Origin of the sequence: Vitreimonas sp., assembly GCF_036392335.1 — a bacterium.
Classification (GTDB): Bacteria; Pseudomonadota; Alphaproteobacteria; order Caulobacterales; family Aquidulcibacteraceae; genus Vitreimonas.
Genome location: NZ_DASVYD010000072.1, coordinates 1 through 56,742 on the forward strand (window position 1 = coordinate 1; position 56,742 = coordinate 56,742).

Genomic DNA, 56,742 nt, shown 5'->3' on the forward strand with positions numbered 1-56,742 from the left:
CCGCCGCGATCGCCAACACGCCCAGCCCAAGCGAGATCAGCATCGGGCCCATAGCTTGGCCCATGGCTTCACGCGAACGGGCCAAATGGCCCCCGCTGATATGGCCGGTCTCGTGCGCAAGCACGCCAATCAACTCATTCGGCGTCTCGGCGGCGAGGATGAGGCCCGTATGGACGAAGATATTCTGGCCGCCGGATACGAAGGCGTTAATCGAAGGATCGCTGACGATGTAGAGTTCGACATCATCGGGATTGAGACCGGCCGCCACCAGCAGCGGATTGGTGTAGACGTGAAGCGTGTCCTCGATCTCGGCATCGCGGATGAGACCCTGTGCCGAGGCCGCGTTGGGCCACGCGACGATCGCGAGCGCGGCGAGCGCGACAAAGGCGCCGCTGGCGTGACGGGCGAACGCGGACATCAATTTCGCGAGCATGCTCGCTCCTTCGATCTGATCAGCCTGCCCCCGCCGCATCGTTTGAAAAGCGTTTGCGGCGGGAACAAGGCTGACGCCCTTAGCGGATTTTCATCCGCCTATTTCTTCGCCCAACGCGAGAGGCGCGAGAAGAATTTGTCGCGCCGCTCTTGGTCGGGCTCGTATGCCGGCGCCTCCGCTAACGCCGCAACAGGCTCGGGGGCGGGCTCTGGCTGGGGCGCGGTTGCCGGCTCGTCTGCAGGCACGAGCGCCAGGGGCGGCTCCGCCGCTTCGACCAGGGCTGGATGCGTGATGATCTCGGCCTCGGCGACCTCGGCCTCCGGCGCGTCTTCACCGACAGCCTCCGCAGGGCGTTGACGTTCTGGCCGTTCCGGGCGCGGCGTGAGGTGCTTCAGATCCGCGCTGACGAAATCAAGCCATTCGCCCCCATCCACTTCATACACGCGCCGTCCGCGCCCGCGGCCACGGCGCCGGCGTTTGCCGTTCCGGCCACGTTCGCTGCGCTCGCCGCGATCTTCTCGAGGGGCGGGCGCCCCGGCTTCGGCTTCCACGTTCTCCTCGCGCGCGTCGCCTTCTTCGCCTTCGCGACGACGACGACCGCCACGACGACCTCGCCGCCGACGTCCGCGACGCTCATCACCGGATTCGTCCGTTGTGGCGGCGCGCTCGGCGTCTTCCTCCTCGTCGGCTTCCTCGGCCTCAACGGCAGCATCGGCCTCTTCTTCGGCGACCTCGATCGGGCGGCGGCCTCCGCCGCGGCGCTGCGGCTGCGGCGAGACTTCCGCCTCGGCCTCGTCGTCTTCGTAGGCGCCGACCGCGATGTTGATCTCAAAATCGCCAGCGTGCAGCTCGGAGGCCGCCGTTATGCGCATGCGCACGTGATTGGCGTCCTCAAGCGCCGCCAAAGCCTCGCGCTTTTCGTTCAGCAGATACAGCGCAACGTCGGTCGCGGTGCGCGCCTCGATCTCACGATTCTTCTGCTTTGCGGCAGCCTCATCGAGCGCGCGCAAGAGCGCGAGCGCCGCGGATTCCACCGAGCGCAAACGGCCCGTGCCCTGACAGTGCTCGCACACATGGCTGGTGCCTTCGAGCACGCCGGTGCGCCGGCGCTGACGCGAAAGCTCAAGCAAGCCAAAGCCGCTAATTTTGCCCATCTGTACGCGGGCTCGGTCGAAGCGGAGATTATCCTTCATCCGCTTCTCGACGGCGCGATCGTTCTTCGACTCCTCCATGTCGATGAAGTCGATGACGATCAGGCCCGCGAGGTCGCGCAGACGCATTTGGCGCGCCGCCTCATCGGCGGCTTCAAGATTTGTCTTCAGCGCGGTTTGCTCGATATTGCGCTCGCGCGTGGCGCGGCCGGAGTTCACGTCAATGGCGACGAGCGCTTCGGCCTGATTGATGACGATGTAGCCGCCGCTCTTCAGCGTCACGATTGGCGAATAGATCGATTCAAGCTGCTTCTCGACGCCAAGCTTGGCGAAGATCGGCGTCGAATCCTTCCAGAGCTGCACGCGTTTCGCGTGGCTCGGCATCAGCATGCGGATGAAGTCTTTGGCTTCCTTGTATGCGGCTTCGCCATCGACATGGATGTCCTCGACATCCTTGTCGTAGAGGTCGCGGATCGCGCGCTTCACCAACGAGCTCTCCTCGTAAATGAGCGCCGGCGCGATCGACTTCATCGTCTCGTCGCGAATGGTTTCCCAGGCGCGCGAGAGATATTCGTAGTCCCGCTTGATCTCCGTCTTGGTGCGCTTGGCGCCGGCCGTCCGGATGATCAGACCTTGGCCCTGCGGCACTTCGAGTTCCTGCGCGATCTTCTTAAGGCGCTTGCGATCTGTGGCCTGTGTGATCTTGCGCGAGATGCCGCCCCCGCGGCCGGTGTTCGGCATTAGCACGCAATAGCGGCCGGCGAGCGAGAGATAGGTGGTGAGTGCGGCGCCTTTATTGCCGCGCTCTTCCTTCACCACCTGCACCAGCATGATCTGACGACGGCGGATGACTTCTTGGATCTTGTATCGCCGGGTCAGAATGCGACGGCGGCGTTCGTCAATTGCTTCCTCGTCTTCCTCTTCGCCGGCTTCGGCTTCGGCGGCGGCGAGTTCGGCCTTGATCGATTCCTGGTCGGCGTGCGGGATGGCGTAATAGTCGGGATGGATTTCCGAGAACGCGAGGAAGCCGTGGCGGTTGCCGCCATATTCCACAAAGGCGGCCTGCAGCGACGGCTCAACGCGCGTCACCTTGGCGAGATAGATGTTGCCTCTGAGTTGTTTCCTACTTGCGACCTCGAAATCAAAATCTTCAACGCGGTTTCCGTCGAGCACCGCAACCCGGGTTTCTTCCGGGTGGGCCGCGTCGATCAGCATTTTCTTGGCCATCGAATAGGGCTCCGTGGGCGTCGCGCCTGCAGGCCCGCTGACGGTCGGGGTCGACCGGGCGGGGGGCGGCTAAGCGACGCGAGATGTGTGAGTGAAGGCCCGCGTGCTCGGTCGGGCGGGCGATGGCGCGGACGCCATCGGCTGCCAGATATAGCGCGGTGCGGGTCATATACGGCTCCGAACTGACGCAACCCGAGGGGTTGCGTTTACGCTCCGTGTTGGGACGCACGCCTTGTGAGCCGAGATCGGGCGCTGGTGAAAGCGCGCCGCGGGCCCTGACGCCGATCCGCTTGGCGGGAGCGCGCCGGGCGCTGCATGGGGACGTTCCCCAGCGACGCACGCGGCGATTGCGACACCATGCATGATTTGAAATCGGAAAGGAAGCGTAAGCGGCGGCTGGGTGTGGAACGGTATTATTACGCCTATGGAACGGGCGCTGGCCGGTAAACGCCGGCCGCGTCCGGCCCCGCCAGGTGAAGGTTTGGGGCCAGGGCCAAGGTCCAACCTGGACCGGAGAGGCCGTCCGCGCCAGGGCGGGCCAGGACCACGCGGGTGAAGTCCGGCGAGATGAGAGCGCCGTCCGTGGCGCGGAACTCGCCCCAGGCGTCGCGGAGGGTGATGACGTGGTAAACGCTCCCCAGCCCCTCCACGGGCGTTACTTGGTTGGGGTCGAACTCCAATTGCATTTGCGCCAGAGGTAATTCAACGCGCGGGCCGCTGGTAAACCGCGCCTGCAATTCGTCCACCCTGGCTCGCTGCGCCTGGGCGCGGGCTGCCTCTTCGGCGGCGATCGCGGGCCCGCCATACAACGCGGCAGCCTCGCGAAGGACGCTTGCGCTGGGTATGCCAATCCCGAATGAGGCCATGAGCAATTCCGCCGGCGCCGCGCCGCCCGTCAGTTCGCTTCTCCAGGTACGACGGAATTGATCGAGCAATATGCCGTACGCCGGCCCCGTTGCGTAGGCGTAGGCGCGCGACAAGGACTCGTGGGAATCGTGGCGATCAAGCACCCGGGCCGCGTATCCCGATACATCCTCGGCGCCCAGAACCACGCCAGTGTAGGCGGCGAGCCCTTCGTTGCGGTCTAGCGCGCGTTCCTCAAACACGGCGTTCTCAAACAGCGCCAGTCGTGCGGCGCGGAAACGCAGAGCGTCTTCGGCGGCGCGTTGGCGCGCGCGATTGCGCGAGCGCATCGCCACCGACAGCGCGCGCATTTCGAGGCGCAGCAGATATCGGCCTTGTTCGGACTCAAGGTGGGCGCAGGTCGACGGCGCCTGCGGCAAACCGATCGAGTCTTGCACGCGGTGCCAAGCTTCGTGCGCGAGCAAGACGCGCTGCTCTTCTAGATCCGTTGGCAGAGGCGCAGCCAACATGATCCATCGGCGGCCGGCCCAATCGAGCGAGGTGTTGGCGATCGGCACACCCGGCGGCAGAGCCCCGACCCAGCCCGCGCCCGCGGGACGGAGGGCGCCTTCAGTATCTGATGTGCTGGCCCAGGCAGCTCGACTGATGGGGTCAGCAATGAGTAGGGGGCCGCATAGGCCGGCCCCCCACAGCCGCTGTCGGTCCGCGTCGCAGATGGCGCGAAGTTCCGCACTGGCGGAGGGGCCGCCAAAATCCTCGGCGGCCGCTGAAGCTGCGGCGCAGGCAAACGCCACTATCGACAGGATCAATCTGCGCATGGCGCCGCCAGATTGAGCAGGCCCCGCGCCGCGACTCAAGCCGCGCGCGACAGACGGCTAACCCTCGATTACTTGCGGCTTCTGTGGTTAGCGAGAATTCACCATTCCTTTCAACCGGATAGCAAGTCCACTGCAGTAGCTTCCGCTACTCATGGATGTTACTCGCCGCAACCTCGCCCTCGGTGGCCTGACCCTTTTGGGCGCGACCGCTTTGTCGGGCCGCGCTTGGGCCGACGCTCCGGCGGCCGTGCGTGGCGTCCTGGTTCAGGAGAGCGGCGCAACAAGCCGTGTCACGATTGCGCTGGATCGGCTGGCGGACGCTAGGACATTCTTCCTATCCGCGCCGGATCGTTTTGTGATCGATTTGGCAAATGCACGTTTGGCGCTGGCGGGCAACGGCGAAGGGCCCGGAGCGGGTGTTGTGCGTCGCTACCGTTACGCCCAGCGCCCGGATGGGGTTTCGCGGTTGGTCCTTGATCTTGAAGCGCCCGCTAGTGTGGTGCGCCAGGAACTCGGTAGCCGCCGCGCGCCGGAACTGAGTTTCGACATTGCGGCCAACGCACCTTTCGCTGCGACGATGCCAGCGCGGCGAGAAACCAATGGCCGAAACGTCCGCCGCCGCACCATCGTACTGGACCCTGGCCACGGAGGCCGAGACCCGGGCGCAATCGGGGTCACCGGCGTGCGTGAAAAAGATGTTGTGCTCGATGCGGCGCTGAAGCTGCGCGACGCTTTGGAGAGCCGCGGCAGGTATCAAGTCCTGCTCACGCGCGACGCCGACCGATATGTGGAGCACGCCGATCGTGTGCAGTTTGCACGCGCGCAACATGCAGACTTATTCATCTCGATTCATGCGGATTCCAACGCCAATCGCGAAGCCGCTGGCGCATCGGTTTACACTTTGTCGGAACGCGGCGCCGCGCGGGCGCAGGGGCTGATCGCCTCGCAGAATTGGGATGTGGACCTTGGGGATGCGCCGCGCAGCGGCGTGGTCGGCGACATTCTCGTTGATCTCACCCAGCGTGAAACGACGAACCGATCGGCGCAATTCGCCCAGACCGTGATCCCGCAATTGGGCGAGGTCGCGCCCCTCTTGCGAAACACCCACCGTAATGCTGGGTATTTCGTGCTCCTGGCGCCGGACGTACCGGCCGTCCTGATCGAGACGGGTTTCTTGTCGAACGCGGCTGACGAGCGCCGCCTGTCCCGGCCCCGCGAGCGTGAAGCCATGGCCGAAGCGATGGCGCGTGCGGTGGATACCTATTTCGCCGGCCCACAAATGTACGCGGCGCGCGCCTAAAATCAGCGCGAATCTTAAGCTAGCTGGGCTAGTCTGCGGTCGATCCGCATCGAGCCTTAATCGCGCCGTATTGGCGCGCGAGGCCGGCGCGGATTTCATCGAGCAGCGCGCAGAAGCGGGGCGCCATGTCGCGACGTGAACGGTACAGGGACGAGTGGGACGACGACCGCGATTATCGCGGCCGCGATGATTATCGCGATCCCAGCAGCGGTGGCGGCGGATGGATGCGCCGTGTTCTGGTTGGCCTCGGCATCTTTGCGGGGGTTTCGGCTCTCGCCGTGGTGGGCTTCTTGATCGCGGCGCTACAGGGCCTGCCTTCGCTGGCCGACCTTCAAGATTATCAGCCGCCGGTCACGAGCCGCGTGCACGCCGGCGATGGTGCCCTGGTGGCCGAGTTCGCTGACGAACAGCGTGTCTTCGTGCCGATCGAGCAGATTCCCGATCATGTGAAGAACGCCTTCGTCGCCGTTGAGGACGCGCGCTTCTTTGAACATTCCGGTCTCGACTATCAGGGCCTCGCGCGCGCCGTGCTGCGTATTCCGCTCGACGTGATCCAGGGCCGACGTATCCAGGGCGCCTCGACGATCACGCAACAAGTCGCCGGCAACATGCTGACAGGCCGCGCCGCCGAATGCTCGGGCGGCATCGGCGGCTTGTTCTGCGCCGTGTGGACGAAGCTGCGCGAAGGCTTGGTCGCGCAACGCATTGAGCGCGTGCTGGATAAGGATCGTATTCTCGAGCTGTATCTGAACCAGATTTATCTCGGTAACCGGGCCTACGGCGTGGCGGCAGCCGCGCTGAACTATTTTGATAAGCCGCTCTCCGAACTCACGGTTTCGGAGGCGGCGTATCTCGCCATCCTGCCGAAAGGTCCGGCGAACTATCAGCTGCCGCGCAATCGCGAACGCGCCATCGACCGCCGCAATTACGCGATCTCGCGCATGGTCGAGCGGGGCTACATCACCGAGGAAGTCGCCGCCGAAGCGCGCGCGGCCGACCTGACGACGAGCAATCGCCTGGCGGGGGATCAGTTCATCGCGGCCTCGCACTTCGTCGAGGAGATTCGTCGCCAAGTTCAGGCGCAGTATGGCGCAGATGCACTGCTTCGCGGCGGCCTTTCGATCCGCTCCACCATCGACACGCGGCTGCAACTCGCGGCCGCGCGGGCTCTTCGTGCGGGCCTCGAAGAATATGACCGTCGCCACGCCTGGCGTGGACCTGTCGGTCGGGGGGACGCGAGCGGAGACGTCGCTGCCCAGTTGAGCGAAGCACGGCGTCCGCCATCGCTCTCGAATTGGCGGCGCGCCATGGTCACGCGCGTGGCCTCCGGCGCGATCACGGTGACGGACGAGGCGGGCGAGACCGGTCGTCTGGTCGACAACGATGCACAATGGGCGGCGCAGGGCGCGCGCAACAACGCGGACCGCCGACTGACGGCGGGTGCAATCATTTACGTCACGCGCAACTCAAACGGCCGCTACACGCTGCGCCAAGTGCCCGAGATTCAAGGCGCGCTCGTCGCGATGGATCCGCACACTGGTCGCGTGTTGGCGATGGTGGGCGGTTATTCGCTTGATGACGCAACAGGTCTGAACCGCGCGACGCAGGCGATGCGGCAGCCTGGTTCGTCCTTCAAGCCGATTGTTTACGCGGCAGCGCTCGATCAGGGGCTCACGCCGGCGACGTTGGTGGACGATGGGCCCCTCGCGATCGAAGCCGGCGACGGCACCAATTGGTCGCCGGAAAACTATTCGCGCGAATTCTATGGGCCGACAACGTTGCGCCGCGGCCTGGAATTGTCGCGGAACGCGATGACGGCGCGAGTGGCCTACGAAATGGGCGCTGAGCGTGTGCTGCAATACGGTCAGCGGCTCGGCATCTACGGCGAGCGTACCCAGCCCGTGTTTTCTCTGGCGCTTGGCGCTGGCGAGACGACGGTCATGCGTATGACCACTGCGTACGGGATGTTCGTGAACGGGGGACGCCGCATCCAACCGATCATCATCGACCGGATTCAGGACCGCACCGGCCGTTCGGTATTTCGCCGCGATCAGCGCGAATGTCCGGATTGCAACGCCGAATGGAGACGCCAGCGTGCGCCGACCATCGCCGACAATCGCGAACAAGTGCTCGACCCGGTCACCGCCTATCAGATCGTCTCGATGTCTGAGGGCGTGGTGTTGCGCGGCACGGCCACGACTATCGCCGCATTGGGCTTTCCGCTCGGCGGCAAGACCGGCACGACCAACGACTATAAGGATGCATGGTTTATCGGCTTCTCGCCTGACCTCGTAGTTGGTGTGTGGGCTGGCTTCGATACGCCGCGCGACATGGGCGAGGGCGAGACGGGCGGGCGCATCTCTGCGCCAATTTTCCGTGACTTCATGCGTGAGGCGCTCCGCGACACCCCGCCCACGCCGTTCCGTATTCCCAGCGGTGTGCGATTGGTGCGGATCGACTACATGACCGGCCTTTTGCCCAACGCAGCGACCACCACCACTATTCTTGAGGCCTTCCGGCCGGACACGGAGCCGACGCGCGACGTGGCCGCCTCACCGTTCGTCTTTGGCGGAACCGACCCCATCGATCCACGCGCGCTTTCTAGCCTCACAGGCGAGGCGCCCCGTGTCGATGCGCCCCGGCAGGACGAATCGGAAGACCTGGGCGGGCTCTACTAGCGTTCCGGACGCCGATTGGGACGGCGCGTCGGCAAACGTCGTGCTGCCTCGATTTTGCCCCTCCATTGCCTAAGCGCGCGGCTTTTGGCAGTAAGCGGCCACCTTTGGGGGAAGCGTCGCCGCTGACGGACTGTCGCGGGGCGGCCAACCCATTCCCCAACCGGCGCCATTCGCGCGCCCAGGATAAGGTCCCATGAGCCAAGAATTGATCCTTTGGCTGGTCGTAGCCAGCGGCGTCCTCGCCGCGATCTACGGCTGGCTACAAACGCAAGCCATCACCAAGGCCAGCGCCGGCACTGACCGGATGAAAGAAATCGCCGCCGCCATTCAAGAAGGCGCGCGCGCTTATTTGAACCGCCAATACACGACCATCGGCTGGGTCGGCATCGGTGTTGTGATCGTGTTGGCGATCGCGTTCTGGCCGACCTGGCAGATTCCGGTCGGCTTCCTGATTGGCGCCGTGCTGTCCGGCGCTGCAGGCTTCATCGGTATGAACGTGTCGGTGCAGGCGAACGTGCGCACGGCGGAAGCTTCGCGCAACAGCCTCGCGGGCGGCCTCAAGATGGCGTTCGATGCGGGCGCGGTGACGGGCATGCTCGTCGCCGGCGGCGCGCTGTTTGGCGTCGCGGCCTACTATCTGATCCTCACCGAGTTCATGAACCTTGAGCCGACCAGCCGCACGGTGGTCGACTCGCTGGTTGCGCTGGGCTTTGGCGCCTCGCTGATCTCGATCTTCGCGCGTCTCGGCGGCGGCATCTTCACCAAGGGCGCCGACGTGGGCGGCGACATGGTGGGCAAGGTCGAGGCCGGCATTCCGGAAGATGATCCGCGTAACCCGGCCACGATTGCTGACAATGTCGGCGACAACGTAGGCGATTGCGCCGGCATGGCCGCTGACTTGTTCGAAACCTATGCGGTGACGGCTGTCGCGACGATGGTGCTGGGTTCGATCCTGTTCCGTGAAGCCGCTGAAGTATCTGCGCTCATGCTGCTTCCGCTGGCGATTGGCGGCACGGCGATCATCGCGTCGATCATCGGCACGTATTTCGTGAAACTTGGCCCGTCCAACAACATCATGGGCGCGCTGTATAAGGGTCTGATCGCGGCTGGCGTGCTTGCTATCGGCGGCTTGGCCATCGCGATCCACGTGACGACCGGGTGGGGTTCGGTTGCGCCGAGCCTCGGACCGACGTCGGATCTGGGCGGCATCTCGGGCCAAGACCTGTTCATTTGCGGCCTCATCGGCCTGCTGGTGACGGGTGCGATCGTCTGGATTACGGAATACTACACGGGCACGAATTTCCGCCCGGTGCGTTCGGTGGCGCAGGCTTCGGTCTCGGGCCACGGCACGAACGTGATTCAAGGTCTCGCGGTCTCGATGGAATCGACGGCGCTGCCGGCGCTGACGATCGTCGCAGGCATCATCGCGACCTTCACGCTGGCGGGCCTGTTCGGCATCGCCATCGCGGTGACGACCATGTTGTCGGTCGCTGGCATCATCGTCGCGCTCGACGCGTTCGGCCCAGTTACGGACAATGCCGGCGGCATCGCCGAAATGGCCGAACTGCCGCCGGAAGTGCGTAAGACCACGGACGCGCTCGACGCCGTGGGCAACACGACGAAGGCCGTCACCAAGGGCTACGCGATCGGCTCGGCCGGTCTCGGCGCTCTGGTGCTCTTCGCCGCTTACACGGAAGACTTGAAGTATTACGCGTCGAACGCTGCAGAATATCCGTTCTTCAGCGGCATCGTGCCGGATTTCAGCCTGTCAAATCCCTACGTGATCGTCGGCCTCTTCGTGGGCGGCTTGCTGCCATACCTGTTCGGCGGCTGGTCGATGACGGCGGTGGGCCGTGCGGCTGAATCCGTGGTTGCCGAAGTGCGACGCCAGTTCAAGGAAATTCCCGGCATCATGGAACGCACGGCGAAGCCCGACTACGGCCGCGCCGTCGACATCCTGACGCAAGCGGCGATCAAGGAAATGATCGTGCCGTCGCTGTTGCCTGTGCTCGCGCCGGTCGCGCTGTTCTTTGCGGTGTGGGCGATCGCTGGCGTCTCGATGGCGCTTGCAGCTCTGGGCGCGTTGTTGGTCGGCGTGATCGTGACGGGTCTGTTCGTCGCAATTTCGATGACCTCTGGCGGCGGCGCTTGGGACAACGCCAAGAAGAGCTTTGAAGATGGCTTCAAAGACAAGAATGGCGTCGTCCACAAGAAGGGCTCTGACGCGCATAAGGCGTCGGTTACGGGCGACACCGTCGGCGATCCCTACAAGGATACGTCGGGCCCGGCCGTGAACCCGATGATCAAGATCACCAACATCGTGGCTCTGCTGTTGCTGGCCGTGCTCGCGCACGCCGGCTAAGCGGAAACTGCAACTCCAAAAGCAAACGCCCCGGTTTCTGGCCGGGGCGTTTTTCTTTGTTCTAATTGTCCGCACCCTAGTCGCGGCGGCGCCCGCGAGGATCGGTTTCGTCGTCCGCGCGGATGGGAGGCGTCGAGCCTATGTTGCCGAGCAATTGCTCAAGCACGCCAAGTTCGCGACCGCGCGTGGGCGTCTCGTTGCCGTCGTAAGCGACGATGCGCCCGCGCTCCAAGCCGTACTTCTCAACCGCTGAAACAGTCTCGCCGTCGAAGCGTACGACCATGACGTGGCGTTCGGTGATGCGCGGCGTGTAGAACGCAACGCGCTCTTGTACCGACCCGACATAATACCATGCCGTTTGATCAAACACCGCCGTGGTCGACGGTGAGCCGAAGCGCTGCGTTACGGTCTCGCGCGTGTCCACGCCCACTTGTGGATCTGGAATTTCAGTGTTGTTGCGATCGGGGCGGAAGCCATTGTAGCTCTGCACCGGCGCGCAGGCCGCCGTCGTGGCGGCGAGTGCGATGGCGACCGCCGAGAAGCGCAATAATCCGCGTTTCATCTATCCACCCTTGCGCGGCGTCGCCGCCTTCAAACCGGGGTCAGGGGTAAGGCGGAGCGCGCCGAGGAGCAAGAGGGGACCACATGCCGGTTTGGCCATTCAAGCGGTCGCAGGCCGATCTCGATGCGGAACGTCTGTTGGCGGCGGTGACACAGGCCAGCCGCCAACCTGCTCTGTTCGGCGAAGGCCGCATTCCGGACACACTTGAGGGGCGATTTGAGCTTCTTACCCTCAACGCCAGTCTAGCACTGATCCGACTGCGCGCCGCCACGGGCGCAGAGACGCTCGCGCAGAGTTTCACCGACAAGCTGTTTCGGCACTTCGACGCCGGATTGCGGGAGGATGGAGTGGGCGACCTCATTGTGCCCAAGAAGATGCATAAATTAGCGGGCTCATTCTACGGGCGGCTCGATGCGTACGCCGCCGCGCTTGGCGGTGGCGATCCCGAAGCCCTGGCGGCCGCTGTCGGGCGCAATGTGCTGGGCGAGGCGGCGCATCCGTTCGCCGCCACGCTTGCCGCTTACGTCCGCTCGGTGTCAGGGCGCCAAGGGAAGAGCGAACTTGACGCTCTATTCTCCATGCAGGGCTGGCCTGCGCACCAGGCCTGAAAGCTCAATTTGGCAATCGCCCGCGCCGGGACTATGGTCCGCGCCCTGCGGCCTCGTGGGCGGCCGACTCTAGGAAAATAACGCCGCATGGCCGACGGTCTCGTTCTCTCCATTGACGGGATGGGTGGCGACAGCGCGCCCGACATTGTTGTTGAAGGTGTCGATATCGCCGCGCGGAAGCGCACCGGCGTGCGGTTCCTGATTCATGGCGACGCCGCCCGTCTCGCGACGCTGCTGGATCGGCACCCGGACGCGAGAGCCGTGTCGGAAATCGTGCCAGCCGAAAAATCGATCGGCATGGACGTAAAGGCGAGCCAAGCGCTGCGACAAGGCAAGGGCTCCAGCCTGTGGAACGCGGTGGCCGCCGTTGAGAATGGTCAGGCCCACGCGGTGGTCTCGGCCGGCAATACCGGCGCCTTCATGGCGATCGCAATGTTTCGTTTGCGCACCATGGAAGGCGTGCATCGCCCCGCGCTCGCCGCGCGCTGGCCGGCGGCGAACGGCGGGTATGTCGTAATCCTCGATGTTGGCGCCAACGTCGAGGCCAACGGCGAGCAATTGGTCGAGTTCGCCATCATGGGCGAGGCGTTCCAGCGCGCGGTCTCGGGCAAGGACCGCCCCACCGTGGCGCTGCTCAACGTGGGCGCGGAGGATCAAAAGGGCCACGAGGAAATTCGTGCCGCCGCACGTCTCATCCGCGAAAGCGGCGTCGATATGGACTTCCGCGGCTTCGCTGAGGGCGATGATATATCCAAGGGTACGGTCGATGTGATCGTCACCGACGGATTTACCGGCAACATCGCGCTGAAGACTGGGGAAGGCACCGCCCGCCTTGTGGGGCAATTGCTGCGCGAAGCTCTGACAAGCGGACCTTTGGCGCAACTTGGCGCGTTGATCGCTTATCCTGCACTGAAGAAGCTGCGTGCGCGAATGGATCCCGGGACATTCAATGGCGCGTTGTTCTTAGGGCTTAATGGCCTTGTCGTGAAAAGTCACGGCAGCGCGAATGGGCCGGGATATGCGGCGGCGATCGGCGTGGCCGAGAAGATGGCGCGCAGCCATTATCGCGAAGAAATCGCGCGCAATTTGGAGCGCCTGTCGCAAGCGCCGGTTGCCGCCAAAGTCGAGGACGCTGGCTAATTATGCGATCAGTTTTGCTTGGCGTCGGCGCGCACTTGCCGGCGCGCGTCCTAACCAACGCTGAATTGGCCGAACGGGTCGACACCAGTGATGAATGGATTCGCGAACGCACCGGCATTCGTCAGCGCCACATCGCGGCAGAGGGAGAATTAACCTCCGATCTCGCCATTGCGGCCGCTAAGAAGGCGCTGGAAGCCTCTGGCCGTGAAGCGAAAGACGTGGACCTGATCATTGTCGCCACCACGACGCCCGACCTCACGTTTCCGGCAACGGCTGCCCGTGTGCAGGCCGCGCTCGGCGTGAATCAGGGCGCCGCGTTTGATCTCCAGGCGGTGTGCTCAGGCTTCGTGTTTGCGCTGGCGACCGCGGACAATTTTCTTGTGCGGGAGCAAGCGAAGACTGCATTGGTGATTGGGGCTGAGACATTCTCGCGGCTGCTCGACTGGGAAGATCGCGGCACATGCGTTCTGTTCGGCGACGGCGCCGGGGCTATCGTTCTGGAAGCGCAGGTTGACGCTGGAGACCGAGGCGTCATGTCGACTTTCATCCGCACAGATGGGCGTATGCATGATCTCCTGTATGTGGATGGGGGACCGTCGCAGACACAATCGACCGGCAAAGTGCGTATGATCGGCAACGCTGTTTTTCGTCAGGCCGTGGAGCACATCTCGGGCGCCATGCTGGAGGCGTGTGCGCGAGCCAATGTCTCGATTGACGCGGTGGATTGGTTTGTTCCGCACCAAGCGAACCAGCGCATCCTTGATGGTGTCGCGCGAAAACTGTCGATCGCCCCGGAGAAGGTGGTGTCCACCGTGGCCCTCCATGGCAATACCTCGGCGGCTTCGGTGCCGCTCGCGCTTGACGCAGCGGTGCGTGACGGACGCGTCAAACCGGGGCAATTGGTGCTTATGGAGGCCCTTGGCGGCGGTCTCACGTGGGGCGCAGCGCTGGTTCGCGTATGACATCGCGGCAAGATTTGACCTAACCCTCGGGGGCGACTAGCTTTTCCCAACTCGCGCGGGGACGCGCGCGACGGAGGGGGCTCCGGTGGCCGGCAAGACAATCACACGTGCTGACCTAGTCGAGGCGCTGGCGCGACGCGCCAACATGCAACGCGCAGACGCAAACCGATTGCTGACCCGGATGCTGGAGATCGTGCAGGACTCGCTCGTAGAGGGTGAGACCGTGAAGCTTTCCCGCTTCGGGAATTTCAATGTGCGGGCGAAGCGGCAACGCGTGGGTCGCAATCCAAAGACCGGCGAGGAAGTGCCAATCACGCCGCGGCGTGTCGTGACCTTCCGCCCCTCACAGATGTTGCGAGAGTTCGTGGAAAAAGGCGGCAAGGGACGCGCGAAAAGCTGAACCGGTTGGGAGGGCGCGATGAAGTCGAAGCTGGTCTCCATGGTCGCCTTATTGACGCTTGGCGCGTGCGCGGGAACGCCAGAGGCGCCCGCCGACTTCGATCCAAGCGCCTGTTATGAGCGCTCCTTCGACATCTATTTCGAGCGCTACGAAGACCAATTGAATCCAGCGGCGCGCGAAGCCATCGACACCGTGCAGGGCCAGTTGCGCGGGTGTCGGATCGACAATGTGCGGGTCCTTGGTCTGGCTGGCGCCGCGGGCGGCGCACGCGAGAATTTCGATCTGTCGGCGCGGCGCGCGCTCTATATCGCCGAATACATGGAGCGTGAGCCGGGCTGGTCGCGGCGCAACTTTCAGACTGTCGCGGCTGGTGAAGCGGGCGCTACGACCGAGACTGGCGAGGTTGAGCCGATGCGTCGCGTCGCGCGCATTTCGGTTCACGCTAGCGATCCAAGCACGCCACCGCCGGCGGCGAATTAGTTAATCGTCGATCGCAATGCCTTCGGCCTGTAGCGCGGCTCGGAGCGGTGCGAGCGCTTCGCCATAGAGCCGCCAGCGATCGAGCGAGCTTGTATAAAGCGGGCTGCGGACTTGCACCGAACTCGCCGTAGCGACGGGCGCGGCATTCTCATGGAAATCGAGGCACCGGGCGTCCCACGGCAAACCGACGAACTCAACGAGCCGACGCGCATTGGCCTCAAGATCGCGCACCAGATCCTCGTACCAAATCTCAGTGAACTGCGTGGGGGGCAAGCTGTGTCGCCAATGAGAGGTCAAGCGATCAAAGGCTGCATAATAGCGCGCTGTCGATGCAAGATCGAAAGTGTAATCGTAACTCGATCCGCCAACACCGAGGAGCTGACGATAATTGCTGAGACAGGAATCCATCGGATTGCGCCGCAGGCAGATGATTCGTGCTCGCGGGAGCGCGCGATGGATCAGGCCCGCATAGAAGAAGTTGAGAGGCATCTTGTCGACGAAGCGCGCTGTGTGTCCGGTGCGCGGACGCGTCGCGTCAAGATAAGCCTTGCCGATCTCAGCAGGGTCCAAGGATACGGCTTTGTTGAGCGCCTCGGCGTCCAGGACAAACCGCGACGCAGTTGCAGTCATGCGCTTGATGATGAGGGCGAATGCGCCCAATTCGCCGGCTGAGAATACCTCTGCGTGTGAAGACAGAATGCGATCGGTGAGAGTCGTGCCTGTTCGTGGCAGTCCCACAATGAAGACGGGTTCCTCGGAATCATAGCCCGCTTTGCGCCACGACCCCGTGGTTTGCGCAGCTGCGGCGAATACGGCTCGGTCACGTTGTTCGGCGGGCGCGAGAAATCGCGCGCCGGCGCGCTTGGCGTCGTGGAGTACAAGGAGTGCTTCTTGATACTCGCCTACATCTTCGAGGCTCTTGGCCAGCGCGTGACCAAGATGCAGCCGACGTTCAAGGTGGTCGCCAGCGGCCGAAAACGCAGCACGCAACTCGGAGATGAGATTGTCGTCGCGCGTTTGCTTGCGCAGGTGCGGAATAGCGGACAGAGCCCGATCGAGCTTGGGGTCGAGCATGTAGGCGCGACGGTAGGCGGCTTCGGCTTCTTTAAATTGGCCCGAGAATTGGAGTGACGCCGCATGATTCAACTGGAACGCAGCAACGTCTGGCGCACGGGCGGCGGCGTTAGCGAAGAAGGTCAGAGCCTGCTCATGCATGCCGGCGCGGCTGAGGACGACGCCGATGGTGTCTAGCGTGAGCGCGTCGTCAGGTGCGGCGGCGCTGGCGCGCTCGGCGGCGGCGCGGGCATCCTCTGGGCGCTGCAGGAAGGCGAGCGCGCGCGCGTTCTGGGCATGGAGGCGGGCGTTGTGCGCTTGGCCGACCGACGCTTTTTCGAACAGCTCCGCCGCCTTTGCATAGGCGCCGTTCTCATTGGCGATCACGCCGAGCACGAAGAGCGCTTCGGAATCGTTCGGCTTTTCGCCCAGCGCACGAAGGCAGAGTTCGTGCGCCATTTTATGTTGGCCCTTGGCGATGAGGCGCTCGGCTTCCGCCAGCATAGGATTTGAGCAGGCGCCGTTCATGGGCGCCTCGTCTTTAGGCGTGCTAAATGCAACATCGCAGCAAAATAATACGAAACGCCGCGAATTGTCGTCCATTCTGCTTGAGGGGACGCAGAACGCGCCGTCAAACTCGCCAGGTAGAGCGGCCGTGGAGGGTCAAGAATGTTTTTGAATGCGCGCAAGTTTTCTCGCCACCTTTTGCTTTTGTCAGGCGCCAGCGCGCTGAGCGTTGCGGCGTTCGCCGCGCCCGCCGTCGCCCAGGAAGGCGCTTCGGACGAAACTATCGTAGTGACCGCTACGCGCAGGTCGACCGATATTCAGGACGTGCCGATCAATATTGCGGCGATCGGCGAGCAGCAGATAGAGCAATTGAGTGTCGGCGACATGAGCGAGCTGGCGCAATGGGTGCCAGGCCTCCACGTTGTTAATCAAGGCGGCCGCTCGTCGAACCCGATTATCGTCCGCGGTCTCAACGCCGACCCCGCGAGTTCAAACGACGGGGCCAACGACGGCGGCGGGACGGTCGCCACGTATCTGGGCGACATCCCGTTGTTTGTGGACCTGCGTCTGAATGATGTGGAGCGCGTCGAGGTTCTGCTTGGGCCGCAAGGCACCTTGTACGGGGCTGGCACGTTGGGCGGCGCCATTCGTTATATTCCCAATGCGCCCGATTTCTCGGCCTTCGCGCTTGAGCTTCGCGGCGACGCCTATTCCTACTCGGAGGGCGATGATCTGAGCACGGATTTCGGCGCGACCATCAACGTGCCGATCAGCGATACATTAGCGTTGCGCGGCTCAGTCGATTATCTAAACGACACGGGTTTCATCGACTACGATTACGTCGTTCAGGAAATTGGCGTCTCAAACCCGGACCCTGATTTCTCCGACCCTGCCGATGTCGCGGCAAATCTTGCGCCGGTGCAGGACGCGAACACAGAGGAGGTGCTGTCTGGTCGCCTGGCGTTGCGTTGGGCGCCGACTGCGGCGTTCGACGCGACTCTCTCTTACGCCTTCCAAAATGCGGAATATGGCGGACGCACGATTAGCGGTCGTCGCGGCCTGCTGGCTACCGGCGATTATGTGTCGCCGTTGCGGGTGCGCGAACCGAACCAGCGCGACAACAGCCTGATCGCCTTAGAGGCGCAATATGACGTTGGCTGGGGTACGCTTAGCTCGGCAACGGGCTATTCACGCTACGAGGAGCGGGGCCAACGCGATCAGACCGATTTGCTGATTGGCTTGGAATACAGCTACGAACTCTTCCCGAGTTTCACCGCCTACACGCAAGAAGACGCTGAGACATCAATCCTCACACAAGAGCTGCGCTTCGTGTCGGACTTTGATGGCCCGGTGAATTTCATCGTCGGCGCGTACTACAGCTATAACGATACTGACAGCTCAAGTAAGGAGTTCACGCCGTTTTACGATAATTTCTGGTCGGGATTCGATTCGCGACCAGATAATCTCGAATACTACAACGTCTTCCGCAGTGAACTGACCGAGATGGCCTTGTTTGGCGAGGTTTCGTACGAAGTCACGCCGCGTCTGACCGTAACGGGTGGATTGCGCTATTACGATTATGAGCTTGAGACCGAGCAGGCGACGGACTTCCCGCTCTACAACACAGTGTTCGATGGGGCGGGCCCCAACGACATCACGCTTGATTTCTCGCCGGCGAACCAAGCCGACGACGGCATGCTCTATAAGTTCAATGCCTCGTATGATTGGTCCGACGACATCATGACCTATGTGACGATCAGCCAGGGCTATCGGATCGGCAACTCGAACGGGCTGGAGGCGTGTGAAGTGCCGCCATCCGGTTCGCAGACGGTGTGCGCTGGCGAAGGTGAAATGGAATACACTGCCGACCAGACCACCAATTATGAGATCGGCGCGCGTACGACGTGGCTGGATGGCGCGCTCGTTCTGAACGGCTCGATCTTCTACATTGATTGGACCGATCCGCAGGTGCAATCGGCGACGGCGGTCGGTCTGGCGCCGATCATAATCAACGCCGCCGGCGCCCGCTCGCAGGGCTTCGATGTTTCGCTCGATTGGGATTTGACGGAAGCGTTCAACGTGCGCGCATCGTACGCGTTCTCAGAGGCGGAACTCACCGATCTGGCGCCGCGTCTGATCCGCGAGATCGTGCCGCCAGGCTTCCAGAGCACGCTCACATACATCGATGGCGAAGAGGGCGATCGCCTGCCAGGCTCTCCTGAGCAGCAGGCTTCGGTCTTGTTCAATTACAGCGCGCCGGAATGGTTTGGTTTGGAATGGGACTTCAATTACGGCATTACCTACACCGGCGACGTGCTCACCCGCACCGGCGGCAAAGGCGACAATGTCACGTTGCCGGACTACACCCTGCACAATGCGTCGATCCAAGCCGACGCGGGCGCGTGGACCATCACGCTCTACGCGCGCAATCTGCTTGATGAGTTTGTCGAGACGAATGCGCGCGGCGGGCCGGACTACAACCAATTTGTGCTCGACGATAATGGCGATGCGCACGCGGTTCGCACCTATTACACGGACGTATTGCCGCCGCGCCAAATCGGCGTACGTTTCACGCATCGCTTCGGCGGCTAGCAGCGGCCACGCTTGAGGGAAGGCAGCTCTAAACGAGCTGCCTTCTTTCATTTCGCAGTTGCGGCGAAGCGCGCCAAGGTGTGGCGCGCGCGAGACAACGAGAAGTGTAACGCGGATTGCGTTTCTTCCACTCTACTTGACACCAAAGTCATTCAACGGTTCCATCCTGCTTCCTCCCCAATTCAAGCGCGGCGTCGAAGCCTGCGCTGACGGAAGCCGCGACGCAGCGCGTTAGGGGAGGGAAGCACACATGGCGAATAAGAAGAGCGCTCTAAGAGGGTTGTTAGCGTTCTCCGGGTCGATGGTAGCGCTCGCTACAGCGGCGCCGGCGATGGCGCAGGTCTCAGGGGAAGAGATCATCGTCACCGCAACGAAGCGCGAGCAGGATATTCAGGATGTGCCGATCGCGGTGACCGCCTTGAATGCCGACCAGCTCCAAAATGCGGGCGTGGTTGATATTCGCGCCCTCCAAACCCTGTCGCCAAGCATCAATCTCAACTCGACCCAAACGGAATCGGGCGGCACGACGATGCGCATCCGCGGCGTCGGCACTACGGGCAACAATGCGGGTCTTGAGAGCGCCGTCGGCGTGTTTATCGACGGCGTGTACATTTCGCGTCCGTCCATCGCGTTGGGCGAGTTGCTCGATATTCAGCAGGTGGAAATTCTGCGGGGCCCGCAAGGCACGCTGTTCGGCCGTAATACGTCTGCGGGCGCCCTCACCATCACCACGCGCGCGCCGGACCTGCAGGATTTCGGAGGCTTCGGCAATATGACGGTCGGCGCGATCGCGGATGGCGACGATGTCGGGCTGATGTCCGCGCAATTGGGCGTCAATATCCCCATCGTCGAAGATCAGTTCGCTGTTCGTATTGCGGCAGCTGCGCGCGTCCGGGATGGGCTTTTGACCAGCACGTTCGACGGCGACGACCAGAACACGCGTGATCGCTACATGGTGCGCGGCCAGGCGTTGTGGCAGCCGACCCCGGATTTGAGCTTCCGCTTCATCGCCGATTATCAACAAGGTCGCGACGATTGCTGCGACGCGGCGGTCATCTATGAAAGTCCGTTTGCCGCGGCTTATCCGTTGGTCGGCCTTCCCGCAGGCGGCGGTGTTCTCGCAAGCGGCCCCGACGCCGTTGAGAACAGGCTATCAAACTCGGAAGGCTTCGAAGATCCGGGGGAGCAGACGGGCTACACGCTGCAAGGCGACTGGGACTTGGACTTCGCGACGCTGACCTACATAGGCAGCTATCGAGAGTCGGAATCGGCGCCCAACGTTCAAAACAGCGATTTCACCGGCCTCAACGTGTTTTCCGTCGGTGGTGCAACCGCTTCGGGCGACAACCCCAACAGCGGTCGCACGGAGTACACCTCGCACGAATTGCGTTTGGCCGGCGAAATCGGCCGTTTGAACTGGATGCTCGGATACTATTACGGGAAGGAAGATATTGATGTCGTCGCCGAACTCACGTTGGGCGGGCCGGAGGCAGGCGTTCGTTCTCCCGCCAGCAACAGCGCCGCGAGAATTGCCGGCGTTTCCATCAAGGCCAGCACCGCCGCCATATGTCCGCTGAACTCCACGCCGACGTTGCGCAGGTACTCCGCACCCGCAGCGAAGGTGACGAGGGAGACGCTGCCATAATGTGCGGCGGTGGCGGCTGCCGTGATGCGTTCGAGGCCGCAGAGTCTTCGGAGCACGAAGAACGCGACGAACGGCGTGGCGAAGCTGAACAAGATGCCGAGCGCTCCGCCCGCGACCAATTCCGGGCTCGGCCCCGCCGCGTGAGCTTCTACGCCGCCTTTGAAGCCGATCGAGAGCATGAGGTAGAGCGCCAACGTCTTGGCGGCTTGATCCGGAATGGTGAGGTCCGATCGCAGCGCTCCGGCGACGGCGCCTAACACGAAGAAGAGTATCGCAGGCGAGGCAAGGTTGGCCGCCGCTGCGGCGAGTCCAGCTTCGATCATCGTTAGCGCCCCTGAAGCCGTGGCGCACATGCGTCCCCGGCGCTCGTCACGTGCGAGCGGCGGCGAGGTGCCCGTGATCGCTTTGCCAGGCAAGGCGCCTGGCGATGAGTTTCGCAAATCGCAGCAATCGCGCCGGGTGGGCTAAGCGAAGAGCCGCGGCGTTTGGAAGGGACGCCGCGGCTTTGCAGACGTAAGTGACGGTCGCCAATCAGGAGCCGGGTCGGATCTCCTCGGTCCGTGTTCGATGGAGCGAGTAGATCATGGCGCCGCCGATCAATGCGATCGTCATGAGCAATGCCCAGTGCGGCTCAAGATAAGGCACCCAGCCGAGCTCCTTGGAGAGCCCAAAATTCCAGATGATCTTTGCGCCGATCAATACGAGCACCAAAGAGAGGCCGTACTTGAGATACTTGAAGCGCTCGACCGCCGCCGCCAGCATGAAATACATCGACCGCAGACCAAGGATCGCGAAGATGTTGGAAGTGTAGACGATAAAGGGGTCTCGGGTGACCGCAAAGATCGCAGGCACGGAATCTACCGCGAAGATGATATCTGCGGTTTCCACCATGATGAGGGCGAGGAAGAGCGGCGTCGCGTAGAGGACGGTTTTGCCGGTCAGAGGGTCTGGTTTTCTGACGAAGAAGTTGTGGTTTTCTATGCGATCGGTGACGCGCATGCGTGAGCGAACGAACGCAAGGAGTCTGTTGTCCTCAAGCCGCATCTCCTGACCATGACCGCTCACCATTTTCCAGCCGGTCCAGATCAGGAAGGCGGCGAAGACATAGAGCACCCAAGTCCACGAATTGACGACGGTCGCGCCGAGCGAAATGAAGATGGCGCGGAAGAAGATGGCGCCCAGGATGCCCCAGAACAGCACGCGGTGCTGATACTCACGCGGGACCGCGAAATAGGTGAAAATCAGCGAGATGACGAAGATGTTGTCAAATGCCAGCGCGGTCTCCAGCAGATAGCCGGTGAAGTATTGAACAACTGCTTGCTGGTTCAGATTGTCGGGCGATGTGTAATATTGCGGATCCGGTTCATAGACGAAGCCGACATACAGGCCGAAGGTCACCGCAAGGGCGGCAAAGCTGGCCCACATGAGCGCGCTTTTGGCTGGCGAAATGATGCTGTCTTTGCGGTTGAGAAGACCAAGGTCCACCCACAGCAGAAAGCCGATGAAGGACAGAAAGGCGAGCCAGAGCCATATCGGCTGGCCAGCATAGCTCGCAGTGAGGACATCCATGTGCGCGTCTCAAAAAAATGCGCGCCCGCGATCCGAAGATGCACGGGCGCGCGAGGGTGGGGAAATTACTCTTCGCGCTGCCCGAACAGAGACAGCAGAAGCTGGAAGAGGTTGATGAAATTCAAGTAGAGGCTGAGCGCGCCCCAGACTTGCGCCTTGCTGGCCACGTCGCCAGCCATGCCGTCCAGATATTCCAGTTTGAGGCGTTGCGTGTCGAACGCGGTGAGACCGGCGAAGACGATGACGCCGATCACCGAGGCGACGAACTGCAACATGCTGGACTGAAGGAAGATGTTGACCAGAAAGGCGATGACGACCCCCACCAGGCCGATCATCAAGAACGTGCCCATGCCTGAGAGTGAGCGTTGTGTGGTGTAGCCGAAAAGGCTCAACGCGCCGAACGCGGCGGCAGTCACGAAGAAGACTTGCGCGATGGAGGCGCCGGTATAGGCCTGAAGCAGGATGCTCAAGCCCACGCCCTGCAGCGCCGCCAAGCCCCAATAGAGGCCATGCGTGGCGGCCGTGGAGAGGCGGTTCGCCATGAAGGAGGCGATGAGCAACAGGCCGAGCGGCGCAAGCATGGCCGCCCAGCCGAGCAAAGTGAATTGCCCATCGCTTGAATAGAAGAGCGCGCTCGCGCCCGATTGCATCAGCAGGAAAGCTGTTGCGCCGCTCAGCGCCAAACCAGCAAACATGTAATTGTAGATGCCGAGCATGTGTTGACGCAGCCCGGCGTCATACAGAGCATCTGCTGGGATAGTCTGTACGGTTGCTCTGGGCGATCTTTGAAAGTCGTCGTTAAAGGCCATCTCTTCCGTCCTTGTAGCGTTCAAGGTTGGATCGCGGACGGAGGGCCAATCCCGCTCACGGGCTTGGGGGGCGAGGGAACGCGAGATCGATGCGCTCTCCGCCGCAATCCTCCAGTCCGACATCGCGGCGCTATGCGCCGCCAGAGGGGCCCGGCCTGGCAGGCATGTAGGTAGGGCGCAGCTTCAGAAGGAAAAGGGATCGCGTCATTAAAAAGGGAAATGCCAGAGATGGTATTTCTCAATCATGGCGGCTGCGCCGGCTGTCGAGGGATCCCAGAATGAAATTCGCAAGCCGGTCGGCCGGGACAGGCAAGGATCTGCTTGCCCGAACCAGCGCGATCTCGGCATCGGCCAGCGGGGGAAATCCGTGATCGGCGCCAAAGATGAACAGATCGTCCGGAGCCATCTCGCTGGGGAGCACTGTGACGCCCAACCCTGCGCGAAGGGCGGCGTGCTGACCTGCAAGAGAGGGGCTCGTGTAGGCGACGCGCCAGGGGCGGCCAGCTTGATCGAGCGCGGCCATCGCGCGTTTGCGGTAAACGCAAGGCGCTGGCGCCACAACGAGGGGGACGGCGGCGTCCCGAGGCAGAACGTCATCTCCTGCGCCCACCCACACCAAGTGTTCGCGCCAGACCGGTTGACCCACATTGGCGCCGATCGGCTCACGCTTGATGAGCGCGAGATCAAGTTCGCCTTGCGACATCTTTTCCATCAGATTGAGCGTCAGATCGCAGGTTACCGACAAGCTCACGTGGGGATAAGCGCGCGCGTAGTCGCCCAGAATTCCAGGCAGATGGGTCGTGGCGAAATCTTCGGGGGCCCCAAATCGAACCTCGCCTTCTAGCGAATGTTCGAACATTTCGCCGACGATCTCGTCGTTGAGCCGCAATAGCCGCCGCGCCTGGGCGAGCAACGCCTCGCCTTGTCCGGTCAACACCACTTTGCGCGGGTCGCGGCTGAACAATTCCGCATCGAGCTGTTCTTCAAGGCGCTTAATCTGCAATGATATCGTTGATTGGGTGCGACCCAAACGAACGCCGGCGCGCGTAAAACTGCTGGCTTCGGCTACGGCCACGAAGGCTCGTACGAGATCGAGATCAAGATTGACTAGGCGAGGTTTCTGCTGGGGCATGAATGCTCAAGGGGCACGAAGGCGTACGCCGAACGGTGCCCCAATCGGGCGCGCACGCCAAGCACGATAACGCCAGCCCTGGCGGGAATGGGGGGCGAAACCCACATGGTCTACATCGTAGGGAGGTCGTAGTGATTCAGTTGCGTTCGCGGCGCGACTTGCTCAAGGCGCTGAGCGCAGGTCTCGTCGTGGGGGCCTGCAGCGAGAACCCCGCCACAGGCCGCCGCCAACTTAGTCTGGTGTCGGACGAGGCCTTGGCGGCTCTGGGCCAAGAAGCTTGGGCCGATGCGCTGGCGCGCATGCCCAAGGTAAACGACCGCGCGATGCAAGCTCGTTTGGAGCGCATTGGCGAAGCCGTGGCGGCGCAGTCGCGCGCGCAAACAGCGGCTTGGGAGTTCGCTGTGTTTGACAGCGCCGACATCAACGCGTTTGTCCTGCCCGGCGGCAAAGTCGGCTTCTTTCGGGGGCTGATCGAAAGCGCTCAGTCCGACGATGAGATCGCCGCCGTGATGGGACACGAGATCGGCCATATCGAAGCGCGTCATTCGAACGAGCGCATGAGTCAGCAATTGGCGTTGCAGATCGGAGTCTCGCTCGCGGCCGCCGCGATGTCGGAGGAATATGGTCAGAACGCCGAGGCGATTGCGAGCGCGCTGGGTGCGGGCGTGCTCTATGGCGTCATCTTGCCTTATTCGCGGCTGCAAGAGCTGGAGGCGGACCGACTGGGTCTTGGCCTGATGCGCGCGGCGCGCTTTGATCCCGAAGGCGCGCTCTCATTCTGGCGGCGTATGGCCGGCGATGGAGGCGAAGCGCTGGAATGGATGTCCACACATCCCGCGGACACGCGCAGGCTGGAGGCGCTCGCAGCGCTCGTTGGGCAGTCGCGTTGATGACGGCCGCCGTCGCCGGCAACGGTGATTGGTCGGAGCGGCGGGATTCGAACCCACGACCCCTAGTCCCCCAGACTAGTGCGCTAACCGGACTGCGCCACGCTCCGACCTGCTCGCGGATGGCTGGCCGCCCGCGAGGGACGCCCTCTTAGCCTTCCCCGCCGCCCGCGGCAATGCGGGGACGCGGCCGCGCGGCGCCGGCCTTGTGAGCTTCACGCAGGGCGGCGACGAATTTGTCCCGCCAGGCCACGATGTCGTCCCTTTCCACCCCGTCCATGAGCGCCCGCCAGCGCTTCCGGCGCTCCTCAAGCGGCATGGCCAGCGCCTTCTTGATCGCGTCGGCGACGTCCTCCTGACTGAACGGATTGACGATCAGTGCGTCCTTCATTTGCGCCGCGGCGCCGGCAAAGCGGGAGAGCACGAGGACCCCCGGATCGTCTTCGTCTTGGGCGGCGACATATTCCTTGGCGACCAGATTCATCCCGTCGCGCAGGGGCGTGACCAGGGCCACGTCGGCGGCGCGATAGATACCGGCGAGTTCCTCACGCGAATGCATGCGGTGCACATTGCGGATCGGGATCCAATCCATCTCGGCGTGCGCGCCATTAATGCGGCCCGAGAGCGCATCAAGCTTGGCGAACATATCCTGATAAGCCTCGACTTCGCTGCGCGTTGCAGTCGAAATCTGCAGCAGAAAAATTTTCCGCTTCAGATCGGGGTTATCAGCGAGCAAACGATCATAGGCGAGCAAGCGTTCGTCGATGCCTTTCGAATAGTCGAGCCGGTCGACGCCCAGCAGCATTTTGCGTCCGGCTTTGCTTTCGACCATGCGATCGTAGCTCTCTTGGCCAAGAGCTGAAGTCTTCAAGCTGACAAAGGCGGCAGGATCGATGCCGATCGGGAAAGCCTGTGGGCGCACCATGCGGCCGAAGGCGCGGACGCGCCCATCGCTCAATTGCATGCCGCCGACTTCGTGCAGGACATAGGAGTTGAACGCGTTCTTCCATTCTTCGGTGTGAAAGCCCAGTACGTCATAGTGGAACATGGATTCCACGAGCTGGCGGTGGCGCGGCAAGGTCAGAATGAGTTCGCGTGCGGGCCAGGGGATGTGCAGAAAGAACCCGATTGCGTTCTTCACGCCGCGGGCGCGCAATTCGCGCGCGAGTGGGATCAAATGATAATCTTGGACCCAGACGATGTCGCCGGGTTCGATCAGCGGTACAAGCGTATCCGCGAAACGCGCGTTCACGCGTTCGTAGCCCTCGCCATAGGAGCGCTCGTATTGGGTGAGATCGATGCGATAATGGAAGAGCGGCCAGAGCGTACGGTTGGCGTAGCCATTGTAGTATTCCTCGATGTCCTGCTCCTCGAGGTCCATCGTGGCGACGGTGACGCCGTTCACCCGCTGCATTGAGAGTTGGCCGGTATAGGTGGGTGTGGAATTGCCGCTCCAACCGAACCACACGCCGGAATACTCGCGCAGCGCCGCCGAAATCGCCATGGCGAGGCCGCCCTGGCTCGAGGCGCCTTCGGGCGCGGGCGGATTGACGCGATTGGAAACGACGATTAGCCGGCTCATCGGACGGTGCTCCACGGATTGCTTAGGAGGACGGCGCAATTGATGAGGCCGGCCAGCGAATAGGTTTGCGGGTAATTGCCCCAGGGCGCGCCGGTCGCCAGGTCGCAATCCTCCGAGAGCAAACCGGCGCGGGTGCGGCGCGCCAGCATTTGCTCAAATAGCGCGCGGGCTTCCTCGCGACGACCGACAAGATAGAGCGCTTCAATAAGCCAAAAGGTGCAAAAATTGAACGCAGTCTCGGGGCGGCCGAAATCGTCTTCTTCAGCATAGCGCAGCACGTGGTCGCCGCGACGCAAGTCTCTCTCCAGGGCTTCGAGCGTGGCGAGGAAGCGCGTGTCCGTGGGGTGTAGGAAGCGGGTGTCGAGCATTTGCAAGAGGCTGGCGTCCATGCCTTTGCCGTCGAGTTCGGCGGCGAAGCGACCCAAGCTTTCGTTCCAGGCGCGCGCCTCGATGGCGGTGCGGATTTTGTCAGCGCGCGCGCGCCAGTAGGTGACGCGGTCGTTGAGGCCGAGATGCGACGCGGCGTTGGCAAGGCGATCGCATGCGGCCCAGCACATGAGCGTGGAATAGGTGTGTACGCTCGCGCGGGTGCGGAACTCCCAGAGGCCCGCGTCTGGCTTGTCGTGCACTTCGAACGCACGCTCGCCGACGCTTTCGAGTGCATAAAAATCGTCGATGCTCGCAGGCCGGAACAAGCGCGTGTCGTAGAACGCTTGCACGGTGGAGAGCACGATCTGGCCGTAGACGTCGTGCTGGTGGTGCTCGTGTGCTTGGTTGCCGACGCGCACCGGGCCCATGCCGCGATAGCCGGCGAGTTGCGCGGCTTCGGCCTCCTGCAGGATAGGTTCGAAGCCCACGCCATAGACCGGCTGGATGCGGCCGCTGGGCGTGGCGTCGATAATGTTGCGCAGATAGCCGAGATAGTTCTCAAGGATGTCGGCCGCGCCCAAGCGGTTGAGCGCTTGCACTGTGTAATAGGCGTCGCGCAGCCAGCAGAAGCGATAATCCCAATTGCGACCGCTATCAGGAGCTTCGGGAATCGAGGTGGTGAGCGCGGCCACGATGGCGCCCGTTTCCTCGTGCACGCAGAGCTTAAGCGTTATGGCGGCCCGGATGACGTCGGCCTGCCATTCCAGAGGCGTGGCGAGCATGCGCACCCAGCGGCGCCAATAGAGCGCCGTGTTTTCATGCATCTGGCGCACGCGCGCGCGCAGATCGCCTTCGAAGGGTTCGTCCGGACCGAGGAAGAACACGTGTTCTTCCTCCAAGCGGAAGACGCGTTCGCCATGGATGTGCGAAACCGGGGCGCTGGTTGTGAGGCGCATGAGGCCCGGGACGCGGAAGCGGATGTGATTTGAGCCGGAGACCGCTTCAGCCGCATGCGCTCCCCAATCGACCGCCGGACTAAGCCGCATGCGGATGCGTGGCGCACCCTTGAGCGGACGCACTATGCGGATGAAGGCGTTGGGGCGGTAGGTGCGGTTGTTGTGCCGATAACGAGGGCAGAAATCGATGATCTCGAGTTCGCTGCCGTGCGCATCCCTAAGGCGTGTCGCGAGGATCGGCGTGTTGCGTTGGTAGTGCTGGGAGACCTCGACCTCGTCGACCAAATCAATCGCCCACAGACCGTGCTGCGCCTCGGCAGGATCGCGGCCCGAGAGCAGTGCGCAGAACATGGGATCGCCGTCGACCCGCGGCGCGCAGGCCCATACAAAGCGGGCGCGACTGTCGATAAGCGCGCTCGCGGCGCAATTGCCGATCGGCGCGAGATCGAGATCGCCATATTTCATCGCACGAGTCCCGCCTGGAGCCAGGCTTGCACGGCGTTGTGATCATCAAGTCGATAAGCCGCCTCGGTGGCGCGCTGAGGGCCGACGAGAATGCCAAAGCCGCCGGCGGCGCGCGCGGCGCGAAAACCGTGTTCGTCGGTGACATCGTCGCCAACCATGATCGGCGTGCGCGACGAAAAGGCGGGCGTGCGCATGAAATTCATCAACGCATCCCCCTTGGTGTGTGGTCCACCTAGGAGCTCGATCACCATCTTGCCTTCTAGCACGCGCAAACCGCGCCGGGCGGCGATGTCTTGCGCGACGCGACGAACGTGTTGCTCGGCCTCCGGCGTGTGGCGATAGTGCAGAGCAAGGCTAGCGCCTTTGTCTTCGACGAGCGCCGGCATTTGATTGTTGCGTTGCAGGACACGGATTTCGGCAGCCGCGAACGGAATCGGCGAATGCAGATCTTCGTCGCGACGGATCTCGGCGCCGAACTTCATCTCGTGACCGTGCACCCCAGCGACGTGCGCAAATTGATCGCCGAGGAACGATTCCATGTCGGCGATGGTGCGGCCCGATATGAGCGCGACGGCGTTTGCAGCGGCGCTCTGCACGTCGGCGAGAAGCGTGCGCAAGGTGTCGCTCACGACAATCGCCTGTGGCCGATCGGCGATTTCCACAAGGGTGCCGTCAAAATCTAAAAAGAGCGCGTGCGTATGCACGTCAAATGAGGGCGGCGTTGGCAATGAAACAAGTTGAGAGTCTGGCGTCGATTGAACGCGCATGGCGATCCTTTGTGAGGCAGACGCTATCGCGTCCAAGTTTCGCGCGCGCATGGCCCGCAGCGCTTCGCCAACGCGCGACAGGGCGATTGGTTCCACACTGGGACGCAAAAAACTGTCGTGTCGCGGGGAGCGCCGCCGCTGCTACTAGGTCGCCGTCGGGGTGGTTTGCTATTGGGTTTTGTTCATCCAGCCGAAGAGGGGCTTTAGCGGGAAAATCCATATGATCCCGGCGATGGCGTAATAGATGAGCTGCGCCCAGGCCGGGATGATTGGGAAAAGGGCCACGCCCAGCGACGCCGCGAGCAGGGCGTAGATCGCGAGGTACGCCAAAAAAGCGAGGCATCCGACGGCCTTACGTGTTCGTACGTTCATGGCTTCCCCTGCGCGGCGGCGCGCCGCGTTTCCGTCGCACTCGCCGGGTTCTATGGGGAGCGACGGAGAGGACCGCAAGCATGTCCAACGATGACGTTTGGCCGCCGCGCGAGCCGTGGGTGGGCGCCTGGCTTCTAATTGTGTGCGCGCTGGTGCTGACGATGATCCTCGTCGGCGGGGCAACGCGGCTGACCGATAGCGGCCTCTCGATCACCGAATGGGATTTGTTCAAGGGGTTGACGCCGCCGCTCAGCGACTCGCGCTGGGCGGAGGAATTCGCTCTGTATCAGCGCACGATGGAATACCAAGCGCAGAACAACGGCATGACGCTTGACGAGTTCAAGCACATCTATTGGTGGGAGTGGGGCCACCGGTTCTTAGGCAAGGTAATCGGCGTTGTTTATGCGCTGCCGTTCTTCTTCTTCCTGTTCACCGGCCGCCTGCGTGGCCGCTTTCGCTTGACAATCCTGCTGTTTGCATTGGGCGGACTGCAGGGCGCGATCGGTTGGTGGATGGTGACGAGCGGTTTGTTTGATCGCTTGGACGTGAGCCCGTTCCGCCTCGCCATTCATTTGGCGATGGCCTTTGTGATCTTGGCTTTGGGCTTATGGGTGGCGCTCGGCGCGTTCGCATGGCCGAAGCAATCCTCCAAGCTCGGCATGCCGCGTTGGGCGCCGTTTGTGCTGATGGCGTTTGTGTTTGTGCAACTGATGTTCGGCGCGCTGTTGGCGGGCTCCGATGGCGGGCCGGCTTATGCGGATTGGCCAAAGATTGGCGGCGAGTGGTTTCCCTCGACCGCATTCGGGCTTGAGCCGCTCTGGCATAACTTCACCGAGGACCACGCCACCCAACACCTGCTGCATCGGAGCATGGGCTATGTCGTGGGTGTCTTCGCGCTGCTGCTCGCGCTGATTGGTCTGATCCGCGGGCAGGGGCCGGCGCGCTGGGCCGCTTTGGCCGTGGGCCTTGTGGCGCTGGGGCAGGTGGCGCTTGGGATTCACACGGTCCTGATGGCGTCGCCGTTCTGGCCGAGCCTGTTGCACCAGCTGGGCGCTGCCATTTTGTGGACGGCGGCGTTGGTTTGCGCGCGGGCGGCATGGCGGTAATCGGGCGGCATCCGATAGTACCACACACGTATCTATCTGTTCTATAACAAGAAAACATACCCCCTTGACGTCTATTCGGCGCTCAAATAAACGCGCGCCTTCGTTTCGTCAGGACTTATTCCAATGCGCACTCTTTCGACGCGCTCGGCCAAGGCCTCGGAAATCACCAACGGCTGGATCGTTGTTGATGCCGAAGGCGTGGTGGTCGGCCGCCTCGCTTCGTTCATCGCGCTGCGCCTTCGTGGCAAGCATCGCGCCGATTTCACGCCGCACGTTGATACGGGCGACAACGTGATCGTCATCAATGCCGAGAAGGTCGCCTTCACCGGCAAGAAGTTGACCGACAAGGTTTATTATCGCCACACCGGCCACCCGGGCGGCATCAAGGAGCGCGTCGCGGGCAAGGTGCTCGAAGGCAAGCACCCTGAGCGCGTTCTGGAAAAGGCCGTCGAGCGCATGATGCCGAAGGAAAGCCCGCTGGCGCGCAAGCAGCTCTCGAAGCTGCATGTCTATGCGGGCGCCGAGCATCCGCACGCGGCCCAGAAGCCGGTGACGATCGATTACAAGTCCAAGAACCGCAAGAACTCGAGGATCGGCTAATTATGACCGACACGACCCAAGGCTTCGAGTCTCTCGGCCAAATCGCAGGAATCCCGAAGGGTTCGGGCACTGAACACATCGCCATCGCGCGCGAAAAGAAGGTCGACAAGTTCGGCCGCGCCTACGCCACCGGTAAGCGCAAGAACGCGGTCGCCCGCGTTTGGGTGAAGCCGGGCAAGGGCAACATCACGATCAACGGCAAGACCAGCGACGCGTATTTCGCGCGCCCGGTTCTGCGCATGATGATCAACCAGCCGTTCAAGGTCACCGAGCGCGAAGGCGAGTTTGACGTGATCTGCACGGTCACCGGTTCCGGCCTCTCGGGCCAAGCCGGGGCGGTGCGTCACGGCATTTCGAAGGCGCTTGCCGATTTCGAGCCGGCGCTGCGCCCGGCCTTGAAGCACGCTGGCTTCATGACTCGCGACAGCCGTGTGGTCGAGCGTAAGAAGTACGGCCGCAAGAAGGCCCGTAGAAGCTTCCAATTCTCGAAGCGCTAATCGCTTCAGGATTTTGGTTTCGGGACGGGCGCCTCGGGAACGAAGCGCCCGTTTTGTTTGGGGTCCGCATGGCGAAGTTCACCTATGACGACACGGTGGCCGTGCTAGCCAGCGCGCCGGCCACTCTTCGTGCCGGCGCGCTGGCATCGGTGATTGGGATCGCTGAAGAACCTCGCCAAGGTTCATATTTCGAGCAGTTTCCGCCCGGCAATGTCTACCTGGTCGAGTACGAGGATGGCGTCGCGGTGAGCATTCACGAATCCAATTTGGAGTTGTTTCTTCCATGACGCCCAAAGTCTTCATCGATGGCGAAGCGGGCACGACGGGTCTGCAAATTCGAGAGCGTTTGGAGAAGCGGCGCGACATCGAGCTCGTCTCGATCGCGGCGGACAAGCGCAAGGATGCGGATGAGCGCCAAAAGCTGCTGAACAGCTCCGACGCGGTGATCCTGTGCCTGCCGGATGATGCGGCGAAAGAAGCCGTGGCGCTGATCGAGAACAGCAAGACAAAAGTGATCGACGCGTCGACCGCGCATCGCGTGGCGCCCGACTGGGCGTACGGCTTTGCCGAGATGAGCAAGGATCAACGCGCCAAGATCGCCGCCTCCAAGCGCATCTCTAATCCAGGCTGCTACCCGACGGGTTTCATCGCGCTGGTGCGGCCGCTGGTGGAGGCGGGGATCGTGCCGCGCGACTGGCCGCTGAGCGTCAATGCCGTGTCCGGCTATTCGGGCGGCGGCAAGAGCATGATCGCTGAGTTTGAGAATGCCGGCGCGCCGGAATTCACGAACGTGCCGTTCCGCATTTACGCGATGGCGCAAAAGCACAAGCACGTGCCGGAGATGCGCGAGTATGCGGGTCTCGCGCATGGACCAATCTTTGCGCCGAGCGTCGGGCGGTATCTGAAAGGTATGATCGTCGAGGCGCCCTTGCCGCTCTGGGCTTTGCCGAAGAAAGCGAAATTGGCGGATGTGCACGCCGCGCTGGTGGTGGCGTATGAGGGCGAGCGTTTTGTGAAAGTGGCGTCGCTGGAGGAAGCGAGTGCAACGAAGACGCTCGATCCGGAAGGCCTGAACGGCACGAACGATCTGAAGCTCTACGTCTTCGGCCACGACGACGAAGTGCGCTTGGTCGCGCTGCTGGACAATCTCGGCAAAGGCGCAAGCGGCGCCGCCGTGCAGAATATGAACATTGCACTGGGGCTGGATGAGGGCGCTGGGCTTTAAGACGCCCCCCTTCCGCAAGGGAGAGTGTCTCTGAGTTCTACTCCGACCGCACCTTCACGTACTCGCCCGGCGCGTCGCACAACGGCTGCAGTTCGCCGTCGCCCGGCCTACGCGCGTCAACATCTTCGCCGCTGATGCGCGTGAGCCAGGCGTCCCAGTGTGGCCACCAGGAGCCGGGGTGTTCAGTGGCGAAGGCTTGCCAATCTTCGAGCGCGCCTTTGAGGTTTGGATTGGTCCAATACTGATATTTCTGCGCGCTGGGATGATTGATTACGCCCGCGATATGGCCGGAGCCGGCGATGATGTATTCGACTGGGCCGCCATAGGCGAGCGCGCTGCGATAGACGCTCTTGGCCGGCGCTATGTGATCTTCCTTGGAGCTTTGCAGAAAGATCGGGATGGTCACGTCCTTGAGCGAGAGCTTCTCGCCCATGACCGTCATCTTGCCTTCGGTCAGCGCGTTGTCGCGATAGAACTGGCGCAGATAGAAGAGGTGTAGCGCTTTTGGCATGCGCGTTTGATCGGCGTTCCAATAGAGCAGGTCGAACGGCGGGGGCTGCTTGCCGATGTAATAATTGTCGACCACGTAATTCCAAACGAGGTCGTTCGAGCGCAGCGCATTGAAGGTGTTGGCCATCGTCTGTGCGCTCAGCACGCCGCCATGTTGATCCATTTCGCCTTCGAGAAATTTGATTCCTTCGTCGTCGGAGAAGACGAGCAGGTCGCCGGCGTATTTGAAATCGGCTTGGCTGGCGAAGAACGTCGCGCTCTGGATGCGCTTGTCGCCTTTCTTGGCCATGTGTGCGAGCGTCGCCGCGAGAAGCGTGCCGCCGACGCAATATCCCACAGTGTTCATGCGATCGACGCCGGCCGCCTTCGTCACGGCGTCAACGGCGGCGTAGATGCCTTCGCGCATATAATCTTCGAAGCCGACATCGGCCATGTCCTCGTCCGGATTGACCCAGGACACGAGGAATACGGTGTGACCTTGATCCAAGAGCCAGCGGATCATCGAATTCTTCGGCTGCAGATCGAGGATGTAGAATTTGTTGATCCACGGCGGGAAAATCAGCAGCGGGACTTCATGCACCTTCTCGGTGGTCGGATTGTATTGGATCAATTCGAACACGCGATTGCGGAAGACGACCTTGCCGGGCGTGGTGGCGACATTTTCACCGACCTTGAAGGCGTCGAGATCGGTCTGCGAAATCGCCAACATGCCTTCGCCGCGCTTCAAATCCTCGGCGAGATTCTCAACGCCCTTCAGCAAGCTTTCGCCGCCAGTTTCGAAAAGCGCGCGCAGCGCCGCCGGATTGGTCAGCAGGAAGTTGGAGGGCGACGCCGCGTCCACGGCTTGCTTGATGTAAAATACGGCTTTGCGCTTGGTGGCTTCTTCAACGCCCTCCGCTTTTTCCACCAGGTCGGTGATGAATTGCGACGTCGCCAGATAGCTCTCCCGCAGCAGTGAGAAGGCTGGGTTCGAGCGCCACTCGGGATCCTTGAAGCGCTTGTCGCGCACCGGGCCTTCATCAGGCTGATTGCCAGTGAGCATATAGGCCGCGTGCTTTTGCCAAATCTCGGCGTAGCGCTGCCAGAGCTGCGCGTGCGCGTCGCGCAGCGTCTCCGGCTGTTGCGCCAGATGCGACCAGACCTCGTTCAGCGCCATCTGCATGCCGAGCGGATCGGGCTGCCAGTTCGCGGGGTCTTTGGCCTGGTCGATGAAGGCGGTGGAGAGGACCTGGTTGGTCCGTGTCATCGCTTGGGTGAGGTTGGCGGAGAGCGCGGCAAGGCTCTCAGCCGTTTGCGCCATGATGACTTCGTTGAGCGGGGGCGGGGTCTCGACCGGCTTCGGAGCCGGCGCCGCTTTGGCCGCGACGGCGGCTTCCGTCGCGACGGTGGCGGCCGGCTGGGTTTTGGCCTTGGCTTTACTGGCGCGCTTGCGCTTGGGCTTCGCGCCCGCTGCGGGCTCGGCTACGGCCGCCGGGGGCGTTTCCACCCCGGCCACCGGTCCCGCGGCCGTTTCTGCGCCGTCAGCATCCGTCATCGCGCTCTCCCTATGGCCGGAGTGTAATGCCGCTTCGCCTGGTGGCGCAAAGGCGAACCCTAGTATAGACGAACCTAAAGGGGGCCGGAATCGAGCCCAAGGGAAGACGGGAATGCGCGCAGCGATCTTCGTAGCGGCGAGCCTCATGGCCGCAGGTTGCGCCAGCGCCGGCGAAACGCCGGACTGGCTTGCCGAGCGCTCGGCGGCCGCGGACGAAGCATATCCCGATTTGCATGCCGTCCCGCGCACGCACGACGCCAATGTCGATCAAGCCCATTGGGCGGCGGTCGAGGCGGAGATGCTGGCGCTTGGTCAAGCGATCAGGAGCAATCCGCGAGCGGCTCCGGCCGCACAAACGGAAAGCCCGACTGAGTTTCTCGAAGAGGCCCAGCGCGACCTCGAAGAGACCCGTCAGTCGCACACGCCCTGATATTTCTTCCCTAACGTGATCCGCTCGCGCGCGGGTCCGCATCCCTACCGAGCCCATGAGCACGTCTGACTTTCACAAAATCCGCCGCCTGCCGCCGTACGTCTTTGAAGAGGTCAACAAACTGAAAGCGCGTCTGCGCACTCAGGGGGTGGACATCATCGATTTCGGCATGGGCAATCCTGACCTGCCGGTGCCGCCGCATATCGTCGAGAAGCTGGTTGAGACCGCGCGCAAGCCGCGCACCAATCGCTATTCAGCCTCGCGCGGCATTCCTGGCCTGCGCAAGGCGATGGCCGGCTATTACGAGCGCCGGTTCGGCGTGAAGCTTAATCCCGACACGCAGATCGTGTCGACGCTGGGCTCCAAGGAAGGCTTCGCCAACCTCGCGCAAGCGATCACGGCGCCGGGCGATGTGATCATCGCGCCGAACCCGTCCTATCCGATCCACGCCTTCGGCTTCATCATGGCCGGCGGCGTCATCCGTTCAGTGGAAGCGCATTCGCCGGAGCAATATCTGAGCGGGCTTGGCCGCGCCGTGCGCCATTCTGTGCCGCCGCCGATCGCCCTGATCACGTGTTATCCGGCGAACCCCACGGCGCAGACGGCTGATCTCGATTTCTACAAAGAGGTCGTCGCGTTCGCCAAGAAACACGAAATGTTCGTGCTTTCCGATATGGCCTATTCGGAGATTTACTTTGAAGGCGACCCGCCGCCGTCCGTGCTGCAAGTGCCAGGCGCGACCGATGTCGCTGTTGAAGTGAACACCTTGTCGAAGACCTATTCGATGGCCGGCTTCCGTGTTGGGTTCGCGCTCGGCAACGAGCGCCTGATTGCAGCCTTGGCGCGGGTCAAATCTTATCTCGACTACGGCGCCTATACGCCGGTGCAGGTGGCAGCCGCCGCGGCGCTGAACGGGCCGCAGGATTGCGTCGCCGAAATGCGCGACATCTACAAGAATCGTCGCGATGTGCTGCTCGACTCGTTCGCCAAGGCTGGCTGGATATTGCCGAAGCCAAGCGCGTCCATGTTCGTATGGGCGGAACTCCCGGAGCGTTTCAGACATCTAGGCTCGGTCGAATTCTCGAAGCGCCTGATGGAAGGCTCCGAGATCGCCGTGGCGCCGGGCGCGGGCTTTGGCGAATACGGCGACAATTACGTCCGCATCGCGTTGGTTGAGAATGAGCAACGCATTCGCCAAGCGGCGCGTAATCTGAAAAAGTTCCTGCAATCGAACGCTGCGGCGGCGGAGTAAGACGATGGCGAAGAAACTCCGCGTCGGCGTGGCCGGCCTGGGCACGGTTGGCGGCGGGCTGCTGAAGCTCTTTGCCGACGACGCCAATCGCCTGAACGAGAGGCTCGAAATCACGGCCGTGTCGGCGCGCAATCGCACGCGCAATCGCGGCGTGGATATTTCGCGTTACCAATGGTTCGACGATCCGGTCGAATTGGCGGCCAACCCCGAGATCGACGTTCTCGTTGAACTTATTGGCGGTTCGGACGGCCCCGCAAAGCGCGCCGTGGAAACCGCGCTCGAGCGCGGGGCGCACGTGATCACGGCCAACAAAGCGCTGCTCGCTGTGCATGGTTCGCGCCTCGCGGAAATTTCCGAACGCACCGGCGCGAAATTGCTGTTTGAAGCCGCCGTCGGCGGCGGCGTGCCTATGGTGAAAGCCGTCAAGGAAAGCCTCGCCGGCTGCCGTGCGAGCGCAGTCGCGGGGATTCTCAATGGCACCTGCAATTACATCCTCACCGAGATGGAGCAGGCCAGCCGTTCGTTTGAAGACGTGCTCGCGGACGCGCAACGCTTAGGTTACGCCGAAGCCGATCCAACCACGGATGTCGGCGGTTTTGACGCCGCGCACAAGTTGACGATCCTCTCGGCGATCGCCTTCGGCTCGCGACCTGACTACGACCATGTGCGGATCGAGGGCATCGAGCGTGTCTCGCTGACCGATATCAGACTTGCCGGCAAGCTCGGTTATCGCATCAAGTTAATCGCCAAGGGCGCGTTCGACGGCAGCGCCGTGTCGATGCACGTGAGCCCGGCGCTGTTGGCGTTTGATCATCCGTTGGCGAACGTCGGCGGCTCTCTCAATGCGCTCGTGGTGGATGCGGATCCTGTCGGCCAACTCACCTTCATCGGCCGCGGCGCCGGCGAGGGGCCAACGGCGGCTTCGGTCGCAGCGGATATGCTCGATCTGGCGGAGGGCCGCAGCGGCTATGCGTTTGGTCGCCCGCTGGCGCAACTTGCGGAAGCGCCGCGCGCGGCGCCGGCCGAGTTTGGTCGCTTCTACGTGCGCCTCATGGTGCTGGATAAGCCAGGGGTTGTGGCTGCGGTCTCCGATCGCCTCGCTCACGAGAGCATCTCAATCGAGAGCTTCCTGCAAATGCCGGGTCACGAGGGGCCATCGGTGCCGATCGTGCTCACGACCCAATCGTGTGCACGTGCAGCATTGGAGAAAGCTGTGGACGCGATTCAGCGTCTCGATGTTGTCGCTGAAGCCCCGTACGTTATGCCGATAGAAGAATCCGGCCACAGAGCACGGACCTGGAGTAAGGGATGAACGCCATCACCGACGATCTCGCGTTTGCCGCGGTTCGTGCGCCAGTAGCTGCAGCAATTGCGGCGGCGCAGTTCACCGGACGAGGCGACGAGAGAGCGGCGGATCAGGCAGCGGTCGATGCGATGCGCGCGGCGCTGAATGCGCTCCCCATCAAGGGCCGCGTCGTCATCGGCGAAGGCGAACGCGACGAAGCGCCGATGCTTTATGTCGGGGAGGAAGTCGGCAAGGGGGTGGGGCACGCGCTCGACATCGCACTCGACCCTCTCGAAGGCACCACCCTCGCGGCCAAGGCCAAGTCTAACGCCATGTCGGTGATCGCGCTGGCGCCAAAAGGCGGCTTGCTGCATGCGCCCGACACCTACATGGACAAACTGGCGATCGGACCAGGCTACGAAGAAGGTGTCGTCGATCTCGACAAGCCGGTGGAGCAGAACGTGCGCGCTTTGGCGCGGGCGAAAGGCGTGACGGTGCAGGATATCGGCGTCTGTGTACTCGACCGTCCGCGGCACGGCGGCATCATTGAGGCGCTACGCACGGTGGGCGCGCGGGTGCATCTCATCGGCGACGGCGACATTGCAGGCGTTATCAATTGTACGAATCCGGAGACTGGGATCGACATGTATGTCGGCTCCGGCGGCGCGCCCGAGGGCGTGCTGGCTGCGGCCGCGCTGAAGTGCGTCGGCGGGCAGTTTCAGGGGCGGCTCGTCATTCGCAACGATGAGGAACGTCAGCGCGCCGAGCACGCCGGCATTGGCGATTTGAAGCGTCGCTATACGCTGGACGAATTGGTGAGTGCTGACGCCATCTTCATCGCCACGGGCGTGACCACAGGATCGCTTCTCGACGGCGTAAAATCCGTCGCCGGGATTGTGCACACGAATAGCATCGTCATGAATTCGGCGACGCGTACGGTGGCCGATCTGCGGTTGAAGCAGCCGGTCGCCTGATCGCCGCCCCCGTCGCCTGATGCTGGGTTTGCGGGTTCCGCTCGTAATACACCGTCAGAGGCGCGGATGGGGCTCCGGCAGGCAGCTGCGTGTGCGATGCTCGCCCATGCGCCAGAGCGATTCGGTTAGACAATCATGAGCGCCGCGTTGAAGCTGGAGACGGGCACGGCGTTTCTTGGCGTTGAGCGCTCGCTTACAGGGCGGCGCTGGCGCTCCCGCGACGCTGATCTCGGTTTGGTCGAGGCGTTTCGTCGCCGGTACTCGTTACCGGAGATCGCGGCGCGACTCTTGGCGGCGCGTGGCGTTTCGATGGAAAGCGCGCCGACTTTCCTTGAGCCTACGCTGAAGGCGCTGTTTCCCGATCCCTCCACCTTCCAGGACATGGATGAGGCGGCCCGCGTGATCGAGGATGCGATCGTGAGCGGGCGCTCGTGCGCCGTGCTCGCCGACTACGATGTTGATGGCGGTTCGTCCGGCGCCCAACTCGTGCGCTATTTTCGTGCGCGTGGGCGCGAGCTGAAAATCTACGTGCCGGATCGCATGACTGAGGGCTATGGCCCCTCAATCGTTGCGTTCGAGCGTTTGAAGGCGGCGGGCGTGGAGCTTGTCATCACCGTAGATTGCGGCGCGGCGGCGGAGGGGCCGCTGAATGCGGCTGCCGATCTCGGAATCGATGTCGTCGTGCTTGATCACCATTTGATGAGTGGGCCGCCGCCGAAGGCGCGGGCGGTGGTGAATCCCAACCGCTTGGACGATCGATCTGGCCAAGGCCATTTGACGGCGGCGGGCGTCGTGCTGGTGGCGATGGCGGCCATCAATCGCGAAGCGCGGCGGCGTGGATCAATTGGCTCGAACAATCTGCCCGATCTGATGCAGATGCTCGATCTGGCCGCGATTGGGACAGTCTGCGACGTGGCCCCGCTGACCGGCTTCAATCGCGCAATCGTGGCCCAAGGCCTCAAAGTGCTGCGCAACGGCAAGAATATCGGCATGGCCGCCCTGGCGGAGAATGCTGGCCGCAAGGGGCAAGCCAGCGTCTATGATTTTGGCTTCATTCTGGGGCCGCGCATCAATGCAGGCGGCCGCGTTGGCGATGCGTCCCTCGCAACACGCTTGCTGTCCACGGAAGATCCTGACGAAGCGCGGGAGCTTGCCGCGACGTTGGAGGCGCTGAACCAAGAGCGTCGTCAACGTGAAGCGGAAATGCTCGCGGAAGCCGAAACCAACGCGATCGCGGAAGCGGAGAAGCACAACGTCGTCATTGTCGGCTCGCATCGCTGGCATCCAGGCGTCATCGGCATTGCAGCAGGTCGCCTGAAGGATCGGCTGATGAAGCCGACTATCGTGCTGGGCGGTGTGAGCGAGCACGAGCCGGCGAAAGGGTCCGGGCGCTCAACGCCCGGTGTCAATCTCGGCGCAGCGGTTGCCGCGGCGAAGGAGGCCGGGCTGCTGATTAATGGCGGCGGGCACGCGGCGGCGGCTGGCCTCACAGTGGAGTGGGGCAAAGTCGAAGCGCTGAAGGAATTCCTGTCCGACCGGCTCGCAGGCGAGCTCTCGGCGTCCGCCGGCGAAGCGCGGGCGTTATCCGTGGACGCCGCAGGCGCGATTGGCGCCCTCGACCTCGACCTCATCGATGCGCTCGACCGTATTGGCCCCTATGGGCAGGGGCATCCCGAGCCGCTCTTTGCGCTGCCGAATGTGCGCGTCTCCTTCGCCAAGCTCGTTAAGGAGGATCACGTTCGCTTCACACTCGAAGATACACGCGGCGCGCGCATCGGCGGCATCGCCTTTCGCGCCATGAAGAGCCCCCTGGGTGAGGCGATGATGAAAAAGGATGGGACCTACCATGCCGCGGTCCGGGTCAAACGGAACGACTGGAACGGCAATGTTCGGGCGGAGGTGGAAATCGTCGATCTGGCGGAGGCCAAAAGTTAGCGCTGCGGGGCGCTTGCCAGGGCGGTCGGGCGCCTCTATATGGCCGTCTCCCGCGCGCCCAGGGCAACTTGGGCGGGCCACGCGGGCCCTTCGTCTATCGGTTAGGACGTCAGGTTTTCAACCTGAAAAGAGGGGTTCGACTCCCCTAGGGCCTGCCACTTTCCCGCCTTCGCTCTCGTGCTAGAAGCGCCCCTAACAGGGGACCTCTGATGCTGTTTAAAGCCGTACGTGCACTGGGTTTGGTGTTGGCGCTTGGTCTGGCGGCCTGTGCACAGCCCGCGCCGCGCGTCGACGCCGTGTCAGGCTTGGAGCTGGAGCAGCTCACGGTCGAAACGGCCAATGGCCCCGTACACTTTACCGTCGAAATCGCCGACGATGAGCGCGAGCGCAATCAGGGTCTCATGTATCGTCGTAGTCTGGCGGATGACCGCGGCATGCTGTTTCACTTCCAGCAGCCTGAACACGCCAGCTTCTGGATGCGCAACACGATGATCTCGCTGGACATCATTTTCGTCGGAACGGATGGGCGCGTTCTAAACATTGCCGGGCGGACGACGCCGTATTCCGACGCGCCGATCCCATCCTCGGGGCTAACGCGGGGAGTCCTGGAAATCCGTGGAGGACGCGCCGAGGAACTTGGGATCCGACCTGGGGACCGCGTGCGGCACCGCATCTTCCAGTAAACGCGTTGCGGTGCGCGCCCGCCCGTGGCAACAGAGCCGCCCAGTCGGGGTATAGCTCAGCCTGGTAGAGCGCCAGCTTTGGGAGCTGGATGTCGAGAGTTCGAATCCCTCTGCCCCGACCAACCCCTTTTACTTGAGTCATGGCAATTAATGCGCGCACCGGGTTGGATGCACCTGTAGCGTGCATTCTATTAACCCAATTTGGGTCACCATCCGACCGGCACGGCCAAAAGGCAGAGGGGCGGGCGAGATGGGCATGTTCTCAGGACGCGCAGAAGCGGCGGCGGAAGCAACGCGCACGAGGGATATCGAGGCAAAGCTGGCGGCGATCGGGCGATCACAAGCGCTGATCGAGTTTGAGCCCAATGGCACCATCCTTTGGGCCAATGACAATTTTCTTGGCGCGATGGGCTATGGCCTCCACGAGATCGTCGGTCAACATCACCGCATCTTCATGGATTCGATGGAGCGCGAGAGCGAGGCGTATCGTGAGTTCTGGCGTAAGCTGCAGAACGGGCAGTTTTATTCGCAAGTCTTCCGGCGCGTCGCGAAGTCTGGGGCCGAGGTTTACATCCAGGCGTCCTACAATCCGGTGCTCGATGACGCAGGCAAGACGATCAAAGTGATCAAGATCGCCTCGGACGTGACGGCGCAGGAACAACGGCGCATTCAATTGGAAGCCGAACGCGCGGCAAAAGAAGCAGAGCAAAACAGCGTCGTCGCGGCGTTGGCGGAGGCGCTGAAGCGCCTCTCGGACGGTGATCTCACCGCCTCAATCGATGATGCCTTCCCCGAGAGCTACGAACGGCTTCGTATTGACTACAACGCCGCCATTTCCGCGATGCATGAGGCCATTAGCGCCGCGGCTGACGTCGCGCGCGGTATGCAGAACGGCACGCAAGATTTGGCGAGCGCCGCGGACTCGCTTTCGCGCCGCACCGAGCAACAAGCTGCGAATCTCGAAGAGGCCGCCGCATCGCTCGATGAAGTTACAGCGACCGTTGGCACAACCGCCCAAGGCGCCAACCACGCCAATGCTGTGGTGCGTCAGGCCAAGCAAGAGGGTGAGCGCTCGGGTGAGATCGTTCAGACGGCGGTGGCCGCGATGGGAGAGATCCATCGCTCCTCCGGCCAGATCGGCCGCATCATCGGCGTGATCGATGAGATCGCGTTCCAGACCAATCTGCTGGCGCTCAATGCCGGCGTCGAGGCCGCGCGCGCGGGCGAGGCGGGCCGGGGCTTCGCGGTAGTGGCCAGCGAAGTGCGCGGATTGGCGCAGCGTTCGTCCGAAGCGGCGCGGGAGATTAAGATTCTGGTCTCTACGGCGGCCGACGAAGTGGAGAAGGGGGTCGAGCTGGTGAACGCCACCGGCCAGTCCTTGCGTGGTATCGTGGCCCAGATTTCCGAGATTTCCCAAATCGTTGAGCAAATCGCGGCTGGGTCACAAGAACAGGCCACCGCGCTGAAGCAAGTCAACAGCGCCGTTAACGAAATGGATCAGATGACGCAGCAGAATGCGGCCATGGTCGAGGAGAGCACGGCCGCGAGCACGTCGCTGGCGCATGACGCCGAGCAACTCGCGGCGCTGATGGCGCGCTTCACGGTGGCGAATGCTCCTGTGGTGCAAACCTGGCAACCGCGTAGCTCTTCGGCGCAGGGGCAGCGCCGTCGCGCTTGATGGAGAAACGAACATGCTGCGCGAGGATGTGCACGGGGGCAAAGGTCAGATGGAACTGATGCTCTTCCGCATTGCGGGCCAAGAATATTGCATCGACATTCAGGAAGTGCGCGAAATTCGCGGCTGGGCGGCGGCGACGCCATTGCCGCAAGCGCCGCGGTTCGTGCGTGGCGTGATCAATCTGCGCGGCGCCGTGCTGCCGATCCTTGATCTCGCGGATCGCCTGGGCTTCGGGCCCACCGAAGTGAGCGCGCGCAACGCGATCATCGTCGTGCGCATGGGCGAAGGCCTGGTTGGCCTCCTCGTTGATGAAGTGTCCGAAATCATGACAGCGGGCGCTGACGCGCTACAGCCCCCGCCAGCCGTGGTTGATGGCGACGGCTCATTCGTAAAGGGCATCCTGGTCGAGGGCGAGCGCCTGATCACCTGGATCGTGCTGGAGAATGTGCTGCCACGGGACGTATCGCTGGCTGCCTAAAGCAAAAAAGCGCCGCGTCTCAGCTGAGGCGCGGCGCCAACTACGCTCGTGTCAGTCTCACGGATAAGGCTGACCGTTCTCGTAGTAATACTGACCGGATTGCGGGTCGCGGAAATAATAGCGGCCACTGCGCTGATCGTAATATTGGCGCGTATTCACATATTGCTGACCGCCGCCACAGCGACCATCGCGCACGCAGCCCGCATAGGCGCCGCCGACAGCGCCCACGGCCGCGCCGATCGCCGCACCGGTTTCCGCATCGCCATCGCCGACATTGTTCCCGATCACAGCGCCGGCAACGCCGCCCAGCACTGCGCCGGTCGCTGCACCGCGCTCCATGTTGCCGGTCTGCGTACACGCAGCGGCAAGCAAGGCCGCCGAGGCGATCGACGCGATCAAGGTTACGCGCATGAGAACTCTCCTTCAAAGCTTCGAGCCTTGAAACGCCGTTTGGCGGCGTGCGTTCCGATGCGCGCTGTGGAGGGCGGCTAGATGATGTTTGCTTCACGCAAACGTGCGAGTTCCGCTTCGCTCAGCGAAAGAAGTTCCGTTAGCATTGCATCAGTGTTCTCACCCAGCGTCGGCGGGGCTGCATGGGTGGTGGGCGGTGTGGCGCTCATGCGCAGCGGATTGGCGGCGAGCTTGAGTTCTGTGCCGTCGCTGCGCGTTACGCTTTCCACGGCGTGGCGCGCGACGACCTGCGGATCGGCGTAGACTTGATCAAGAGTATTGATCGGGCCGCAGGGTACTTGTGCGGTTTCGAGCGCAGCCACCCATTGCGCCGTACTCTTGCGTTGCATGATCGTGGTGAGGGCGGCGGTGAGTTCGACACGATTGTGCACGCGTGCTTCGTTGTGCGCGAATTTGGGATCGTCACAGAGCCTCACCCCGGCGGCTTCGCAGAAATCGCGGAACTGCCCGTCATTACCGATGGCAAGGATGATGTGGCCGTCTGACGTCGGCAGCACCTGGTAGGGCGCGATGGCGGCGTGTTGATTGCCGAGGCGCGTGGGCTTTTCGTGGGACACCAGATAGCTCGCGCCGAGATTGGCGAGCATTGCCACTTGCGTATCGAGTAAGGCTGCATCGATGTGCTGGCCTTCGCCGGTGCGCTCGGCGTGTCTTAGCGCGGCGAGAATGCCGGTGACGGCGTACATGCCGGTGAAGAGATCGGCGACGGCCACGGCGCTTTTCATCGGTTCGCCCATTGGCTCGCCGGTGAGGCTCATCAGGCCACCCATGCCCTGGATGATGTAGTCGTAGCCGGGACGCTTGGAATAAGGACCGCTCTGGCCGAAGCCCGTGATCGAACAATAGACGATGGACGGATTGAGGGCGCGCACGCTCTCATAGTCGAGCCCGTACTTCTTCAATCCGCCGGTCTTGAAGTTTTCCACCAGAATTTGGCAATGCGGAATAAGGCGCTTCACCAGCGCGGCGCCTTCGGGCTTGGCGAAGTCGATGGTGACGGAGCGCTTGTTGCGATTAGCCGCAAGATAATAAGCCGCGTCGCCATGCGCGCCGCCTTCGCCCTTCAAGAAAGGCGGACCCCACGATCGCGTATCGTCGCCTGCGCCGGGCTTTTCGACCTTGATGATCTCAGCGCCAAAGTCGCCCAGAATTTGCGTCGCCCACGGGCCAGCCAGCACGCGCGACAAATCGAGCACGCGTACGCCCTGCAAGGCGGCTTTGGGGTTGGTCTCGCTCATGAACTCGTCGCCTGTCGCTTTGCGCCCATTGGACGCGGTGGTAGAGCGGAGCCATGAGCGAAGTCAAAACGCCGATCGCCACAGGCGGGTGCCAGTGCGGGGCGGTGCGCTACGAAATGTATGTCGCCCCCCAAAACAGCCACGTCTGCCATTGCCGCATGTGCCAGCGTGCGACGGGTGGAGTGTTCGCGGCGCTTGCTGGCGCGCCGAAATCCGGGTTCGCGTGGACTAAGGGGGCGCCGACCTTCTACGCCAGCTCCAATTTGGCCAAGCGGGGGTTCTGTGCGGCCTGCGGCACGCCGCTTTCTTTCGCCTACGATATGCCCGAAGCCCGCATCTACGTGACGACGGGCTCGCTTGATGACCCGAATGCCGCGCCGATAGTGATGCAGTACGGTGTCGAAAGCCGCGTCTCTTGGGTGAAGTTCTGTGAAGACGTGAAAAGCGAACGCACCGGCGAGAGCGCCGACGCGGCCGCGTTCTTTGCGAGCATGCAGGTCAATCAAAGCTCATGAGGTCGCGGCTTCGCTCGCGCGTGCGGGCGCTCTATTTCGGGCACACGCAGCGTGCTCTGCGTTTCCAAGGCGTGCTGCTTGCGCTTGACCTGCTGATTATCGGGTTTTTCATCGGCAGTCAGTTCATTGCGGCGCAGCCGTGGTTTTGGCTGGTCGATGCAGCGATCGCCATATTTCTCGCGATTGATCTGTTCGCCCGATTGTTTGCCTTTGGGACGCTTAAGCGTTGGCTGAAATACCCCACGACGTGGATCGACCTCGTCGTCTTGGCCACCTTACTTTTTCCAACGGTGCTCTACAATTGGGGCTTCCTGCGCATCGCGCGGCTGTGGACGATCGTACACAGCGAGCGCTTCTGGAATGTGCTCGCGCGTGGACGATTTGACGAGACGCGTGTCGAGGATTTGACGAAGGCGATCGTTACGCTGTTCGTGTTCATCTTCATGGCCGCAGGTTTCACGCAGGCTGTGTTCCTTGGCCAACATCCCAAACTGAACAATTTCGTCGATGCGATGTACTTCGTCGTCACTTCGCTGACGACGACGGGCTACGGCGACATCACGATCGACACCGCCGCAGGGCGCTTCTTCTCGGTGGTCCTGATGATCACCGGCATCAGTCTATTCTTCTCGATCGCACAGAAGGCGTTCGCCAGCTCTCACAAAATCATCCCTTGCCACACGTGTGGTCTTGATCGGCATGACCAGGACGCGAAATTCTGCAAAGCGTGCGGGGAGAAACTCGGCGCACCCTTGCGTCGGCGCGCGCTTGCGGTCAGAAGGCGCGACCTGGAGGGCGGTTAGCTCAGCGGTAGAGCGTCTCGTTTACACCGAGAGGGTCGGGGGTTCGATCCCCTCACCGCCCACCACCTCATCGAGCGCCTTGGCCCCCAAAAGCCTGAGCCAGGGCGGACGACGATCTAGGTCGAAACTCGGCTGGCCCACCTCACTTCGTCGCCCGAATGTGGATAAGTGCCTTCGCCTGGCCGGCGAGCCGGGGTATGAGTCCATCCATGCGTTGGGTCGGGTGCCGGATTGGATTGGCCGTATTGGCCGCGATAGGCGTCGTCGCCTGTGACCGCCTGTCAGGCGTGCCTTCCGAGGTGGCGCCAACCCCCTCGGCCGCCGAGGCTGCTCCGGGGCTCGATCCGGATATCCGACCATATGCGGGGCGCACCTACGCCGAAGTGCTGAACGCCCCGGAGATGGGGCGGTATTCACTGGCTTCACTTCACCTGAACGAGGCCGAACGGGCCCGGTTTGACGCCGGCATGGCCGTCCAGGAACCGGCAGTGGTCGCCTCCGGGGGCGGCGCGGAGGCGTTGGTGTTCTCTGGGTGCGCGATCTCTGGCTGCGCCCACGGGCGATCTGTGTTGGCGATTGATGCGCGCACAGGCGCGGTGTTCGTCGGCGTCGCCGGGCAGGGCGGGGCGGAGCAGATTCTCCCGAACGACCGCCTGGAGGCGCTGCTGCGGGTGACCTCGCCCACCATGCGCTGGGATGATCCCATGCGCGCGCCACAAGCGGCGAGCCAGCCGGACAATACGCCCTAGGGAGAACAGCCACAAAGGCCGTCCGCCGGCTTGACCACCCGAACGGCTTGGCCTAATTCCGCGCCTCTCGCGAAGAGACGCGGGTGTAGCTCAGTTGGTTAGAGCGCCGGCCTGTCACGCCGGAGGTCGCGGGTTCGAGCCCCGTCACTCGCGCCATCGCGTGGTCCCAAACATTGAGAACGTGCGGCGCTTACTCCGCCGCCATGGTCATAGGCGCGGTCTGGGGCCCGCGGATCAGCTTGCCGGGGTGCACGCCCAAATATTGGCCGTCCCGGAACGTGATCTCGCCGGACTTGATCGTCGCCACATAGCCCTCGGCCTTCTGCAGCAAGCGCTTGCCCCCAGCGGGCAGATCGAACGCCAGCCATGGTTTGCCCAGCTTGATGTTCTCAAAGTCGATCACATTGATGTCGGCCAAATAGCCGGGCTTGATCAGGCCACGATCCGACAGACCATAGAGCAGCGCGGTGTCGCGGCATTGCCGCTTCACCGCATTCTCCAATGTGATCCGCTGGCCCGCACGATCGCGCACCCAATGCTGCAGCATGAAGGTCGGTGAAGCCGCGTCGCAGATCGTGCCGCAATGCGCGCCGCCGTCCGACAGCGAATTCACCGTGTCGTCCGATGTCTGCAGCGCCTCAAGGAAATTCAAATTGCCATCAGCGTAGTTGAGGATCGGGAAATAGATGAAGCCGCGCCCTTCATCCTGCATCAGCAGATCATACGCGTACTCCACTGGCGAGACGCCCGCCGCTTCGGCGCGCGCCGCGATCGTATCGGCTTGCGTTGGCTCGTAATTGAAATCCGGGCCCATCTCGTATTGCAGCGACCAGCCGCCGGAGATCACCATCATCAGGCCAACAAGGTCGCTTTCCGGGAAGACGTTCTCTTCCGTGATCATGCGCTGCTTGAACGCGGGGTCCTTCAGGTGCGCGAGCTGCTCGGCCCACGGCTTATCCATGATCTCGGTCCAGGCCGGGCGGAAGCGGAACGGATGCACCGTGCCTTGCCACGCCATGATGATGCCGTTCCCACGCAACGCAATCTGCGCAACGATGTTAGCGCCACGGGCGTTCTGCGCGCGCATCTCAGAGATTTGCTCGTCGAGCGGCAGTTCCTTGGCGATCGATTGCAGCGCCGCGAAGGTGACGGGCAGGCCGGTTTCGCGGCTCAGATCGCCCATCCACTCGAACTCATTCCACTCGCGCTTCAGATCTGACGCCATTTCGAACACGCCATAGCCGACGCGGCCCATCGCGCGGCCAATGCCGATCAGCTCTTCCTTTGTCGCCGTCGTGCCTGGCACCAATTCGCCATCAATGGAGCGATGCAAAATCGTGCGTGAAGTCGAGAAGCCCAACGCGCCGGCGCGCAAGCCTTCCTCCACGATTTGGGACATGCGCGCGATCTCGTGTTCGGTCGGCTCCAGATTGCGCGCGCCGCGCTCGTCCATCACATAGGCGCGGACCGCGCCATGGGGGACATGCGTACCAACATCGATGGTGCGCGGCAGCCGCTCCAATTCGTCCAGATATTCCGGGAAGCTCTCCCAATTCCAGGTGAGGCCCTCGGCCAACGCCGTGCCGGGAATGTCTTCCACGCCTTCCATCAAGCCAATCAGCCAATCGTGCTTGTCGGGCTTGGCTGGCGCGAAGCCCACGCCGCAATTGCCCATCACCACCGTGGTGACGCCGTGCCAGGAGGAGGGCGCCATTTCCTGATCCCAGGTGGCTTGGCCGTCATAATGCGTATGCACATCGACCCAGCCGGGCGCGACGATCTTGCCCGTCGCATCGATCTCTTGCCTGCCGCGTGGCAGGTTCGGCCCAATCGCACTGATCAAGCCGCCGTCGATTGCGACGTCAGCAACAAATCGCGGCGCGCCCGTCCCATCGACGACCGTCCCGTTGCGGATGACCAGATCATGCATCGCGCCTCTCCCTTTTTTTGTATTCAAACAGTGAGACCCGATCTGAAGTGTAATGCAATCGCTGACGGCGGGGCAGGCGAAGGCGTTCGCCGCTGCAGCACGATGTCGTTCTGGGTGAAAGGGGGGATGGTGCCTGGGGCCGGAATCGAACCAGCGACACGCGGATTTTCAATCCGCTGCTCTACCGACTGAGCTACCCAGGCGAACCACCTTGAGCCGGCAGGGTCGGTCCTGGCCGGCGGGGAGAGGGTCTATAGCGGCGCCTGCCCCGGTTTGTCCACGTCGCTTCCGCGTCCCAACGCATAAGTTTGCGGGGAGGCGAAACTGGCCTTGCCTCGCTCGCGTTGGGGCAGAAAATAGCCCTGCGCGGGCTGGCCGCGCGGCGTGGGAGGAAGACCAAATGTGTGAACATCATGCCGCCGAGACCGGACCGAAGCTGGTCGATGTCGCCAAGATGGATCGTCGTCTGCTGTTGCGCGGTCTGGCGACGGGAACGCTGGTGCTGGTGGCTGGCTGCGCCACCAACGCCGAAACGGGCCGCAGCCAGCTGATCCTGATCGATGAAGCGCAATTGCAGCAGGCCTCGCTCAGCGCCTGGGCGCAGATGCGCCAGCAGACCCGGAGCTGGAATAACGCCGCCGCGCAGCGCCGGCTGGAAACCGTTGGGCGGCGCGTTGTGAACGCGGCCGGACGCGGCAACCAGAATTGGGAGTTCGTATTGTTCGACAGTCCGGAGAAAAACGCCTTCGTCCTGCCTGGCGGGCAAGTCGGCTTCTATCGCGGCTTATATGAGATTTCCGAGCGTGACGATTGGATGGCGACGGTGCTCGGCCACGAAGTCGGCCATGTCACCGGTCGTCACGCCGCCGAGCGCTATAGCCGCGAGGCTGCGACGCAGACGGCGCTGCAAGTCGCCGGTTCGCAGATCAACAGCCAATTGGCCATGGCCGCGCTTGGTCTTGGCGCCCAGGTGGGCTTGAGTCTCCCGTTCTCGCGGGAACAAGAAAGCGAGGCCGACATTCTCGGCATCAATTACATGCAGCGCGCCGGCTATGACCCACGGCAATCCATTCCGTTCTGGCAACGGATGCAGGCGGGCGGCGGCGCGCGTCCGCCCGAATTCCTGTCCACCCACCCTGATCCGGACAACCGCATCCAGCGGCTGCGCAATTACATCAATCAGCAGGGTTGGGGGCCGGTTTAAGCCCAGCATGCGCCTTGCTTCCGGGAGGGGGCGCGGCTAGTTTCCGCGCCCTTGGAGGCTCAGGCTTCTAGAGTGCCGCCTTAGCTCAGTTGGTAGAGCACCGGTTTGTGGAGCCGGGTGTCGCTGGTTCAAGCCCAGCAGGCGGTACCATCCTCCGCTTGCTTCGCAATCAGGCGCCTCCGAGCCGTGTCGATCGAGCCCCCACCTTTGCCAGACTTTCGGAGCGCCCACGCGCGCTACGCGGCGCGTGCGGCGGCAGCGTGCGGGTTCGAGTTTCGCTCGCTCGATGGGGCGGACGGTTATCTTTTCGAGGTGCGAGATGGTGCGCGGTGCGCGCAATTCGCGGCGGGCGCTGGCACGCCCTATGCGCTGAACGATACGCGCGCCGCGTCGATTGCGCGGGATAAGGCGTTCTGCGCTGAAGTGCTTCGGCGTGCTGGAGTGCCAGTCCTGGCCGGAGAAAAGTTCTTCGTCACGTCGCGGTGGTCGGATTTGCGCCATCCGGGGCGCGAACCTGCGGACGCCTTGGCTTACGTGCGCGCCGCCGCGCTACCCGTGTTCTGCAAACCATTGGCGGCGTCGAACGGGCTCTATGCGGAAATCATCGAGAGCGCGGCCGCGTTTGAAGAATATATGGGTCGCGTCTCCCGCGAGCATTTCGCCGTGCTGATCCAGCCCTACGTGCGCGGCGCCGAGTATCGTGTGTTCGTGCTCGAAGGGCGTGTGCTGTTTTCCTATCGTAAACATTTGCCAAGTGTGGTTGGCGACGGAACATCAAGCGTGCGTGACCTCGTGGCGTTGCTTCCGCGCGATGCTGATGCACCGCCGCCGAGAATACGTGCGCGCGACGCGGGCGGCCATGTTGTGAGCGCGGAGACAGTACCCAGCAGGGGCGAACGTTTGACGCTTGAAGGGCCCGCCAATCGCGCGGCGGGGGGCGGCGATGAAGGCGTGTACGACAGTGCGCCCGAGGCAATGGCGCGTCTCGCGTTGGCTGCGGCGGATGCGGTGGGGCTGCGGCTTGCCGCCGTCGACATGTTCGATGTTTCCCCAGACAGCGACGGCCCTGACCTCGTTGTGATCGAGGTCAATTCCAATCCGATGATCGCGACCCTTGAAGATGCTGGTCGTTGGGATCTGATCATCGAAATTTGGAAAGCGAATTTCGCGGCGGCGCTACGATGAATATATGGCGCGTCCCGTATCCCAAGTTTGGCGCTGGGCCCGGCTTGGATCGCGTGGCGAAGATCGCCGCGCGGCTCGAAATCGATCTTACCGCCTTCGGCGAACAAGGGGTGGTGATTGTCGGCTCAAACGGAAAGGGCTCGACGGCGGCGCTGTGCGCGGCGCTGCTGCAGGACGTGCGTGCGCCCGTCGGGCTCTTCACCTCGCCGCACCTGTTCGATCTGAATGAACGTTTCCGGGTCGATGGCGAGGATATTTCCGACGCCGATCTGCAGCGGCATTGGGACCGCGTGGCGGCGGCGATTGAGGCCGTCGGCGAGCAGGCCAATGTCGGCGGGTTCGAGTTTCTGTTCTTGATCGCCGCTGATTGGTTTGCCGCGCGTGATTGCGCGCACACGGTGTGGGAGGCCGGCATCGGCGGACGCCTCGATCCCGTACGTTTGATCGCGGCGCGTCGTGTCGCTCTGACCTCGCTTGATCTGGAGCATACCCAGCTCCTGGGCGACACGTTGGCGGAGATCGCATGCGACAAGCTGGATGCGGCCCCGACCGGAGCTCGCGCTTTCATCGGCGAGAGCTGCGCAAGCGAGCGCGCGGTAATTGAAGCCCATTGTGCCACGCGTGGCCTGCGCGCGGACTGGGTGGGTGAGTCCACGCTGCAGGCGCCGTTGCCGGGTGTGCATCAGCGGCGGAATTTGGCCCTTGCTCTCAGTCTCGCGCGAGATGTGCGCGAGATCAGCGACGCGCGTGCGCGCGCCTCGTTAACAAACACGCGCTGGCCTGGTCGACTTGAGCGCATCGGCGACGATCCGCTCATTGTCATCGATGTCGGGCACACGCCGGCGGGGGTGCGCGCAGCGCGTGACGGTTTTGCGTCGATAGCCGAACCGGCTGTGCTGGTGTGCGGCGCGTCATACGATAAAGATGCGCGCGATCTCATCGCCGCTCTCTCGCCCGGTTTTTCCACAATTATCTGCGCCGCAGCCCACCACAAGGGCGCGCCGCCGGTTGAGATCGCCGGGTACGCCCAGGCGGCGAATGCGGATGCCGAAATAATCATCGCGGACTCCGTAGCCGACGCGCGCCGCTTGGCGCTTTCCAAGGCGAGGGGGCGCGCAATTTTCGTCGCTGGCGGGCTTTTTCTCGCGGCGGAGTTCCGCGCGATCCACCTTGGCCGCGATCCGGCCAGCTTGGCCTTCTTTTGATCCGCCGGGCGGGTTACAAGGGCGGCGAGGGGACCAATGCCCAAAACGCTGTTCGAGCACCTGTCGCCCGACACCGGGGCCAAGCGCATTCTGTCGCTCGACGGCGGCGGGGTGAAGGGCGTGCTCACGCTCGGCATGCTCAAGCCGCTGGAAGATGAATTGCGTCGCCGCGCGGGTGGCGATCCTTCGTTTCGACTGTCCGACTATTACGATCTGATTGGCGGGACCTCGACGGGGGCGATCATCGCGTCGGGTCTGTCGCTGGGCTTGAGCATCGATGAGATGATCGAGCTTTACATGAAGCTCGGCCCCGAGGTCTTCGGCAAGACAGCCGGCGACGGCGTCTTCCTGCAATCGAAGTTCGAGTCGAAGAAACTGCGCCGCGCGCTGCAATCCGTGCTCTCGACCAAGACGCTCGGCTCGCAGGACATCAAAACCGGCCTCGCCATCCACGCTAAGCGGATTGATACGGGCTCGGCTTGGGTCGTCACCAATCACCCTCTAGGCGTATTCTACGATCCGCCGCCCGAAGGGGGTGTGTTTCCCAACAAGCGCTATCGCTTAGTTGACCTCGTGCTCGCGAGCGCTGCGGCGCCGACCTTCTTCGATGAGATCACCATCGATGTCGAGTTCGATGAAAAGCGCCGTCCGATCCAGAAGGGTTTCTTCGTCGATGGCGCCGTAAGCGCGAACAATAATCCAAGCTTGCAGCTCTTCATGTTGGCGCTGGAGCCTTCGTACAAGTTTGGTTGGAAGTCCGGCGCGGACAATCTGATGATGACGTCCTGCGGCACGGGGATGCGCCGGCCCACCGTGGATGGGAAAGCGTTTCAAGGGCTGCCGCCCGGCCTACGCGGAGTCCACGCGCTGCGCGCGATGGTGTACGACACGCAGGTGCAGGGCGTCATGCTGATGCAGGCGTTCTCGAACCCGCGCAAACCATGGCGCATCAATTCCGAAATCGGCGACATGAACGGCGTTTGCATCACGGGCGAGCCGCTACTGGATTATCAGCGGATGGATGTGACGCTTGAGGTGAAGCCGCGCGCCAAGAAACGCACCGATCCCGTTCCGCCGATGACGACCTTGGAGCGTATGCTGGGCCGCGAGCTCGACGCCATCACGCTCGAAGGCCTCGACCTGATGGATAATGGCAAGAAGGCCAATATGGAGCTTCTGCTTGAGATCGGCGTCGCGGCCGGCAAGTCCTATGTGGACGCAACGTACCCCGATCCGAAATTCGATCTCGCCGAATGGCGCGCCGGCTAACGAAGGTCTTACGAGTTTTTGTTAAGGTCCGACGATGGCCGCGCTTAAGAAGAAGCAAACCAAGGTTGATCCGCGAATGGAAGCGGCGGTCGACTATTTCGCGGGGCGCTCGCACGATGCGTGGCGCAAGCAATTACTGAAGACGAATCCTGAGCAAAAGGGCAAGCCGCGCATGCGCCAGCGCGGCGGCATTATGGTTGATATCAATCAACCATGGTCGAAGCTGCACGCGAACGCGAAGGCCGATAACAAGAACGCGGCGCGCGATGCGTACGCGGCCGTGATGAAATTCCCGAACGATCGTGAGGCCGCGGCGATCGAAGTGCACAAGGCATGGATCGCCCGTAACAAACACGATAAGAGTTTAGACAAGGCGCTGTTCAAGCCGTACGCCCAGCTCTCCGAAGTAGAGAAGGACAAGGACCGCGCACACGTCGACAACATGAAAAAGGCGATCGCCGCGACGCGGAAGAGCGCCAATGTCGCAACCGCGCGCAAAGCCAAGACGCCCGCGTTTAAGACGGTGCGCATCGAAGCTAAGCATTGGGCCAAACTGGAAGCCGCGGCCACGAAGCTTTCAAAACTGACCGGCCGCGCCGTCGCCCCGGAAGCGCTGCTGACGGCGGGTCTCGAAGCCATCGTCGCCGTGAGCGGCGCTGTCGCCGCCGAGGCGAAATCGAAGAAGCGCTAAGCGCGATTTCACGCGACCGGCTGCCGCACCGGCCTTGCGCGCCTCCGCCCCAGGGTGGACATGAGGGCGCATGAAGAAGGTGGTCATCGTCGGCAGCGGCGTCATCGGCTTGTTCTGCGCCGTGCGGTTGCGCATCGCCGGCGCGCAGGTCACGCTGCTTGAGGCCGAGGCTGAGCATCCCTCGCCATTCGGACCGATCGCATCGGCCGCCGCGGCTGGCATGTTGGCCGTGCTCGACGCCGCGCCTGCGCCGCACGAGCAGCTCGCCATTGAATCACTGAAGCTCTGGCGTGAATTTCGACCCGGCGCCGAATGGGCTGATGGCGTGCGATTCGACGGCGGCGTGCACATCCGCGCGAATGCCGAGGACGCGCAGAATTTCCTCCGCAACGTGCAACGTCTGGGGCTTGATGTCAGCGCGCTCAATCCCGGCCAAACGCGTAAGCGCCTTGGCGTCGAGAAGAAGCTGGAACACGCATTCTTCATTGGCGACGAAGGCACAGCCGATCCGCAGCGCGTGCTGACCGGGCTTGCAATGCAAGCGCGCGCGATGGGTGTGGTGATCGAATATCATCGCGACGTCGAGAACGTCACCGAGAGCGCCGTGATGACGCACGACAATCGGGTCTATGAAGCGGACTCGGTCGTCCTGGCGCCCGGCGTCTGGGCCACGGACAAGTTGATGCGTGCAGCGCCTGCGTTGCAGCATGTGCAACCCACCAAAGGTCACCTGGTCGCGGTGGAGACTGACGCAGCGCTCGGGCCCAATCTTCATGCGCCCGGGTTCTACATGGTGCGTCGCCGCGAGGACGTAGTGATTGGCTCAACCATGGAGCCGGGCCGCTACGACAGGCGCGTCGACGAAAGCAAAGTGGATGCGCTGCTTGATGCGGCGCGGGCGTTTCTGCCGGGCGAGGTGAAAGCCGAAGGGCGCGCGTGGGCCGGTATTCGCCCCATGTCGCCGGATGGATGGCCCATGATTGGCCCGACGGGCGACGTTTTCGTGGCGGCAGGGCATTCACGCAACGGCTGGCTCTTGGCGCCGCTTACGGCAGAGATCATTAGTGCGTATGTTTTCGGCCGCGAGATCGAGCCCGCTTGGGCGGCCCTCGCGCCATCCAGATTTGAGGCGCCATGACCATCGGCATTGAACTCACCGAAGCGCAAGCCGCGATCCAGGAAGCGATCCAAAAGATCTGCGCCAAATACGATGACCATTATTGGCTGAAGACGGACGAGAGCGGAAAATTTCCGGAGGAGTTCGTCGCCGATATCGCCGCGGGCGGTTGGCTCGGCGTGGCGATGCCGGAGCGTTTCGGCGGCGCGGGGCTCGGCCTCACGGAAGCTGCGCTGATGATGCAGACGGTGGCGCAGTCGGGCGCCGGCTTCTCTGGCGCGAGCGCCATCCATCTCAACATTTTCGGCCTGATGCCAATCGTCAAATTCGGCACCGAAGAGCAGCAAGCGCGCTTCTTGCCGCCCGCGATGGACGGCACGGACAAAGCCTGTTTCGCCGTCACCGAACCAAACTCCGGTCTCGATACATCGAGCCTGGAGACGCGCGCGGAGCGCACCAATACCGGCTATCGCATTCGCGGCCGCAAG

At 62.9% G+C, this 56,742-nt stretch carries 50 protein-coding genes, 7 tRNA genes and 1 pseudogene (1 of these 58 only partly in view); 39 read left to right on the plus strand and 19 right to left on the minus strand.

Annotation, left to right across the window (positions count from 1 at the left end):
- The 3 genes from VF769_RS16960 to VF769_RS16970 all read right to left on the minus strand — a co-directional run.
- Positions 1-433: M48 family metallopeptidase (locus VF769_RS16960; protein ID WP_331009620.1), on the minus strand; the 433-nt coding region annotated here is incomplete at its 3' end.
- Positions 434-531: 98 nt separating this feature from the next.
- Positions 532-2,811, minus strand: coding sequence for a ribonuclease E/G (locus tag VF769_RS16965; RefSeq protein ID WP_331009621.1), 2,280 nt, complete (start codon positions 2,809-2,811; stop codon positions 532-534).
- Between the two features lie 422 nt (positions 2,812-3,233).
- The gene (locus VF769_RS16970) at positions 3,234-4,493 is read right to left on the minus strand and encodes a hypothetical protein (protein ID WP_331009622.1); all 1,260 of its coding nucleotides are present in this window, start codon (positions 4,491-4,493) and stop codon (positions 3,234-3,236) included.
- Between the two features lie 211 nt (positions 4,494-4,704).
- Here VF769_RS16970 and VF769_RS16975 point away from each other — a divergent pair, with 211 nt between their 5' ends.
- From VF769_RS16975 to VF769_RS16985, 3 genes are all read left to right on the plus strand, one after another.
- A complete protein-coding gene (locus VF769_RS16975; RefSeq protein WP_331009623.1) occupies positions 4,705-5,793 on the plus strand; it encodes an N-acetylmuramoyl-L-alanine amidase in 1,089 nt (362 codons plus the stop codon).
- Between the two features lie 125 nt (positions 5,794-5,918).
- Positions 5,919-8,471, plus strand: a complete 2,553-nt coding sequence (locus tag VF769_RS16980) for a PBP1A family penicillin-binding protein (protein ID WP_331009624.1) — start codon at positions 5,919-5,921, stop codon at positions 8,469-8,471.
- A gap of 193 nt (positions 8,472-8,664) precedes the next feature.
- Positions 8,665-10,833, plus strand: coding sequence for a sodium-translocating pyrophosphatase (locus VF769_RS16985; RefSeq protein WP_331009625.1), 2,169 nt, complete (start codon positions 8,665-8,667; stop codon positions 10,831-10,833).
- Positions 10,834-10,909: 76 nt separating this feature from the next.
- Here the strand turns inward: VF769_RS16985 and VF769_RS16990 are convergent, their stop codons facing one another.
- Complete coding sequence (locus VF769_RS16990; protein WP_331009626.1) at positions 10,910-11,395, minus strand: outer membrane protein assembly factor BamE; 486 nt, start codon at positions 11,393-11,395, stop codon at positions 10,910-10,912.
- An 83-nt stretch (positions 11,396-11,478) separates the two neighbouring features.
- Between VF769_RS16990 and VF769_RS16995 the strand changes: the two genes are divergently transcribed.
- The 5 genes from VF769_RS16995 to VF769_RS17015 all read left to right on the plus strand — a co-directional run bounded on the left by VF769_RS16995 (position 11,479) and on the right by VF769_RS17015 (position 14,985).
- Entirely contained in the window at positions 11,479-12,003 is a 525-nt protein-coding gene (locus tag VF769_RS16995) for a ubiquinol-cytochrome C chaperone family protein (RefSeq protein WP_331009627.1), read from the plus strand.
- 87 nt (positions 12,004-12,090) lie between these two features.
- Positions 12,091-13,143 (plus strand): phosphate acyltransferase PlsX, encoded by a 1,053-nt coding sequence (plsX, locus tag VF769_RS17000; protein ID WP_331009628.1) that lies wholly within the window; start codon positions 12,091-12,093, stop codon positions 13,141-13,143.
- 2 nt (positions 13,144-13,145) lie between these two features.
- Complete coding sequence (locus VF769_RS17005) at positions 13,146-14,105, plus strand: beta-ketoacyl-ACP synthase III (protein WP_331009629.1); 960 nt, start codon at positions 13,146-13,148, stop codon at positions 14,103-14,105.
- A gap of 85 nt (positions 14,106-14,190) precedes the next feature.
- Complete coding sequence (locus VF769_RS17010; RefSeq protein ID WP_331009630.1) at positions 14,191-14,505, plus strand: integration host factor subunit alpha; 315 nt, start codon at positions 14,191-14,193, stop codon at positions 14,503-14,505.
- 18 nt (positions 14,506-14,523) lie between these two features.
- Positions 14,524-14,985 (plus strand): OmpA family protein, encoded by a 462-nt coding sequence (locus tag VF769_RS17015; RefSeq protein ID WP_331009631.1) that lies wholly within the window; start codon positions 14,524-14,526, stop codon positions 14,983-14,985.
- Here the strand turns inward: VF769_RS17015 and VF769_RS17020 are convergent, their stop codons facing one another.
- A complete protein-coding gene (locus VF769_RS17020) occupies positions 14,986-16,566 on the minus strand; it encodes a tetratricopeptide repeat-containing sulfotransferase family protein (RefSeq protein WP_331009632.1) in 1,581 nt (526 codons plus the stop codon). It lies immediately after the preceding gene.
- A 141-nt stretch (positions 16,567-16,707) separates the two neighbouring features.
- On the opposite strand from VF769_RS17020, the gene VF769_RS17025 reads away from it, so the two are divergent.
- Positions 16,708-19,137, plus strand: a complete 2,430-nt coding sequence (locus VF769_RS17025) for a TonB-dependent receptor (protein WP_331009633.1) — start codon at positions 16,708-16,710, stop codon at positions 19,135-19,137.
- 331 nt (positions 19,138-19,468) lie between these two features.
- The gene (locus tag VF769_RS17030; protein WP_331009634.1) at positions 19,469-20,782 is read left to right on the plus strand and encodes a TonB-dependent receptor; all 1,314 of its coding nucleotides are present in this window, start codon (positions 19,469-19,471) and stop codon (positions 20,780-20,782) included.
- Here the strand turns inward: VF769_RS17030 and VF769_RS18480 are convergent.
- The 4 genes and pseudogenes from VF769_RS18480 to VF769_RS17050 form a co-directional block, all read right to left on the minus strand.
- A pseudogene (locus VF769_RS18480) lies at positions 20,701-21,135 on the minus strand (sodium-dependent bicarbonate transport family permease); the annotation flags it as partial. The gene VF769_RS17030 and the pseudogene VF769_RS18480 overlap by 82 nt on opposite strands.
- 178 nt (positions 21,136-21,313) lie before the next feature.
- Positions 21,314-22,351: a TerC family protein gene (locus tag VF769_RS17040; protein ID WP_331009636.1), complete on the minus strand. Its 1,038-nt coding sequence runs from the start codon at positions 22,349-22,351 to the stop codon at positions 21,314-21,316.
- 65 nt (positions 22,352-22,416) lie between these two features.
- A complete protein-coding gene (locus VF769_RS17045) occupies positions 22,417-23,160 on the minus strand; it encodes a Bax inhibitor-1/YccA family protein (RefSeq protein WP_414731786.1) in 744 nt (247 codons plus the stop codon).
- Positions 23,161-23,398: 238 nt separating this feature from the next.
- Positions 23,399-24,292: a LysR substrate-binding domain-containing protein gene (locus VF769_RS17050; protein ID WP_331009638.1), complete on the minus strand. Its 894-nt coding sequence runs from the start codon at positions 24,290-24,292 to the stop codon at positions 23,399-23,401.
- Between the two features lie 131 nt (positions 24,293-24,423).
- On the opposite strand from VF769_RS17050, the gene VF769_RS17055 reads away from it, so the two are divergent.
- Positions 24,424-25,182, plus strand: coding sequence for a M48 family metallopeptidase (locus VF769_RS17055; RefSeq protein WP_331009639.1), 759 nt, complete (start codon positions 24,424-24,426; stop codon positions 25,180-25,182).
- Positions 25,183-25,211: 29 nt separating this feature from the next.
- Here the strand turns inward: VF769_RS17055 and VF769_RS17060 are convergent.
- From VF769_RS17060 to VF769_RS17080, 5 genes are all read right to left on the minus strand, one after another.
- Positions 25,212-25,289: transfer RNA gene (locus VF769_RS17060), tRNA-Pro, on the minus strand.
- Between the two features lie 41 nt (positions 25,290-25,330).
- Positions 25,331-26,761, minus strand: coding sequence for an alpha,alpha-trehalose-phosphate synthase (UDP-forming) (locus tag VF769_RS17065; RefSeq protein ID WP_331009640.1), 1,431 nt, complete (start codon positions 26,759-26,761; stop codon positions 25,331-25,333).
- Positions 26,758-28,551: a glycoside hydrolase family 15 protein gene (locus tag VF769_RS17070; protein ID WP_331009641.1), complete on the minus strand. Its 1,794-nt coding sequence runs from the start codon at positions 28,549-28,551 to the stop codon at positions 26,758-26,760. The genes VF769_RS17065 and VF769_RS17070 overlap by 4 nt, the downstream gene beginning before the upstream one ends.
- Positions 28,548-29,369 carry a trehalose-phosphatase gene (gene otsB, locus VF769_RS17075; RefSeq protein ID WP_331009642.1) on the minus strand — a complete coding sequence of 274 codons (822 nt, stop codon included), beginning with the start codon at positions 29,367-29,369 and terminating at the stop codon, positions 28,548-28,550. The genes VF769_RS17070 and otsB overlap by 4 nt, the downstream gene beginning before the upstream one ends.
- 117 nt (positions 29,370-29,486) lie before the next feature.
- Positions 29,487-29,690, minus strand: coding sequence for a DUF2842 domain-containing protein (locus VF769_RS17080; protein WP_331009643.1), 204 nt, complete (start codon positions 29,688-29,690; stop codon positions 29,487-29,489).
- A gap of 80 nt (positions 29,691-29,770) precedes the next feature.
- On the opposite strand from VF769_RS17080, the gene VF769_RS17085 reads away from it, so the two are divergent.
- From VF769_RS17085 to argC, 5 genes are all read left to right on the plus strand, one after another.
- The gene (locus tag VF769_RS17085) at positions 29,771-30,796 is read left to right on the plus strand and encodes a COX15/CtaA family protein (protein WP_331009644.1); all 1,026 of its coding nucleotides are present in this window, start codon (positions 29,771-29,773) and stop codon (positions 30,794-30,796) included.
- Between the two features lie 123 nt (positions 30,797-30,919).
- Positions 30,920-31,396 (plus strand): 50S ribosomal protein L13, encoded by a 477-nt coding sequence (gene rplM / locus VF769_RS17090; RefSeq protein ID WP_331009645.1) that lies wholly within the window; start codon positions 30,920-30,922, stop codon positions 31,394-31,396.
- 2 nt (positions 31,397-31,398) lie between these two features.
- Complete coding sequence (gene rpsI, locus VF769_RS17095; protein ID WP_349258161.1) at positions 31,399-31,893, plus strand: 30S ribosomal protein S9; 495 nt, start codon at positions 31,399-31,401, stop codon at positions 31,891-31,893.
- Between the two features lie 68 nt (positions 31,894-31,961).
- Positions 31,962-32,180, plus strand: coding sequence for a hypothetical protein (locus VF769_RS17100; protein WP_331009646.1), 219 nt, complete (start codon positions 31,962-31,964; stop codon positions 32,178-32,180).
- Positions 32,177-33,118 (plus strand): N-acetyl-gamma-glutamyl-phosphate reductase, encoded by a 942-nt coding sequence (gene argC / locus VF769_RS17105; protein ID WP_331009647.1) that lies wholly within the window; start codon positions 32,177-32,179, stop codon positions 33,116-33,118. Before VF769_RS17100 ends, argC begins: the two co-directional genes overlap by 4 nt.
- Before the next feature lie 37 nt (positions 33,119-33,155).
- On the opposite strand, the gene phaC is transcribed toward argC, so the two are convergent.
- Positions 33,156-35,162 carry a class I poly(R)-hydroxyalkanoic acid synthase gene (gene phaC, locus VF769_RS17110; protein ID WP_331009648.1) on the minus strand — a complete coding sequence of 669 codons (2,007 nt, stop codon included), beginning with the start codon at positions 35,160-35,162 and terminating at the stop codon, positions 33,156-33,158.
- Positions 35,163-35,274: 112 nt separating this feature from the next.
- Here phaC and VF769_RS17115 point away from each other — a divergent pair, with 112 nt between their 5' ends.
- The 10 genes from VF769_RS17115 (at position 35,275) to VF769_RS17160 (ending at position 43,877) form a co-directional block, all read left to right on the plus strand.
- Positions 35,275-35,592 carry a hypothetical protein gene (locus tag VF769_RS17115; protein ID WP_331009649.1) on the plus strand — a complete coding sequence of 106 codons (318 nt, stop codon included), beginning with the start codon at positions 35,275-35,277 and terminating at the stop codon, positions 35,590-35,592.
- A 55-nt stretch (positions 35,593-35,647) separates the two neighbouring features.
- A complete protein-coding gene (locus VF769_RS17120) occupies positions 35,648-36,844 on the plus strand; it encodes an LL-diaminopimelate aminotransferase (RefSeq protein WP_331009650.1) in 1,197 nt (398 codons plus the stop codon).
- A gap of 4 nt (positions 36,845-36,848) precedes the next feature.
- Positions 36,849-38,156: a homoserine dehydrogenase gene (locus VF769_RS17125; RefSeq protein WP_331009651.1), complete on the plus strand. Its 1,308-nt coding sequence runs from the start codon at positions 36,849-36,851 to the stop codon at positions 38,154-38,156.
- The gene (gene glpX / locus VF769_RS17130) at positions 38,153-39,103 is read left to right on the plus strand and encodes a class II fructose-bisphosphatase (RefSeq protein ID WP_331009652.1); all 951 of its coding nucleotides are present in this window, start codon (positions 38,153-38,155) and stop codon (positions 39,101-39,103) included. Before VF769_RS17125 ends, glpX begins: the two co-directional genes overlap by 4 nt.
- A gap of 135 nt (positions 39,104-39,238) precedes the next feature.
- On the plus strand, positions 39,239-41,038 hold the full coding sequence (recJ, locus tag VF769_RS17135; RefSeq protein ID WP_331009653.1) for a single-stranded-DNA-specific exonuclease RecJ: 1,800 nt from the start codon (positions 39,239-39,241) through the stop codon (positions 41,036-41,038).
- Positions 41,039-41,121: 83 nt separating this feature from the next.
- Positions 41,122-41,196, plus strand: a tRNA-Glu gene (locus tag VF769_RS17140).
- A 51-nt stretch (positions 41,197-41,247) separates the two neighbouring features.
- Entirely contained in the window at positions 41,248-41,721 is a 474-nt protein-coding gene (locus VF769_RS17145) for a DUF192 domain-containing protein (protein WP_331009654.1), read from the plus strand.
- 45 nt (positions 41,722-41,766) lie between these two features.
- Positions 41,767-41,843, plus strand: a tRNA-Pro gene (locus VF769_RS17150).
- 134 nt (positions 41,844-41,977) lie between these two features.
- Positions 41,978-43,399, plus strand: a complete 1,422-nt coding sequence (locus VF769_RS17155; protein ID WP_331009655.1) for a PAS domain-containing methyl-accepting chemotaxis protein — start codon at positions 41,978-41,980, stop codon at positions 43,397-43,399.
- A gap of 13 nt (positions 43,400-43,412) precedes the next feature.
- A complete protein-coding gene (locus tag VF769_RS17160; RefSeq protein ID WP_331009656.1) occupies positions 43,413-43,877 on the plus strand; it encodes a chemotaxis protein CheW in 465 nt (154 codons plus the stop codon).
- A 57-nt stretch (positions 43,878-43,934) separates the two neighbouring features.
- Here VF769_RS17160 and VF769_RS17165 read toward each other — a convergent pair whose 3' ends face one another.
- Positions 43,935-44,288, minus strand: a complete 354-nt coding sequence (locus VF769_RS17165) for a YMGG-like glycine zipper-containing protein (protein WP_331009657.1) — start codon at positions 44,286-44,288, stop codon at positions 43,935-43,937.
- A 77-nt stretch (positions 44,289-44,365) separates the two neighbouring features.
- Positions 44,366-45,586: a CaiB/BaiF CoA-transferase family protein gene (locus VF769_RS17170; RefSeq protein WP_331009658.1), complete on the minus strand. Its 1,221-nt coding sequence runs from the start codon at positions 45,584-45,586 to the stop codon at positions 44,366-44,368.
- A gap of 53 nt (positions 45,587-45,639) precedes the next feature.
- Between VF769_RS17170 and VF769_RS17175 the strand changes: the two genes are divergently transcribed.
- The 5 genes from VF769_RS17175 to VF769_RS17195 all read left to right on the plus strand — a co-directional run bounded on the left by VF769_RS17175 (position 45,640) and on the right by VF769_RS17195 (position 47,809).
- Positions 45,640-46,101: a GFA family protein gene (locus tag VF769_RS17175; RefSeq protein ID WP_331009659.1), complete on the plus strand. Its 462-nt coding sequence runs from the start codon at positions 45,640-45,642 to the stop codon at positions 46,099-46,101.
- The gene (locus tag VF769_RS17180) at positions 46,098-46,904 is read left to right on the plus strand and encodes an ion channel (protein ID WP_331009660.1); all 807 of its coding nucleotides are present in this window, start codon (positions 46,098-46,100) and stop codon (positions 46,902-46,904) included. Before VF769_RS17175 ends, VF769_RS17180 begins: the two co-directional genes overlap by 4 nt.
- A tRNA-Val gene (locus tag VF769_RS17185) sits at positions 46,895-46,969 on the plus strand. Before VF769_RS17180 ends, VF769_RS17185 begins: the two co-directional genes overlap by 10 nt.
- Before the next feature lie 144 nt (positions 46,970-47,113).
- A complete protein-coding gene (locus tag VF769_RS17190) occupies positions 47,114-47,653 on the plus strand; it encodes a hypothetical protein (RefSeq protein ID WP_331009661.1) in 540 nt (179 codons plus the stop codon).
- A 79-nt stretch (positions 47,654-47,732) separates the two neighbouring features.
- Positions 47,733-47,809, plus strand: a tRNA-Asp gene (locus VF769_RS17195).
- 34 nt (positions 47,810-47,843) lie between these two features.
- On the opposite strand, the gene VF769_RS17200 is transcribed toward VF769_RS17195, so the two are convergent.
- Entirely contained in the window at positions 47,844-49,583 is a 1,740-nt protein-coding gene (locus VF769_RS17200) for a D-aminoacylase (RefSeq protein ID WP_331009662.1), read from the minus strand.
- Between the two features lie 127 nt (positions 49,584-49,710).
- A tRNA-Phe gene (locus VF769_RS17205) sits at positions 49,711-49,786 on the minus strand.
- Positions 49,787-49,983: 197 nt separating this feature from the next.
- Between VF769_RS17205 and VF769_RS17210 the strand changes: the two genes are divergently transcribed.
- The 8 genes from VF769_RS17210 to VF769_RS17245 all read left to right on the plus strand — a co-directional run.
- Positions 49,984-50,787 carry a M48 family metallopeptidase gene (locus VF769_RS17210; RefSeq protein ID WP_331009663.1) on the plus strand — a complete coding sequence of 268 codons (804 nt, stop codon included), beginning with the start codon at positions 49,984-49,986 and terminating at the stop codon, positions 50,785-50,787.
- A gap of 74 nt (positions 50,788-50,861) precedes the next feature.
- Positions 50,862-50,937, plus strand: a tRNA-His gene (locus VF769_RS17215).
- 36 nt (positions 50,938-50,973) lie between these two features.
- A complete protein-coding gene (locus tag VF769_RS17220; protein ID WP_331009664.1) occupies positions 50,974-51,972 on the plus strand; it encodes a hypothetical protein in 999 nt (332 codons plus the stop codon).
- A complete protein-coding gene (locus VF769_RS17225) occupies positions 51,969-53,177 on the plus strand; it encodes a bifunctional folylpolyglutamate synthase/dihydrofolate synthase (RefSeq protein ID WP_331009665.1) in 1,209 nt (402 codons plus the stop codon). The genes VF769_RS17220 and VF769_RS17225 overlap by 4 nt, the downstream gene beginning before the upstream one ends.
- A 36-nt stretch (positions 53,178-53,213) precedes the next feature.
- Positions 53,214-54,446 carry a patatin-like phospholipase family protein gene (locus tag VF769_RS17230; protein ID WP_331009666.1) on the plus strand — a complete coding sequence of 411 codons (1,233 nt, stop codon included), beginning with the start codon at positions 53,214-53,216 and terminating at the stop codon, positions 54,444-54,446.
- Between the two features lie 34 nt (positions 54,447-54,480).
- Positions 54,481-55,137 (plus strand): hypothetical protein, encoded by a 657-nt coding sequence (locus VF769_RS17235; protein ID WP_331009667.1) that lies wholly within the window; start codon positions 54,481-54,483, stop codon positions 55,135-55,137.
- A gap of 70 nt (positions 55,138-55,207) precedes the next feature.
- The gene (locus VF769_RS17240; RefSeq protein ID WP_331009668.1) at positions 55,208-56,275 is read left to right on the plus strand and encodes an FAD-dependent oxidoreductase; all 1,068 of its coding nucleotides are present in this window, start codon (positions 55,208-55,210) and stop codon (positions 56,273-56,275) included.
- On the plus strand, positions 56,272-56,742 hold the 5' end (the start) of the coding sequence (locus VF769_RS17245) for an acyl-CoA dehydrogenase family protein (protein WP_331009669.1). Its footprint extends 702 nt past the window's final position; the window shows 471 of its 1,173 coding nt (coding positions 1-471); its start codon is at positions 56,272-56,274; its stop codon lies off the right edge, out of view. Before VF769_RS17240 ends, VF769_RS17245 begins: the two co-directional genes overlap by 4 nt.

Excerpts from the sequence above, each read along its gene's own strand:
- VF769_RS17040 (WP_331009636.1), bottom strand. The coding sequence starts at position 22,351 with ATGGATGTCCTCACTGCGAGCTATGCTGGCCAGCCGATATGGCTCTGG.
- glpX (WP_331009652.1), top strand. The coding sequence starts at position 38,153 with ATGAACGCCATCACCGACGATCTCGCGTTTGCCGCGGTTCGTGCGCCA.
- VF769_RS16980 (WP_331009624.1), top strand. The coding sequence starts at position 5,919 with ATGTCGCGACGTGAACGGTACAGGGACGAGTGGGACGACGACCGCGAT.
- VF769_RS17200 (WP_331009662.1), bottom strand. The coding sequence starts at position 49,583 with ATGCATGATCTGGTCATCCGCAACGGGACGGTCGTCGATGGGACGGGC.
- VF769_RS17015 (WP_331009631.1), top strand. The coding sequence starts at position 14,524 with ATGAAGTCGAAGCTGGTCTCCATGGTCGCCTTATTGACGCTTGGCGCG.
- argC (WP_331009647.1), top strand. The coding sequence starts at position 32,177 with ATGACGCCCAAAGTCTTCATCGATGGCGAAGCGGGCACGACGGGTCTG.
- VF769_RS16970 (WP_331009622.1), bottom strand. The coding sequence starts at position 4,493 with ATGCGCAGATTGATCCTGTCGATAGTGGCGTTTGCCTGCGCCGCAGCT.
- VF769_RS17120 (WP_331009650.1), top strand. The coding sequence starts at position 35,648 with ATGAGCACGTCTGACTTTCACAAAATCCGCCGCCTGCCGCCGTACGTC.
- VF769_RS17165 (WP_331009657.1), bottom strand. The coding sequence starts at position 44,288 with ATGCGCGTAACCTTGATCGCGTCGATCGCCTCGGCGGCCTTGCTTGCC.
- VF769_RS17115 (WP_331009649.1), top strand. The coding sequence starts at position 35,275 with ATGCGCGCAGCGATCTTCGTAGCGGCGAGCCTCATGGCCGCAGGTTGC.
- VF769_RS17125 (WP_331009651.1), top strand. The coding sequence starts at position 36,849 with ATGGCGAAGAAACTCCGCGTCGGCGTGGCCGGCCTGGGCACGGTTGGC.
- VF769_RS17155 (WP_331009655.1), top strand. The coding sequence starts at position 41,978 with ATGTTCTCAGGACGCGCAGAAGCGGCGGCGGAAGCAACGCGCACGAGG.
- VF769_RS17180 (WP_331009660.1), top strand. The coding sequence starts at position 46,098 with ATGAGGTCGCGGCTTCGCTCGCGCGTGCGGGCGCTCTATTTCGGGCAC.
- phaC (WP_331009648.1), bottom strand. The coding sequence starts at position 35,162 with ATGACGGATGCTGACGGCGCAGAAACGGCCGCGGGACCGGTGGCCGGG.
- VF769_RS16985 (WP_331009625.1), top strand. The coding sequence starts at position 8,665 with ATGAGCCAAGAATTGATCCTTTGGCTGGTCGTAGCCAGCGGCGTCCTC.
- VF769_RS17085 (WP_331009644.1), top strand. The coding sequence starts at position 29,771 with ATGTCCAACGATGACGTTTGGCCGCCGCGCGAGCCGTGGGTGGGCGCC.
- VF769_RS17145 (WP_331009654.1), top strand. The coding sequence starts at position 41,248 with ATGCTGTTTAAAGCCGTACGTGCACTGGGTTTGGTGTTGGCGCTTGGT.
- VF769_RS17230 (WP_331009666.1), top strand. The coding sequence starts at position 53,214 with ATGCCCAAAACGCTGTTCGAGCACCTGTCGCCCGACACCGGGGCCAAG.
- rplM (WP_331009645.1), top strand. The coding sequence starts at position 30,920 with ATGCGCACTCTTTCGACGCGCTCGGCCAAGGCCTCGGAAATCACCAAC.
- VF769_RS17240 (WP_331009668.1), top strand. The coding sequence starts at position 55,208 with ATGAAGAAGGTGGTCATCGTCGGCAGCGGCGTCATCGGCTTGTTCTGC.
- plsX (WP_331009628.1), top strand. The coding sequence starts at position 12,091 with ATGGCCGACGGTCTCGTTCTCTCCATTGACGGGATGGGTGGCGACAGC.
- VF769_RS16995 (WP_331009627.1), top strand. The coding sequence starts at position 11,479 with ATGCCGGTTTGGCCATTCAAGCGGTCGCAGGCCGATCTCGATGCGGAA.
- VF769_RS17210 (WP_331009663.1), top strand. The coding sequence starts at position 49,984 with ATGTGTGAACATCATGCCGCCGAGACCGGACCGAAGCTGGTCGATGTC.
- VF769_RS17070 (WP_331009641.1), bottom strand. The coding sequence starts at position 28,551 with ATGAAATATGGCGATCTCGATCTCGCGCCGATCGGCAATTGCGCCGCG.
- VF769_RS17005 (WP_331009629.1), top strand. The coding sequence starts at position 13,146 with ATGCGATCAGTTTTGCTTGGCGTCGGCGCGCACTTGCCGGCGCGCGTC.
- VF769_RS16965 (WP_331009621.1), bottom strand. The coding sequence starts at position 2,811 with ATGGCCAAGAAAATGCTGATCGACGCGGCCCACCCGGAAGAAACCCGG.
- VF769_RS16990 (WP_331009626.1), bottom strand. The coding sequence starts at position 11,395 with ATGAAACGCGGATTATTGCGCTTCTCGGCGGTCGCCATCGCACTCGCC.
- VF769_RS17175 (WP_331009659.1), top strand. The coding sequence starts at position 45,640 with ATGAGCGAAGTCAAAACGCCGATCGCCACAGGCGGGTGCCAGTGCGGG.
- VF769_RS17235 (WP_331009667.1), top strand. The coding sequence starts at position 54,481 with ATGGCCGCGCTTAAGAAGAAGCAAACCAAGGTTGATCCGCGAATGGAA.
- VF769_RS17100 (WP_331009646.1), top strand. The coding sequence starts at position 31,962 with ATGGCGAAGTTCACCTATGACGACACGGTGGCCGTGCTAGCCAGCGCG.
- VF769_RS17225 (WP_331009665.1), top strand. The coding sequence starts at position 51,969 with ATGAATATATGGCGCGTCCCGTATCCCAAGTTTGGCGCTGGGCCCGGC.
- VF769_RS17080 (WP_331009643.1), bottom strand. The coding sequence starts at position 29,690 with ATGAACGTACGAACACGTAAGGCCGTCGGATGCCTCGCTTTTTTGGCG.
- VF769_RS17160 (WP_331009656.1), top strand. The coding sequence starts at position 43,413 with ATGCTGCGCGAGGATGTGCACGGGGGCAAAGGTCAGATGGAACTGATG.
- VF769_RS17045 (WP_414731786.1), bottom strand. The coding sequence starts at position 23,160 with ATGGCCTTTAACGACGACTTTCAAAGATCGCCCAGAGCAACCGTACAG.
- VF769_RS17050 (WP_331009638.1), bottom strand. The coding sequence starts at position 24,292 with ATGCCCCAGCAGAAACCTCGCCTAGTCAATCTTGATCTCGATCTCGTA.
- recJ (WP_331009653.1), top strand. The coding sequence starts at position 39,239 with ATGAGCGCCGCGTTGAAGCTGGAGACGGGCACGGCGTTTCTTGGCGTT.
- VF769_RS17065 (WP_331009640.1), bottom strand. The coding sequence starts at position 26,761 with ATGAGCCGGCTAATCGTCGTTTCCAATCGCGTCAATCCGCCCGCGCCC.
- otsB (WP_331009642.1), bottom strand. The coding sequence starts at position 29,369 with ATGCGCGCGCGAAACTTGGACGCGATAGCGTCTGCCTCACAAAGGATC.
- VF769_RS17190 (WP_331009661.1), top strand. The coding sequence starts at position 47,114 with ATGCGTTGGGTCGGGTGCCGGATTGGATTGGCCGTATTGGCCGCGATA.
- rpsI (WP_349258161.1), top strand. The coding sequence starts at position 31,399 with ATGACCGACACGACCCAAGGCTTCGAGTCTCTCGGCCAAATCGCAGGA.
- VF769_RS17025 (WP_331009633.1), top strand. The coding sequence starts at position 16,708 with ATGTTTTTGAATGCGCGCAAGTTTTCTCGCCACCTTTTGCTTTTGTCA.
- VF769_RS17030 (WP_331009634.1), top strand. The coding sequence starts at position 19,469 with ATGGCGCAGGTCTCAGGGGAAGAGATCATCGTCACCGCAACGAAGCGC.
- VF769_RS17020 (WP_331009632.1), bottom strand. The coding sequence starts at position 16,566 with ATGAACGGCGCCTGCTCAAATCCTATGCTGGCGGAAGCCGAGCGCCTC.
- VF769_RS17170 (WP_331009658.1), bottom strand. The coding sequence starts at position 45,586 with ATGAGCGAGACCAACCCCAAAGCCGCCTTGCAGGGCGTACGCGTGCTC.